At 46.8% G+C, this 55,675-nt stretch carries 66 protein-coding genes (2 of these 66 only partly in view); 42 read left to right on the top strand and 24 right to left on the bottom strand.

What is annotated here, in order from left to right; translation table 11 throughout:
* The 6 genes in view from mreD to tldD are tightly spaced (at most 2 nt apart) and all read left to right on the top strand, a layout consistent with a single transcriptional unit that may run on beyond the window.
* On the top strand, positions 1-104 hold the end of the coding sequence (mreD, locus tag MHM94_RS13185; RefSeq protein WP_022945535.1) for a rod shape-determining protein MreD. 376 nt of this gene lie to the left of the window's left edge; 104 of the gene's 480 nt are visible here — the last part of the coding sequence; the start codon falls outside the window, past its left edge; it ends in the stop codon at positions 102-104.
* A gap of 2 nt (positions 105-106) precedes the next feature.
* Positions 107-664 carry a Maf family protein gene (locus tag MHM94_RS13180; protein WP_235419493.1) on the top strand — a complete coding sequence of 186 codons (558 nt, stop codon included), beginning with the start codon at positions 107-109 and terminating at the stop codon, positions 662-664.
* A gap of 2 nt (positions 665-666) precedes the next feature.
* A complete protein-coding gene (gene rng / locus MHM94_RS13175) occupies positions 667-2,139 on the top strand; it encodes a ribonuclease G (protein WP_022945537.1) in 1,473 nt (490 codons plus the stop codon).
* The gene (locus MHM94_RS13170; RefSeq protein WP_235419494.1) at positions 2,139-5,978 is read left to right on the top strand and encodes a YhdP family protein; all 3,840 of its coding nucleotides are present in this window, start codon (positions 2,139-2,141) and stop codon (positions 5,976-5,978) included. Before rng ends, MHM94_RS13170 begins: the two co-directional genes overlap by 1 nt.
* On the top strand, positions 5,975-6,805 hold the full coding sequence (locus tag MHM94_RS13165; protein ID WP_328283214.1) for a carbon-nitrogen hydrolase family protein: 831 nt from the start codon (positions 5,975-5,977) through the stop codon (positions 6,803-6,805). Before MHM94_RS13170 ends, MHM94_RS13165 begins: the two co-directional genes overlap by 4 nt.
* Positions 6,802-8,241 carry a metalloprotease TldD gene (gene tldD / locus MHM94_RS13160; protein ID WP_138548652.1) on the top strand — a complete coding sequence of 480 codons (1,440 nt, stop codon included), beginning with the start codon at positions 6,802-6,804 and terminating at the stop codon, positions 8,239-8,241. Before MHM94_RS13165 ends, tldD begins: the two co-directional genes overlap by 4 nt.
* 69 nt (positions 8,242-8,310) lie before the next feature.
* Here the strand turns inward: tldD and yjgA are convergent, their stop codons facing one another.
* Positions 8,311-8,823 (bottom strand): ribosome biogenesis factor YjgA, encoded by a 513-nt coding sequence (gene yjgA / locus MHM94_RS13155; protein ID WP_022945541.1) that lies wholly within the window; start codon positions 8,821-8,823, stop codon positions 8,311-8,313.
* A gap of 100 nt (positions 8,824-8,923) precedes the next feature.
* Here yjgA and pmbA point away from each other — a divergent pair, with 100 nt between their 5' ends.
* The 4 genes from pmbA to MHM94_RS13135 all read left to right on the top strand — a co-directional run bounded on the left by pmbA (position 8,924) and on the right by MHM94_RS13135 (position 11,853).
* Positions 8,924-10,273, top strand: a complete 1,350-nt coding sequence (gene pmbA / locus MHM94_RS13150; RefSeq protein WP_053909988.1) for a metalloprotease PmbA — start codon at positions 8,924-8,926, stop codon at positions 10,271-10,273.
* Between the two features lie 135 nt (positions 10,274-10,408).
* Positions 10,409-10,825: a VOC family protein gene (locus tag MHM94_RS13145; protein WP_022945543.1), complete on the top strand. Its 417-nt coding sequence runs from the start codon at positions 10,409-10,411 to the stop codon at positions 10,823-10,825.
* 224 nt (positions 10,826-11,049) lie between these two features.
* Positions 11,050-11,613, top strand: coding sequence for a BON domain-containing protein (locus tag MHM94_RS13140; RefSeq protein ID WP_045979157.1), 564 nt, complete (start codon positions 11,050-11,052; stop codon positions 11,611-11,613).
* Positions 11,614-11,694: 81 nt separating this feature from the next.
* Positions 11,695-11,853, top strand: coding sequence for a YqaE/Pmp3 family membrane protein (locus MHM94_RS13135; RefSeq protein ID WP_022945545.1), 159 nt, complete (start codon positions 11,695-11,697; stop codon positions 11,851-11,853).
* Here MHM94_RS13135 and mgtE read toward each other — a convergent pair.
* The 12 genes from mgtE to MHM94_RS13075 all read right to left on the bottom strand — a co-directional run bounded on the left by mgtE (position 11,850) and on the right by MHM94_RS13075 (position 21,081).
* Positions 11,850-13,208, bottom strand: coding sequence for a magnesium transporter (gene mgtE, locus MHM94_RS13130; RefSeq protein WP_022945546.1), 1,359 nt, complete (start codon positions 13,206-13,208; stop codon positions 11,850-11,852). The genes MHM94_RS13135 and mgtE overlap by 4 nt on opposite strands.
* Positions 13,209-13,324: 116 nt before the next feature.
* The gene (locus tag MHM94_RS13125; protein WP_053909878.1) at positions 13,325-13,597 is read right to left on the bottom strand and encodes an HPr family phosphocarrier protein; all 273 of its coding nucleotides are present in this window, start codon (positions 13,595-13,597) and stop codon (positions 13,325-13,327) included.
* Complete coding sequence (gene rapZ / locus MHM94_RS13120; RefSeq protein WP_022945548.1) at positions 13,597-14,442, bottom strand: RNase adapter RapZ; 846 nt, start codon at positions 14,440-14,442, stop codon at positions 13,597-13,599. Before rapZ ends, MHM94_RS13125 begins: the two co-directional genes overlap by 1 nt.
* 66 nt (positions 14,443-14,508) lie before the next feature.
* Positions 14,509-14,955: a PTS IIA-like nitrogen regulatory protein PtsN gene (gene ptsN, locus MHM94_RS13115; protein ID WP_022945549.1), complete on the bottom strand. Its 447-nt coding sequence runs from the start codon at positions 14,953-14,955 to the stop codon at positions 14,509-14,511.
* A gap of 1 nt (position 14,956) precedes the next feature.
* The gene (hpf, locus tag MHM94_RS13110) at positions 14,957-15,244 is read right to left on the bottom strand and encodes a ribosome hibernation promoting factor (protein WP_022945550.1); all 288 of its coding nucleotides are present in this window, start codon (positions 15,242-15,244) and stop codon (positions 14,957-14,959) included.
* A gap of 25 nt (positions 15,245-15,269) precedes the next feature.
* Complete coding sequence (locus tag MHM94_RS13105) at positions 15,270-16,766, bottom strand: RNA polymerase factor sigma-54 (RefSeq protein ID WP_022945551.1); 1,497 nt, start codon at positions 16,764-16,766, stop codon at positions 15,270-15,272.
* Positions 16,767-16,790: 24 nt separating this feature from the next.
* Complete coding sequence (gene lptB / locus MHM94_RS13100; RefSeq protein WP_022945552.1) at positions 16,791-17,516, bottom strand: LPS export ABC transporter ATP-binding protein; 726 nt, start codon at positions 17,514-17,516, stop codon at positions 16,791-16,793.
* Positions 17,516-18,040, bottom strand: coding sequence for a lipopolysaccharide transport periplasmic protein LptA (gene lptA / locus MHM94_RS13095; RefSeq protein WP_022945553.1), 525 nt, complete (start codon positions 18,038-18,040; stop codon positions 17,516-17,518). Before lptA ends, lptB begins: the two co-directional genes overlap by 1 nt.
* Positions 18,030-18,584, bottom strand: coding sequence for an LPS export ABC transporter periplasmic protein LptC (lptC, locus tag MHM94_RS13090; RefSeq protein ID WP_022945554.1), 555 nt, complete (start codon positions 18,582-18,584; stop codon positions 18,030-18,032). The genes lptA and lptC overlap by 11 nt, the downstream gene beginning before the upstream one ends.
* Complete coding sequence (kdsC, locus tag MHM94_RS13085) at positions 18,581-19,132, bottom strand: 3-deoxy-manno-octulosonate-8-phosphatase KdsC (protein WP_138587817.1); 552 nt, start codon at positions 19,130-19,132, stop codon at positions 18,581-18,583. The genes lptC and kdsC overlap by 4 nt, the downstream gene beginning before the upstream one ends.
* Positions 19,132-20,100 (bottom strand): KpsF/GutQ family sugar-phosphate isomerase, encoded by a 969-nt coding sequence (locus MHM94_RS13080; RefSeq protein ID WP_235419495.1) that lies wholly within the window; start codon positions 20,098-20,100, stop codon positions 19,132-19,134. Before MHM94_RS13080 ends, kdsC begins: the two co-directional genes overlap by 1 nt.
* A gap of 9 nt (positions 20,101-20,109) precedes the next feature.
* The gene (locus MHM94_RS13075) at positions 20,110-21,081 is read right to left on the bottom strand and encodes a calcium/sodium antiporter (protein WP_235419496.1); all 972 of its coding nucleotides are present in this window, start codon (positions 21,079-21,081) and stop codon (positions 20,110-20,112) included.
* A 204-nt stretch (positions 21,082-21,285) separates the two neighbouring features.
* On the opposite strand from MHM94_RS13075, the gene MHM94_RS13070 reads away from it, so the two are divergent.
* Genes MHM94_RS13070 through murA form a run of 7 tightly spaced genes read left to right on the top strand, consistent with a single transcriptional unit; the run spans position 21,286 to position 25,936 of the window.
* Entirely contained in the window at positions 21,286-22,080 is a 795-nt protein-coding gene (locus MHM94_RS13070) for an ATP-binding cassette domain-containing protein (RefSeq protein ID WP_081604435.1), read from the top strand.
* Between the two features lie 8 nt (positions 22,081-22,088).
* Positions 22,089-22,868: a lipid asymmetry maintenance ABC transporter permease subunit MlaE gene (mlaE, locus tag MHM94_RS13065; RefSeq protein ID WP_026111194.1), complete on the top strand. Its 780-nt coding sequence runs from the start codon at positions 22,089-22,091 to the stop codon at positions 22,866-22,868.
* 12 nt (positions 22,869-22,880) lie between these two features.
* Entirely contained in the window at positions 22,881-23,435 is a 555-nt protein-coding gene (gene mlaD, locus MHM94_RS13060; RefSeq protein WP_022945560.1) for an outer membrane lipid asymmetry maintenance protein MlaD, read from the top strand.
* Positions 23,436-23,440: 5 nt separating this feature from the next.
* On the top strand, positions 23,441-24,118 hold the full coding sequence (locus MHM94_RS13055; RefSeq protein WP_151173507.1) for an ABC transporter substrate-binding protein: 678 nt from the start codon (positions 23,441-23,443) through the stop codon (positions 24,116-24,118).
* On the top strand, positions 24,111-24,401 hold the full coding sequence (locus tag MHM94_RS13050) for an STAS domain-containing protein (protein WP_022945562.1): 291 nt from the start codon (positions 24,111-24,113) through the stop codon (positions 24,399-24,401). Before MHM94_RS13055 ends, MHM94_RS13050 begins: the two co-directional genes overlap by 8 nt.
* Positions 24,402-24,406: 5 nt before the next feature.
* A complete protein-coding gene (locus MHM94_RS13045; RefSeq protein WP_026111196.1) occupies positions 24,407-24,664 on the top strand; it encodes a BolA family protein in 258 nt (85 codons plus the stop codon).
* A 12-nt stretch (positions 24,665-24,676) separates the two neighbouring features.
* Complete coding sequence (murA, locus tag MHM94_RS13040; protein WP_235419497.1) at positions 24,677-25,936, top strand: UDP-N-acetylglucosamine 1-carboxyvinyltransferase; 1,260 nt, start codon at positions 24,677-24,679, stop codon at positions 25,934-25,936.
* 74 nt (positions 25,937-26,010) lie between these two features.
* On the opposite strand, the gene MHM94_RS13035 is transcribed toward murA, so the two are convergent.
* The 3 genes from MHM94_RS13035 to MHM94_RS13025 all read right to left on the bottom strand — a co-directional run bounded on the left by MHM94_RS13035 (position 26,011) and on the right by MHM94_RS13025 (position 29,121).
* On the bottom strand, positions 26,011-27,093 hold the full coding sequence (locus MHM94_RS13035; RefSeq protein ID WP_235419498.1) for a trypsin-like peptidase domain-containing protein: 1,083 nt from the start codon (positions 27,091-27,093) through the stop codon (positions 26,011-26,013).
* Positions 27,094-27,197: 104 nt separating this feature from the next.
* Positions 27,198-28,550 (bottom strand): DegQ family serine endoprotease, encoded by a 1,353-nt coding sequence (locus MHM94_RS13030; protein WP_022945566.1) that lies wholly within the window; start codon positions 28,548-28,550, stop codon positions 27,198-27,200.
* Positions 28,551-28,671: 121 nt separating this feature from the next.
* Positions 28,672-29,121, bottom strand: a complete 450-nt coding sequence (locus MHM94_RS13025; RefSeq protein ID WP_022945567.1) for a YhcB family protein — start codon at positions 29,119-29,121, stop codon at positions 28,672-28,674.
* A 101-nt stretch (positions 29,122-29,222) separates the two neighbouring features.
* Here MHM94_RS13025 and zapE point away from each other — a divergent pair, with 101 nt between their 5' ends.
* The 12 genes from zapE to MHM94_RS12965 all read left to right on the top strand — a co-directional run bounded on the left by zapE (position 29,223) and on the right by MHM94_RS12965 (position 39,755).
* A complete protein-coding gene (gene zapE, locus MHM94_RS13020) occupies positions 29,223-30,311 on the top strand; it encodes a cell division protein ZapE (protein WP_130147171.1) in 1,089 nt (362 codons plus the stop codon).
* A 230-nt stretch (positions 30,312-30,541) separates the two neighbouring features.
* Positions 30,542-30,970, top strand: a complete 429-nt coding sequence (gene rplM / locus MHM94_RS13015) for a 50S ribosomal protein L13 (protein ID WP_022945569.1) — start codon at positions 30,542-30,544, stop codon at positions 30,968-30,970.
* 11 nt (positions 30,971-30,981) lie between these two features.
* The gene (gene rpsI / locus MHM94_RS13010) at positions 30,982-31,371 is read left to right on the top strand and encodes a 30S ribosomal protein S9 (protein WP_022945570.1); all 390 of its coding nucleotides are present in this window, start codon (positions 30,982-30,984) and stop codon (positions 31,369-31,371) included.
* 467 nt (positions 31,372-31,838) lie between these two features.
* Complete coding sequence (gene petA / locus MHM94_RS13005) at positions 31,839-32,435, top strand: ubiquinol-cytochrome c reductase iron-sulfur subunit (RefSeq protein WP_022945572.1); 597 nt, start codon at positions 31,839-31,841, stop codon at positions 32,433-32,435.
* Entirely contained in the window at positions 32,435-33,700 is a 1,266-nt protein-coding gene (locus tag MHM94_RS13000) for a cytochrome b N-terminal domain-containing protein (RefSeq protein ID WP_045979164.1), read from the top strand. Before petA ends, MHM94_RS13000 begins: the two co-directional genes overlap by 1 nt.
* Positions 33,697-34,434: a cytochrome c1 gene (locus MHM94_RS12995; RefSeq protein WP_022945574.1), complete on the top strand. Its 738-nt coding sequence runs from the start codon at positions 33,697-33,699 to the stop codon at positions 34,432-34,434. Before MHM94_RS13000 ends, MHM94_RS12995 begins: the two co-directional genes overlap by 4 nt.
* 127 nt (positions 34,435-34,561) lie before the next feature.
* The gene (gene sspA / locus MHM94_RS12990) at positions 34,562-35,188 is read left to right on the top strand and encodes a stringent starvation protein SspA (RefSeq protein WP_022945575.1); all 627 of its coding nucleotides are present in this window, start codon (positions 34,562-34,564) and stop codon (positions 35,186-35,188) included.
* Positions 35,188-35,676 (top strand): ClpXP protease specificity-enhancing factor, encoded by a 489-nt coding sequence (locus tag MHM94_RS12985; protein ID WP_022945576.1) that lies wholly within the window; start codon positions 35,188-35,190, stop codon positions 35,674-35,676. The genes sspA and MHM94_RS12985 overlap by 1 nt, the downstream gene beginning before the upstream one ends.
* A 219-nt stretch (positions 35,677-35,895) precedes the next feature.
* Positions 35,896-36,414 (top strand): shikimate kinase AroK, encoded by a 519-nt coding sequence (aroK, locus tag MHM94_RS12980; RefSeq protein WP_022945577.1) that lies wholly within the window; start codon positions 35,896-35,898, stop codon positions 36,412-36,414.
* Positions 36,415-36,435: 21 nt separating this feature from the next.
* Positions 36,436-37,506: a 3-dehydroquinate synthase gene (aroB, locus tag MHM94_RS12975; RefSeq protein ID WP_130147173.1), complete on the top strand. Its 1,071-nt coding sequence runs from the start codon at positions 36,436-36,438 to the stop codon at positions 37,504-37,506.
* Positions 37,506-38,807: an AAA family ATPase gene (locus MHM94_RS12970; RefSeq protein WP_235419499.1), complete on the top strand. Its 1,302-nt coding sequence runs from the start codon at positions 37,506-37,508 to the stop codon at positions 38,805-38,807. Before aroB ends, MHM94_RS12970 begins: the two co-directional genes overlap by 1 nt.
* A gap of 69 nt (positions 38,808-38,876) precedes the next feature.
* On the top strand, positions 38,877-39,755 hold the full coding sequence (locus tag MHM94_RS12965) for a Dam family site-specific DNA-(adenine-N6)-methyltransferase (protein WP_022945580.1): 879 nt from the start codon (positions 38,877-38,879) through the stop codon (positions 39,753-39,755).
* Here MHM94_RS12965 and MHM94_RS12960 read toward each other — a convergent pair.
* Both MHM94_RS12960 and MHM94_RS12955 read right to left on the bottom strand, forming a co-directional pair.
* Positions 39,711-39,890, bottom strand: coding sequence for a DUF2970 domain-containing protein (locus tag MHM94_RS12960; RefSeq protein ID WP_022945581.1), 180 nt, complete (start codon positions 39,888-39,890; stop codon positions 39,711-39,713). The two genes, MHM94_RS12965 and MHM94_RS12960, sit on opposite strands and share 45 nt — an antisense overlap.
* A gap of 15 nt (positions 39,891-39,905) precedes the next feature.
* Complete coding sequence (locus MHM94_RS12955) at positions 39,906-40,211, bottom strand: hypothetical protein (protein WP_138590338.1); 306 nt, start codon at positions 40,209-40,211, stop codon at positions 39,906-39,908.
* Between the two features lie 253 nt (positions 40,212-40,464).
* Here MHM94_RS12955 and rpe point away from each other — a divergent pair, with 253 nt between their 5' ends.
* The 11 genes from rpe to speD all read left to right on the top strand — a co-directional run bounded on the left by rpe (position 40,465) and on the right by speD (position 50,775).
* Positions 40,465-41,139, top strand: coding sequence for a ribulose-phosphate 3-epimerase (rpe, locus tag MHM94_RS12950; RefSeq protein ID WP_235419500.1), 675 nt, complete (start codon positions 40,465-40,467; stop codon positions 41,137-41,139).
* A complete protein-coding gene (locus tag MHM94_RS12945) occupies positions 41,136-41,795 on the top strand; it encodes an HAD-IA family hydrolase (RefSeq protein WP_235419501.1) in 660 nt (219 codons plus the stop codon). The genes rpe and MHM94_RS12945 overlap by 4 nt, the downstream gene beginning before the upstream one ends.
* Positions 41,796-41,814: 19 nt before the next feature.
* Positions 41,815-42,819 (top strand): tryptophan--tRNA ligase, encoded by a 1,005-nt coding sequence (gene trpS, locus MHM94_RS12940; protein ID WP_022945585.1) that lies wholly within the window; start codon positions 41,815-41,817, stop codon positions 42,817-42,819.
* Positions 42,820-42,886: 67 nt separating this feature from the next.
* Positions 42,887-43,468, top strand: coding sequence for an aminodeoxychorismate/anthranilate synthase component II (locus tag MHM94_RS12935; RefSeq protein ID WP_235419502.1), 582 nt, complete (start codon positions 42,887-42,889; stop codon positions 43,466-43,468).
* Between the two features lie 62 nt (positions 43,469-43,530).
* Positions 43,531-44,688 (top strand): HDOD domain-containing protein, encoded by a 1,158-nt coding sequence (locus MHM94_RS12930; protein WP_022945587.1) that lies wholly within the window; start codon positions 43,531-43,533, stop codon positions 44,686-44,688.
* A 328-nt stretch (positions 44,689-45,016) separates the two neighbouring features.
* The gene (locus MHM94_RS12925; RefSeq protein ID WP_045979171.1) at positions 45,017-46,216 is read left to right on the top strand and encodes an aspartate aminotransferase family protein; all 1,200 of its coding nucleotides are present in this window, start codon (positions 45,017-45,019) and stop codon (positions 46,214-46,216) included.
* A gap of 118 nt (positions 46,217-46,334) precedes the next feature.
* Positions 46,335-47,351: an arginine N-succinyltransferase gene (gene astA, locus MHM94_RS12920; protein ID WP_022945589.1), complete on the top strand. Its 1,017-nt coding sequence runs from the start codon at positions 46,335-46,337 to the stop codon at positions 47,349-47,351.
* 10 nt (positions 47,352-47,361) lie between these two features.
* Positions 47,362-48,831 (top strand): succinylglutamate-semialdehyde dehydrogenase, encoded by a 1,470-nt coding sequence (gene astD, locus MHM94_RS12915; protein WP_045979172.1) that lies wholly within the window; start codon positions 47,362-47,364, stop codon positions 48,829-48,831.
* A gap of 157 nt (positions 48,832-48,988) precedes the next feature.
* The gene (locus MHM94_RS12910) at positions 48,989-49,339 is read left to right on the top strand and encodes a DUF3802 family protein (protein WP_022945591.1); all 351 of its coding nucleotides are present in this window, start codon (positions 48,989-48,991) and stop codon (positions 49,337-49,339) included.
* Between the two features lie 125 nt (positions 49,340-49,464).
* The gene (locus tag MHM94_RS12905) at positions 49,465-49,872 is read left to right on the top strand and encodes an OsmC family protein (protein WP_022945592.1); all 408 of its coding nucleotides are present in this window, start codon (positions 49,465-49,467) and stop codon (positions 49,870-49,872) included.
* A 96-nt stretch (positions 49,873-49,968) separates the two neighbouring features.
* A complete protein-coding gene (speD, locus tag MHM94_RS12900; RefSeq protein ID WP_022945593.1) occupies positions 49,969-50,775 on the top strand; it encodes an adenosylmethionine decarboxylase in 807 nt (268 codons plus the stop codon).
* Positions 50,776-50,782: 7 nt separating this feature from the next.
* Here the strand turns inward: speD and MHM94_RS12895 are convergent, their stop codons facing one another.
* Positions 50,783-51,682 (bottom strand): phosphoribulokinase, encoded by a 900-nt coding sequence (locus tag MHM94_RS12895; protein ID WP_235419503.1) that lies wholly within the window; start codon positions 51,680-51,682, stop codon positions 50,783-50,785.
* Positions 51,683-51,808: 126 nt separating this feature from the next.
* Between MHM94_RS12895 and MHM94_RS12890 the strand changes: the two genes are divergently transcribed.
* Positions 51,809-52,693 (top strand): hypothetical protein, encoded by an 885-nt coding sequence (locus tag MHM94_RS12890; protein WP_235419504.1) that lies wholly within the window; start codon positions 51,809-51,811, stop codon positions 52,691-52,693.
* Here MHM94_RS12890 and MHM94_RS12885 read toward each other — a convergent pair.
* The 5 genes from MHM94_RS12885 to MHM94_RS12865 form a co-directional block, all read right to left on the bottom strand.
* Positions 52,690-53,364: a hypothetical protein gene (locus MHM94_RS12885; RefSeq protein ID WP_235419505.1), complete on the bottom strand. Its 675-nt coding sequence runs from the start codon at positions 53,362-53,364 to the stop codon at positions 52,690-52,692. The genes MHM94_RS12890 and MHM94_RS12885 overlap by 4 nt on opposite strands.
* A 3-nt stretch (positions 53,365-53,367) precedes the next feature.
* Positions 53,368-53,724, bottom strand: coding sequence for a DUF2750 domain-containing protein (locus MHM94_RS12880; RefSeq protein WP_022945597.1), 357 nt, complete (start codon positions 53,722-53,724; stop codon positions 53,368-53,370).
* Complete coding sequence (locus MHM94_RS12875; RefSeq protein WP_138548633.1) at positions 53,724-54,305, bottom strand: glutathione S-transferase family protein; 582 nt, start codon at positions 54,303-54,305, stop codon at positions 53,724-53,726. The genes MHM94_RS12880 and MHM94_RS12875 overlap by 1 nt, the downstream gene beginning before the upstream one ends.
* A gap of 88 nt (positions 54,306-54,393) precedes the next feature.
* On the bottom strand, positions 54,394-54,675 hold the full coding sequence (locus tag MHM94_RS12870; protein WP_022945599.1) for a peptidylprolyl isomerase: 282 nt from the start codon (positions 54,673-54,675) through the stop codon (positions 54,394-54,396).
* Between the two features lie 105 nt (positions 54,676-54,780).
* On the bottom strand, positions 54,781-55,320 hold the full coding sequence (locus MHM94_RS12865) for a glutathione peroxidase (protein ID WP_130147203.1): 540 nt from the start codon (positions 55,318-55,320) through the stop codon (positions 54,781-54,783).
* A 78-nt stretch (positions 55,321-55,398) separates the two neighbouring features.
* Here MHM94_RS12865 and MHM94_RS12860 point away from each other — a divergent pair, with 78 nt between their 5' ends.
* On the top strand, positions 55,399-55,675 hold the 5' portion of the coding sequence (locus tag MHM94_RS12860; RefSeq protein WP_138508054.1) for a GNAT family N-acetyltransferase. It continues 212 nt past the right edge of the window; the window shows 277 of its 489 coding nt (coding positions 1-277); it begins with the start codon at positions 55,399-55,401; the stop codon falls past the right edge of the window.

Raw genomic sequence — 55,675 nt, 5'->3', positions numbered from 1 at the left:
ATTTTGCACCGCAATTTTTATGGCCGGCAGCGACCGGTGCTATTTGTTGGCCATGGCTATTTTTATTATTACGTAAATATCGCCGCCATTTTCGGATCCGTTAGTTATGTCTGCTATATATCTTGCTTCGCAATCGCCGCGTCGGCGTGAGCTATTGCAGCAATTGGGCATTGAATTTGAGCAATTTGCTGTTGATGCCGATGAAACTCCACTCGCACATGAAACACCAAGAGAGTTGGTAGAACGTCTCGCACGCTTAAAGGCTGAATCAGCCGTGGCTATGGGCTATACCGATCGCCCTGTTTTGGGTAGCGATACGGTGGTGGTATACGACCACCAAGCCTTAGGTAAACCTAAAGACTATGACGATTTTGTCGCTACTATGAACAAACTCAGTGGCCGCACGCATCAAGTGATGACAGCAGTCGCTTTGGCAAATGAGACTAAAACTAGCTCCTTAGTCGTCACCACTGACGTACAGTTTAAAACCTTGACCGCGTCAGAAATCGAGGCGTATTGGCTCACCGGTGAGCCACTCGATAAAGCCGGCGGCTACGGAATTCAAGGACGCGCTGGTGCCTTTGTCACCCACCTCAGCGGTAGCTATTTCGCCGTGATGGGGTTACCTTTGTATGAAACACAGAAACTAATAGCTGAATTTTAGCCATGAGCTCAGAATTACTTATTAATGTAACGCCCAGTGAAAGCCGTGTAGCACTGATTGAAAACGGCGTATTGCAAGAGGTGCAGGTTGAGCGCATAGGCAACCTAGGCATCGTCGGCAATATTTATTTAGGCAAAGTAAGCCGGGTATTACCGGGTATGCAGGCCGCTTTTGTTGATATTGGCCTAGAGAAGGCAGCGTTTCTACATGCCTCAGACATCGTCAATAGTGCGTCTTTTGAAGAAGGGGTGGACGACCAGCATATCAAAAAAGTGCAGGATATACGTGAATTGGTGCGCCAAGGTCAGCACATTATGGTGCAGGTGGTCAAAGATCCCATCGGCACCAAAGGAGCGCGCTTAACCACGGATATTACGATTCCATCACGTTATTTGGTGTTTATGCCAGATGCCACTCATGTAGGGGTTAGTCAGCGTATAGAAGGCGACGAAGAGCGTCAGCGCTTGAAGGATATTGTTGCCCAGTACAACGACGAAAACGGCGGCTTTATAGTTCGCACCGCAGCGGAAGGAGCCAGCGAGCATGAGCTTAAACATGATGCAGAATTTCTTAAAAAGCTGTGGTTGAAAATAGTCGACAGGCGGAAGAAAACCCGCAAAGAAAACATCCTCCACGAGGACTTAAAGCTTGCTTTTCGTACTTTGCGTGACTATGTAGGCGAAGACATGGAACGCATTCGCGTGGATTCAAAGCTTACCTATCAAGAGCTGACAACCTTTACAGAAGAGTTCGTACCACACCTTGCGAAGGTATTAGAGTATTACCCGGGCGAGCGCCCTATTTTTGATTTATTCGATGTCGAGAACGAAATACAAAAAGCACTGCATCGTAAAGTCGAGCTCAAATCCGGCGGCTATTTGATCATCGATCAAACCGAGGCCATGACCACGGTGGATGTTAATACCGGCGCCTTTGTTGGCCACCGTAATCTAGAAGAGACAATTTTTAATACCAATATTGAAGCCACCAGTGCCATCGCCCGGCAACTAAGACTGCGTAATTTAGGCGGTATTATCATTATCGACTTTATCGATATGGTGTCTGAAGAACATAAACGCCGAGTATTGCACTCTTTGGAACAAGCGTTGTCCAAAGACAGAGCGAAAGCGAATATTAACAGCCTTTCTGCACTCGGGCTTGTGGAAATGACGCGCAAGCGTACCCGGGAGAGTTTAGAGCATATTCTCTGTGGGGTGTGCCCGTCTTGTGCAGGTCGTGGCTCGTTGAAAACGGTCGAGACCGTGTGTTACGAGATTCTGCGAGAAATTGTTCGAGTTAATCGAGCTTATGATGCAGATAAATTTATGGTGTATGCTTCTGCAGCGGTTAGCGAAGCGCTAATTAATGATGAATATCATAACCTTGCAGAGCTAGAGCTCTTTATTGGTAAACAGGTCATGATTCAAACAGAAAACCTATATAGCCAAGAGCAGTTCGATGTGGTGATGATGTAGTGAACGCCAAGTCGGTTTGCTTTTTTTGTTTGCGGAAAATTTGGCAAATCAGCGCAGTTACCCTAGTGTTGCTTGCTGTGCTGGTGTCGCTGGTCAAATATAGCTTACCTTATGCCAATGATTATCGTGCTGAGGTCGAGCAGTTCCTTGGTGAGCAGTTAAATGCCGATATCTCCATTGGCTCATTAAGTGCGAGCTGGCAGGGCAATGGCCCAGCGCTTGTCATAAACCAAGTAGGGTTTGCCGACAATGCCAAGGCCCCTATTAGCGTCAGCATTGAACAAACCCGGTTGCATATTAATTTATGGCAATCATTACTGGATAGGCAGCTGCACTCCAATTACTTTGTGCTGCAAGGGTTTGACGCTGAAATCGACGCTCGCGCCCTACTTAGCAGTGAGTCAAAAACCAGCAGCTCGCAGCAGCAAGCCTTAATCGAAAGCCTGTTTTTGGGTGAGCAAGGGCATTTTGCTATCGAAGATAGCGAACTGAACATCATTAGCCTCGATAACCGCCATCACCGTATTTTTTTAGAAAACTTGGTGTGGCAAAACCGTGCTAAAGATCATTTTGCCGAAGGTCAGGTGAGCCTCCCGGGCATCGAGCAAAACACTCTTGAAGCTCGCCTTAAACTCTCCGGCGCGCGCTTAAATAATATTTATGGCGATTTATATCTGCAAGCACAGAGTTTGAACATCTCTGGTTGGTTACAAGAGTTTGTTCGCCCGGAATTAAGCCAATTACAATCCAACCTCAATTTTGAATCTTGGCTGCACTTTGCTGAAGGTCGCTTAACCGATGTGCAATTGGCGATGCAACCGAGCCAACTCAATTGGCAATACCAGCAACAACCTCAATACCTCGAGCTACAGCAGGGGATGGTGCGTATTCATCCTCAAGCAAAGGGCTGGCGAGTGCGTACATCTGGGCTGCAGTTTAGCGATGAACAATACCAGTGGGCACCGATTATTTTTGATGCACTCATCAGCGAACAGCAACAAGTGTGGGTGCAAGACTTAGATATTTCCATGTTCTCCACCTTTGCACGGTTAGGAAAATCGCAGTTATTACAAGAGCTGCTGACGGTGCAACCGCAAGGGTTTATCAACGAGGGCTATTTTCACTGGCAAGGCGATAAGCAGTGGCGAGTATGGTTTGAAGCCGAACACTTAGGGTGGTCGGGATTTCATGGTATTCCTGGTGCGCAAGACCTTAGTGCCAGCGCGCATATTAACAACCGTAAAGGTTTACTTAGTATTGCTGGTAGCGACAACCACCTATTGACCGGCAAGACGTTTAGCGAGCCGCTCGCTTATCAACAACTTGCCGCAGAAGTTGCATTTTTTAATGATGGCGAGCATTGGTCCATCGAAAGTGATGAAGTTACTTTAAGCAATGATGATTTAGACTTAGTTGCCGAATTTGCGCTGACTCTGGATTCGCAGCCAGATATGAACTTATACGCAGAAATCAGCGGCGGCAGTGCAGCCAATGCCGGGCGTTACTTCCCTGAACCTTATATGCATAAAAACCTGATTGACTACCTCAATGGGGCAATAAAAAGTGGCGATATGCATTTTGCTCAGGTGTTGTTACAGGGACCGCTCGATCAGTTTCCCTTTACCGAACAGCAGGGGCGGTTCGCGGTCAATGCCCAAATAGAAGACACCGAGTTCGCTTTTGCCCCTGACTGGCCGACGATAAAAAATGCCGCGGTTGACTTAGCGTTTAACAATCAGCGCATGGATATTTATAGCCGCAGTGGCGAGTTACTCAATTTAGCGCTGGGTGACAGTGTCCATGTGTATTTGCAGGACTTACTCAATGCTGACACTTTAGCCATTGATATTACAGCCAATATTGAAGCGCCTAAGCTACAGCCTTTTTTTGCGCAAACACCATTAGCTGAGCCGCTTGCCACCGTCTTTGATGTGATACAGGCACAAGACCGCCTAGATGGCGAGCTGCAGCTGCTTATCGACCTCAAAGACAGTGGAGTGCGTGCTTCAGGCGAGGTGTTATTCGCTGGCAATGCCGTTCACCTAGCGCAGCCCGGCATCGACTTAAGTGAACTGCGGGGCAGGTTGTCGTTTGTAAACGATCGTATTGAGATAAATGAAGCCCAGGCCTATTGGCAAGGGATGCCGCTCACTGTGAGCTTGCTGGGTGAAAACCAAGGCGAAAACTATCACGCTGACCTTAACATTGATTTGCAAGCTGATGTGGCGCAGTTACAAAAGCGGCTGAATGGCTTGTTAGATGCGCAGTTGAGTGGTACCACTGCGCTCAATGCGCAGTTGGCTCTAAACTTTGATAACCAAGGGTTTAGTTACGAGGCGCATGTGCAAAGTGATATGCTCGGGGTAACCAGCACTCTGCCGACGCCGTATAACAAAGCCGCAGACGATGCGTGGCCGCTTAATGCCTTAATTCAGGGGGATGACATTTCTAACCTGATCATGGTCGAGTTGGACGAGCAATTATACTTTAACGGCATTCTCAACAACGGCGAGCAGCAAATGAGTAATGCTCACCTTATTGTCGGCAAGCAAAATTTAGGTCTTAACAAGCAAGGGTTTGAGGTGAGCGTTAATCTCCCTGAAGCCGATATCCTCGCTTGGCAGCCTGTGCTTAATAACATTATTGATGTGGCTGCACGCAGCAGTGGCGAGCCTTCGGTAATGCCACCGTTAACCAAGGTGGTGGGGCAAGTACGCACAGCTTATGTTGATGTGGTGCCCTTTAATGAGCTGGAATTTACGTTAATTAATCAACCCGCAGCAATGGATTTAAAATTGCTAGCCAAAGAGCTGCGGGCCCGAGTAGACATTCCCACCGGTAGCCAAGCAGAGCGCCGCGATATTCGCGCCCATGCTGACTATCTACGCGTGAACATCCCCACTAATGATAGTGGCGGTGATGACGTTACACACAGCAGCGAAACGGATTTAAATTGGTTAACGCAGCTACCGAGTGTAGCGTTTACCTGCAGTGATTGTCGCATTAACCATTATCAACTTGATCAGGTCGAGCTTCATTTTGCGGGTGCTGGCGAGCAACTGACTATTAGTGAGTTGGTGGTCGATAAACGCGAACATGTGCTGCGTGCCGATGGCTATTGGCGCGATGGGCAAACTCATGTCAAAGGCCAATTTAATAGTGATGATATTGGTTCGCTGTTTGATGAGTTTGATATCACTTCAACGGTTCAAGACTCTGAAGCAAATATGGATTTTGCGCTGCATTGGCAGGCAGCCCCTTACGATATTGATATCGCCAGCTTGGGCGGTGAAATTAGTTGGCAACTCGGTGAAGGGCACTTAAGTGAAATTAGCGATGGCGGAGCGCGGGTCTTCTCGTTACTGAGCCTGGACTCTCTGGTGCGCAAGCTCAAGTTGGATTTTCGCGATGTGTTTGCGAAAGGCTTTTTCTACAACAGTATGCAAGGCAGTATGCAGTTGGCCCAAGGGATTGCTTACACTAAAGATACGAAAATGGATGGCGTGCCTGCGGATCTGAGCATTAAAGGTTATGCGGATTTAAATACGCAAACCATTAACTATGATTTAGCCGTAGCACCGCAAGTGACTTCAAGCTTGCCGGTGATTGTCGCCTGGATGGTCAACCCAGTAACAGGGTTAGCGGCACTGGCCTTGGATAAGGTCATCCACTCAGCACGGGTGATCTCGGAGATCAAGTTCAAGGTCAGTGGGGCAATGGATAACCCTGAGGTGGTTGAACTCGACCGTAGCAGTCGAGAAGTCACCTTGCCGCAAGCCGCGCAAAACCAGCCGCCCGCGTCGCAACCTGAGCAGCCACTGGAGAAACCATTACTATGATGCTGTATGCGTTACAGTTTTGTGCCCAGCAAGACAGTGAATATAACTTTCAGCGGCTGGAGCAATTTTTAGCTCAATTACAGCCGCAACGACCCTGCCTCGTGTGCTTACCAGAGAGCTGGCTATGCTTTGCAAAAAGCAGTGAGCAGGTATTGGCTGTGGCCGAAAAGCACTTATATTGGCGCCAGCGTTTAGCTGCGCTGTGCACGCGTTACGGTATATGGCTTGCGGCAGGGACTCTGCCGGTCGCCACCTCAGAAGGGCGTTACCTCGCGGCATCCTTGGTCTTTGATGACCAAGGCCAAGAGCGAGCGCAATACAATAAAATTCACCTGTTTGATGTGACCGTAGCGGATGGCACAGGCACTTATCACGAGTCCAAACATACCGAAGCCGGTGAGCAGGTGGTGGTACTCGACTCGCCCTTTGGGCGGCTAGGGTTAAGTGTGTGCTATGATATGCGCTTTAGCGAACTCTATCGTCAGCAAGTGCAACTGGGGGCTGATATACTGCTTGTTCCTAGTGCTTTTACAGTACCCACTGGTCGAGCGCACTGGCACACCTTGTTGCGTGCACGAGCGATAGAAAGTCAATGTTATGTGGTCGCTGCCGGGCTGTACGGTCGTAATAATAGTGACTGCGCTCACAACAATGGCCGTGAGACCTATGGCCATAGCCTAATTGTTTCGCCATGGGGTGAAGTGCAAGCTGAGCTGAGCCATGGCGAGGGCTGGATAGCCCAGCCAGTAAACAGCGAAGAATTAAATCAACGCCGTGAGTCCATGCCCATGCATGCTCACCGCCAAGCGAGAAAAGTAAGTTTATGAGTCAAGTTGAGCACAACCTTTTAACGCAAAGCCGATTGGATCGCGATGATCTTGCCAACGCCTTGCAATACATCCATCAGCATAAGGTGGACTATGCGGACTTATACTTCCAATCGAGCTACAACGAGTCGTGGGTGTTAGAGGACGGTTTAGTCAAAGAAGGGAGCTATAACATCGAGCGCGGCGTCGGTGTGCGCGCGATCAGTGGCGAGAAAACCGGTTTTTCCTATTCTGATGCTATTAATCTCGAAGCGATTAATAATGCTGCGATGGCTGCACGCAGTATCGCTGATGCTGATCAACATGGTCAGGTTAAAATATTCAGTGAGCAAGATGTGAAACGTCAATTTGCGCCGCTGCAACCGATTCAGAGCATGAGCGATGACGATAAGGTGGCGCTTCTGCGTGAAGTTGAAGAGTATATCCGTCAATTGGCGCCTGAAGCTGAGCAGGTAGTAAGCTCGATGTCCGCCGTCTATGAAGAAGTGCTCGTGGCGGCGAGTGATGGTACCTTTGCAACCGATATTCGCCCGCTAGTGCGATTGAACTGCTCAGTGCTGCTGAAAAAGGGTGATCGTCGTGAGCGTGGGGGTGCCGGTGGCGGAGCCAGACTCGATTTTAACTATTTCAAAGAATTAGTCGACGGAAAACCGCGTTGGATGCACTACGCTGAGGACGCTGTACGTATGGCTAAGGTCAACTTAGAAGCTATTGACGCTCCAGCAGGAACCATGCCTGTGGTGCTGGGTGCGGGTTGGCCTGGGGTGTTGCTGCATGAGGCCGTAGGTCATGGCCTTGAGGGCGACTTTAATCGCAAAGGCGCTTCAGCGTTTAGTGGCAAAATTGGTCAGCAGGTGGCGTCAGAGCTGTGTACTGTGGTTGATGATGGCACCATGGCGAACCGTCGTGGGTCATTAAATATAGATGATGAAGGCACACCGGGTGGTTATAACGTACTTATTGAGCAGGGTGTCCTAAAGGGCTATATGCAAGATAAGCACAACGCTAAATTGATGGGAGTAGCGCCTACTGGAAACGGCCGTCGCGAATCTTATGCACACTTGCCTATGCCACGTATGACTAATACCTATATGCTCGGTGGCGAGCATAGCCAAGAAGAGATCATCAGCTCAGTAGACAAAGGCATTTACGCGCCAAACTTTGGCGGTGGCCAAGTGGATATCACCTCTGGCAAATTTGTGTTCTCTGCCTCAGAAGCCTACTTAATTGAAAATGGCAAAATCACCACACCTATCAAAGGTGCCACGCTGATTGGTAATGGCCCAGAGGTAATGAAGCAAATATCTATGGTTGGCAATGATCTCGCGCTAGATAAAGGCGTGGGTATTTGTGGTAAGGATGGACAGAGTGTCCCGGTAGGAGTGGGGCAGCCCTCTTTGAAAATCGACCAACTCACCGTCGGTGGTACCGCTTAAACATCCCCAAAAGAAAAACAGCGCAAGAGCGCTGTTTTTTCTAACTTAAAGCTGGTAACCGAGACTCTGCTAGAGCATTAACTCTTTGAGGATTTGAAATAGCTCTTTGTGAGACTTTCCGGGTTTCTCTTGCTTTACCTCTTTGCCTGCTTGGCGAATAATTTGTCGCATGCGCTGGCGGTCAAGCTGCGGATATTGCTCAAGCAGAGGATTTAAGCGGCTATCACCTTCAGCGATTAGCTCATCTCGAATTTGCTCTATTTGGTTTATCACCACATCTTTTTGATTGTTCTTATTGGTGATAATGGCCATAGCTTGATGAATGTCTTCGACATTATCGGTGCCGCGCAAGGTTTTGGCGATGTAATTGAGATGGCGACGATAGGCGTCTTTTTTCTCTTTCAGGCGGTCGGCTAAGTTCATCGCCTCCACAAGCTCGTTACTCAATGGTAGTTTTTCACGTGCTTTTTTTGAGAGGTTGGCGATTTCTACACCCAGCTCATGAAACTCCATGGCATCGCGTTTTAGCTCGCTTTTGGAAACGTAAATAATCTCTTCTTCAGGTTGTTTGCTCTTAGCCATAACATGCTCGATTAATGCTCTTTGCAGCCATTATATCACTAAAATGCGCAGATGCTTTGTGGTACGCTTAGATCAATATTCACCAACTGTGAAAGCCATTATGCAAGAAAATGAATCGGCAGCGATTTATAGCCAAATCGATGAAGTCAAAGAGGCCGTAAGCGAGGTGCTTGCCCAAGCTAAGAAGCTCGGTGCAACGGCTGCGGAAGCCGCTATGTCACGTACTTCTGGACTCTCTGTAGGCACTCGTCTCGGTGAGGTAGAAACCATCGAGTTTAACCAAGACGGTGGTTTGGGTGTGAGCATTTATGTAGGTAATAAAAAAGGCTCAGCATCAACCACAGATTTAAGCCCCAGTGCGCTGCGTTCGGTGGTGGAAAAAGCCATTGAAATCGCCAAGTACACTTCAGAAGACCCATGTAATGGCCTTGCTGATGCTGAGTTATTAGAGCAAAGCCCGCCGGATTTAGACTTGTACCACCCGTGGCAGGTGACCCCAGAGCAGGGCATTGAAATTTGCCAAGAGGCGGAGCAGGCGGCGTTGAACCTTGATGAACGCATCGTCAACTCTGATGGTGCCAGCTTTAGTAGCCACCAAGGGCTGCGTGTGTACGGTAACAGTCACGGTATGTTGGCAGGCTACCCGCGCACTCGCCATAGCATCAGCACTATGGTTATTGGCCAACAAGGTGAGCAGATGCAGCGCGATGCCGCCTATACCGTATCGCGTGAGCAAGCAGGCTTAAAAGCGGCGAAAGACGTCGGCCTGGAAGCGGCGCAAGAAACGCTTGCACGGCTTAATAGCCAAAAACTAGGAACCATGAAGGTGCCGGTGATCTTTCGTGCCGATGTGGCTAATTCTCTGTTTGGGCATTTAGTGTCGGCCATTGGCGGCGGTGCGCTTTATCGTAAGTCGAGCTTTTTGCTCGATAGTCTTAATACCCAAGTTTTCAGTGATATTGTTAATATCAGTGAGCGTCCGCATCTAGCCAAAGGTTTTGCTTCTTCACCCTTTGATGCGGAGGGCGTTAAAACGCAAGATCGTGAGATTATTCACGGTGGCGAACTGCAGACCTATCTATTAGCCAGTTATGCGGCGCGCAAAATGGGTATGACCGCCACAGGCCACGCCGGCGGTATTCATAACTGGTTGGTACAGCAAACCCATGATGATTTGCACGCTTTGCTTAAACAAATGGGTAAAGGGCTGCTAGTGACCGAGTTGATGGGGCAAGGCGTCAATACTGTCACCGGCGATTACTCGCGCGGGGCGGCCGGATTTTGGGTTGAAAATGGTGAGATCCAATACCCAGTCAGTGAGATTACCATTGCTGGCAACCTTAGCTCGATGTTTAAAGGCGTTGCTGGCATTGGCGGTGATGTCGACCCTCGCGGCGGGGTGTTAACCGGTTCGGTGTTAATTGAACAAATGCAAGTTGCGGGGCAGTAGCTCAAGTAACACTCTAAAGCCTAGAGCCCCTCTCTAGGCTTTTTTAAATAAATTCTAAAAAAAGTGCTTTACCTCAACTTAAGTTGAGGAAATACCTTAGTCCCTGAAATAATAAATCATCTTCGGGAGAACGTTATGTATTTAGAGCATGTAAACCTAGTCGTGAATGACATCAACCAAGCCCTCAACTTTTATCGTGCCGCTTTTCCACATTGGCGGGTGCGCAGTCAAGGCGAGGGGTTATGGTCGGGGAAGCCGCGTACTTGGGTGCATTTTGGCGATGATTACCACTACCTTGCTTTTAGTGACAATGGCATTGGTGACAACCGTGATCTCAGCGGCCATCAAGTTGGTTTAGCACACTTTGCTTATGTCACAGAAGATCTTGATGGCGTCATTCAACGACTCCAAGACGCGGGCTTCGAAGTTGATAAAGTGGGCCCTGAAAATCCTTATCGTCGCAACGTGTACTTTAAAGACCCAGCTGGTTTTGAAGTGGAGTTTGTTGAATACGGATCGGATATTCCAGCACAGAGAAATAACGACCTATAGACTTAAATGCTGCTAAAAGTTGCAAAATAAACACTAAATAAACGTAAATCTCTTGATTGTTCTCTTTTCGGAAATTTTTTCACTGAGGTGTGTAACTTAGGTAAGGTTGTGCCTAAATGATTACTGAACAAGTGTCTTATATCATTGATTTTATTGATAAAATAAAGTTGGCAAGGGATTCGCAACACTTAAAGCGTCACAAGCAATAGTAAGGAGACGACATTATGAAAACGTTCACTAAGACAATCGTAGCTGCAGCTGTACTTGGTTCTACTGCCTTCACTGCCCAAGCAAATGATTGGCAGAACGAGAGTAAAGATGCATGGATTGATGGTAAAGCTGAAACTGTGCTGCTACTGAATGGCAACCTGAACAACTTTGATATCAACACTGATGTGAAAAATGGCAAGGTTATGCTCACAGGTAAAGTAGACAGCGAGGTCGATAAAGAGTTGGCCGAAGAGCTGGTAGTTAGCCTAGATGGTGTAAACGATGTAGAAAACCAGCTAACGGTTATGAACAACGAAGAAGGTATGAGCCACAATGATGATGCAGGAGATACTGGCAGCGATTTAACCGACGCTAAGATCTCGACGGTAATCACTACCCGTCTACTGTTTGATTCAGAAGTCGCTGGCACTGACATTGATGTTGATACCGACCAAGGTGTCGTTACGCTTAAAGGCAATGTTGATAGCGAAGCCGAGCGTGACCTTGCGATTAAAATCGCTGAAAACACAGAAGATGTTCGTGAAGTAAACGATGAACTGCGAGTAATGGCTGAATAATTAGTTGTAAGTTCTCGGTAGAAGGCCCAGCGTTGCTGGGCTTTCCTTTATCTACAAGCAGGCTTAATTAGCGGAGCAATCATGGACATTATTAGAATCATTTTCTCAATTCTTATTCCCCCACTAGGTGTATTTTTGCAGGTGGGTTTAGGGATGCACTTTTGGCTTAATATTTTACTAACCTTACTAGGCTACTTCCCTGGCCTTATTCACGCTATCTACATTATTGGACGGCGTTAAATAAGGAACCAAGTCGCGGTTCCAAGGAATGCGAAGATACCTACGATGTCGGTAACTGTGGTCAGCACTACATTACCGGCGAGCGCCGGGTCGATATTCATTCTCTTCAGAATTAAGGGAATAACCGCACCAGCAATACCCGCAGCGAGGAGATTCATAAACATCGCAAAGGCGATCACTAAACCAATTGTTAAATCCCATTTCCAAAGCGCGATGGCGCTACCGATAAGCAAAGCCCACAGCACCCCATTCAAGGCCCCGATGGCGAGCTCTTTGGTCAGTATAAATTTCTGGTTGGTGGCGTTAATATGGCCAAGTGCGAGGCCTCGAATAACCAAGGTCAGCGTTTGCGAGCCGGCCACGCCCCCCATTGATGGCACAATACCATTGAGCACGGCTAAAAATGGCAAGATACCCAAGGTGGTTTCGAAAAAGCTCGCCACAAATGCGGCCAGCATCGCGGTCAATAAATTTACTCCAAGCCAAACGGAGCGCCGCTGAGTACTTTTAAATACCGGTGCAAAGGTATCTTCTTCATCATCTAGACCGGCTAAGCTCAGTAAACTGTGTTCAGCGTCTTCACGGATAACATCGACGATATCATCAATGGTAATACGCCCAAGTAAGTGCGCCTGATCGTCGACCACAGGGGCCGAAATCCAGTTGTGGCGCTCGAACAGCTGCGCCACTTCAGACTCATCCATGGTGATTGGAATAGATTCACACTCTTCATCCATGATGTCGCGCACGATGGCATCTGGCATGGTGGTTAGCAAAGAGCTCAATGGCATTGAGCCTAAAAAGCAGTTATTTTTATCGACTACGTAGAGCTCATCGGTGCCTTCAGGTAACTCGCCTTTGAGGCGTAAGTAGCGCAGCACCACATCAACAGAGACATCGGGACGGATAGTCACTGTATCGGTATTCATCAGCGCCCCAGCTGAGCGCTCCTGGTAAGACAGAGCCGTAGTTGCACGGTCTCTATCTTGGATATCCATTGCCTCAATAACGTCTTTATAAACGGGCTCTGGTAAGCTTCGTAATACTTCCCCTAAGTCATCATCGTCCATGTCCTCTGTCGCTGCGGCGATATGCTCAGGCTCCATGCGTGAGATAATGCTCAGGCGTACATCTTCAGAGAGCTCTTCAAGTACATCGCCTTGGACATCAGGGTCGACGAGCGCCCATAGTTTAGAACGTGTCTTATGGGGCGATGATTCTAATAATAATGCGGTATCACAGGGCGCAGTTTTGGCGAGAAGCCTGCGTACATGAACAAACTGGCCGCTATTAAGAGCTTCGGTGACTTCTTGAAGTTGTTGCAGCGGGTAATCTTGTTCATAGGCTTCTGGCATAGGCATCCCTTAAATACAAAAAATGGGGTGGGAAATAGCGTGCAAGCAAGCGCTTACAAGCCGTTGATTAGTTTAACCTAACTAAATCAATGATAGCAAAAGTAAATGCCTAAGGGTTATTCTTGTTCGTGGAACTTTTCTGCAATGAGCGCCCCGATAGCTGCCAACGCGGCGTCGGCATCAGGGCCTTCACACTGCACGCGCACTTCCTTACCTTTGCCGCTCTCAAGGAGCAGTAAAGCCAAGACACTGTCGGCCTGTGCGCTCTTATCACCTTGATATAACATTATTTCGGCATCAAAATTCATCGCCAGTTGCGCCAATTGTGAGGCTGCACGAGCATGTAGGCCTAACTTGTTTTGAATAATAAAAGTACCTTCAACCATCACTATTTTTCCTGCTCTCGATGGCGAATTTTCACGTTCGGATAAGTATCTAAAAAGCGCTCTCCCAAAGTTTGGGCAAGGTACACTGAGCGGTGTTGACCCCCAGTGCAGCCAATAGCAATGGTTAAATAACTACGGTTATTACGCTCTAGGTGGGGTAACCAAGTTTGAACAAAAGTTTGGATCTGCCAAGTGAACTTTTGCACGATTGAGTGACTGGCTAGATAATCTTGAACGGGTTGGTCTAACCCTGTGAGCGCCTTTAGTTCAGGTTCCCAATGGGGATTGGGGAGAAACCGCACATCAAACACATAATCAGCATTTTTTGGAATGCCATGTTTAAACCCAAAAGACTCAAAAGTGATCAGTAATTGCTTGTCTTTTTTACCCAGCACTTTTTCACGGATCATCTCCGCCAACTGGTGAACACTGAGCTCAGTTGTATCAATAATAAAGTCGGCGTGGGAGATGAGTACATCAAGAAGCTGCTTCTCTTCACGAATAGCGACATCCAACGTCATATTTTGCATGGATAAGGGGTGTAGTCGACGAGTTTCAGAGAAACGCTTTATCAACGTTTGTTCGTCACTATCAAGGTAAAACAGCGAAGGCTTAGCAAACTCAGGCAGGTAAGCGAGAATGTCGTTAAATTCATGCTGTTCTTTGGGCAAATTGCGCACGTCGATACTGACGGCAATTTTGTCATAATTTGCTGAAACACTGCGCACCAAGGAGGGGAGTAAAATAACTGGGATGTTATCTACGCAATAGTATCCAAGGTCTTCGAGCACCCGTAACGCGACTGATTTTCCAGAACCCGAGCGACCACTGACAATGATAAGTTCCATCCGACAACTCCTTGTTTTACCCCAAGACGCACATTTAAACCACACCATGAACCAATACGGCGCGCATTAGTCGGCGATCAATTGATAAAGCTCTTGATCGCTGCTCGCCGAGCGCAGTTGTTTACACAGTTGTTTGTCTTTTAGTTTATCAGCAATTGTCGCTAAGGTCTTCAGGTGTTGTTCAGTCTCATTAGCCGGCACTAAAAGTGCGACAAAGATATCCACTGGACGGTTATCAATGGCATCAAAGTTAATGGCTTCGCGATTGGTTACAACAATGGCAATCGTACTGTCGATACCATCGAGACGGCCATGTGGAATAGCAACGCCTTTGCCGATGCCAGTACTGCCCAGCTTTTCGCGGGTTAGCAAAGCATCAAGTACCGATTGCTCGCTGAGGTGAGGACTGTGCTGATGAGCCACCTGAGAGAGGTACTCCAGCATTCTTTTTTTGCTATTAAAAAGGACCGCAGCTTTGCTGCAGTCCTTGGTAAAGAGTGAATCTAGGTTCATGTTAGTGACGAGATAATTTCTCTTTATGTTTAATCACTTGACGGTCGAGCTTATCAATTAAGCCGTCGATCGCCGCATACATATCCTGGTGCTCTGCGGTTGCGAACAGTTCACCACCGTTAACGTGAAGAGTAGCTTCTGCTTTTTGTGTTAGTTTTTCAATATCAAGAATGACATGCACATTATTTATATGGTCAAAGTGACGCTCTAATTTTGCAAATTTGCTATTCACATAGTTGCGAAGAGAATCAGTGATTTCTACGTGACGACCGGTAAGATTTAATTGCATAAGCATTTTCCTTCTTGTCTAACGTCTATATCAAACTTTTACGCTGATTTGACGGTGGAATGGCTAGCGATTCACGATATTTAGCAATCGTGCGCCGAGCCACTTTAATTCCTTGCTCGGCTAGTACGTCGGCAATCTTGCTATCACTCAACGGTTTAGCAGGATTCTCCGCAGCTACTAGCTTTTTGATCAATGCTCGAATCGCTGTGGACGAGCATTCACCTCCGTTTTCGGTTGTAACATGGCTGGAGAAAAAGTACTTCAGCTCAAAAATACCCCGTGGTGTATGCATATACTTTTGGGTGGTCACACGGGAAATCGTTGACTCATGCATTTCCACCATTTCGGCAACGTCATTAAGCACCATTGGCTTCATTGCCTCTTCACCATGTTCAAAGAATGCCTGTTGTTGTTGAACAATGCAATTAGTTACTTTAAGTAGCGTATCATTGCGTTGTTCCAAGCTCTTTATAAACCATTTCGCTTCTTGTAAATGCGAGCGAATAAATTGACTATCACTTTGCGACTTACAGCTTCGCGACATTGATGCATAGTGATCGTTAACGCGGATCTTAGGCATACTATCTGGGTTTAATTCAACCACCCAGCGGCCTTTAACTTTCTTCACCGATACGTCTGGAATCACATACTCTGACTGCTCTCGCACAATCGTGGCTGCAGGAGTCGGATTTAAACTGTGTATCAGTGTCATCACCTCTTTTAACTGCGCTTCTTTAAGCTTAGTCTTTTTCATCAAGGTGCGATAGTCGCGACTACCAAGCAAATCAATATAGTTACAAACTACCTCTTTGGTCTCTTCAAGCCAAGGGGTTTGTGGGTCAAATTGCTTGAGCTGGATCAACAAGCACTCTTGTAAAGAACGCGCACCAATTCCTACTGGATCAAAGAGTTGGATACGCTTAAGAACGGCTTCAATTTCATCGAGCTCGATACCATCGTCTTGTTCATCATGATTCAAGCTTTCCAGCAGATCTTCACAACTGACCGTTAAAATGCCGTTGTCATTGATGGCTTCAATGATAGCTGTGGCGATGGCCTCGTCGGTGGCACTAAAAGGTGTTAATTGCAGCTGCCACATTAAATAATCATGTAACGACTCGGTGGTTTCGCCTTGGTAGATAGACTCATCTTCTGGCATAGGCCCAGAGGAGGCAACGGGAGCCGCACTAATATACTCATCCCAAGACACATCCATGGGCAAGTCTTCACTGATGGACTCGTTGTTCATGGCATCAGCACTTTCAACTTCATCCTTACTGGCGCTGGCCGTCTCGGCGGTATCGTTATTTTGGTTGTCGGACGTCGACTCTTTTTGCTCTTGGTTGTCGTTATTGTCGGCGTAATTGTCTTCTTCAACTTCAAGTAATGGGTTGGCGTCCAACGCCTCTTGAATTTCTTGTTGGAGATCCAAAGTACTGAGCTGCAACAGGCGAATCGCTTGCTGCAATTGTGGGGTCATTGTTAATTGCTGGCCTAGGCGCAGCTGTAATGATTGCCTCATGTATCTCTAACAATCCTTTAATCGTTATAATCTAAACTGCTCACCCAAATAGACGTCGCGAACCGTTTGATCGGCAAGAACTTGCTCTGGAGTGCCAGAAGCAATGAGCTCGCCATGGGAAACAATGTATGCGGTTTCACATACGTCTAGGGTCTCTCGCACGTTGTGGTCGGTGATTAATACACCAATGCCACGATTGCGCAGATGCTCTATGATTTTCTTTATATCTAACACTGAAATAGGGTCGACACCAGCAAAAGGTTCATCCAACAAGATAAACTTGGGGTTTGCCGCCAATGCTCGCGCTATTTCTACCCGGCGACGTTCGCCACCAGATAACGCCATTCCTTGTGAGTCTCGAATGTGCTGTATATTAAACTCATCAAGTAGGCCCTCAAGCTCGCTTTCACGCTCTGCTTTGCTTAAGCCCTTGCGGGTTTCTAGAATGGCCATCAAATTTTGAAAAACTGTCAGCTTTCGAAAAATAGATGATTCTTGCGGTAAATAACCAATACCTAAGCGCGCACGAGAGTGCATCGGCATCAAAGTGATATCCTCATCATCAATACTGATGGTGCCTTTATCACTGGGTACCAAGCCAACTATCATGTAAAAAGTAGTTGTCTTACCGGCTCCATTAGGGCCGAGCAAGCCGACGATACTACCTGCTTGCACTTCTAAGCCCACACTTTTGACGACCTCCCGGCCTTTATAGCTTTTCGCTAATTTTTGTGCTTTAAGAGTCGCCATTATTGCTCTTTCTCCGGCGTATCGTCACTTTGTGGTGTTAATGTTGTGCGCACTCGTGTGCTGGAGTTTTCATCCTTTTCGGCGGTGATCAGCTGTTTGGCAATATCATAGCTTATAGTTTCGGCAACGATATGCTGGTCGGCCATGGCAATCTTAGCATCACCTTGAATTTTTAGGGTCTCAGAGGCGACGTCATAACGAATTTCCAGCGCCTGTGCAGAAATCTCAGTGCCATCTTCCATCACTTCGGTGTACACAGCTGGTGAGCCGGTGGCTACGAGCAATTGCTTGTTATCACCCAATTCTGGACGACGGTGAGCCTCAAGGCGGTCAGCTTTTATTTCCCGTTTGCCGTGAACAATATGCACGTTCTTATCAAAAATAGTGATATTTTCTTTGATCAGTGCTTGTTGTTTGTCGGCATCAATTAACACTTCCTTGGCGGTGATTTGCTCAGCAGTAGCGCTGGCAGAGCATAAGCCAATTGCGATGGATGTAATTAATGCACTGATTTTATTGGTCATAATATATTGTTCGCGTATGTTCTGTTAATTCAACTATCTCTGTATTGAGGTCTGCTTTCAAGCCTTGCCCGGTGATCTTCATATTCGGGCCACTTAATACTACAGCCTGCTCGGACTCCATGCGCTGGCTATCTATATCAACTTGAATGGCCTCAGCGCTGACCTTCTCAATCATCGCCCCTTCTTTTAAGTTGGTGGCGGTGACGTTATTTTCCAAGATCAAAATGTTGTTGTTGTATAAAGTCGCTTCATCGGCGTTTACCTGCCAATTTTCTGTTTCACCATATAAGGTAAATACCGGCTTGGTGAAATGCGTAAACCCGAGCTCTTGATACAGCTCCATTTCCTCAGCATAAACGGTGTGGCTTAACTCACCCTGATCGTTATAACTAGTCTGACTCAGCCCAGTTGCGATATAGTCGGGTGTGGCAATATGGTCTTGCTGAGCGACACCATCATCTGTCGACTTCATAAAATAAGGGTACCAAAGCCACGCCATCGCGACGATAAATAGCAGTGATATGAGCGCTCTCGCTGCGTTCATGTGCTACTTCCCTGTGTTCCCAGGCTGTGTCCTTGGGCCAGCATCAGCAAATCTGTGAGCTCACGCACAGCACCAAAACCCCCTGGTAGCAAGGTACTGTAATGGGCTATTCGCTTAACCAGTGGGTGAGCGTCGTTAACCGCTACGGCGAACCCGACTTGCTCCATCACCGGTAAATCAGGGCCATCATCACCAATGTAGGCTATTTGCTCATCGCTTAGGTTTAATGTGCGCTTTAACTGTGCATAGGCTTCGAGCTTATTCTCTTTACCTTGATAAATGTGGGGGACACCCAGGCTTTGCATTCGCGTTTGTACTATCTGTGATTGTCGCCCGGTGATAACAGCAACTTCAACACCCGCATTGAGCAACGCTTTAATGCCGAACCCGTCTTTGGTATTAAAGGCCTTTAATTCCTCGCCTTGATTGCCTAAATAAATACGGCCATCTGAAAACACGCCATCAATATCGCAAATTAACAATCGAGTGCGCTGTGCACGTTGCCATGCGTCTTCGTCTATGGCTTGGTATAATTCTGAAAACAACACTAAATCACCCCCGCGCGCAATAAGTCTTGCGTATTCAGCGCGCCAATGGGACGTTGCTCGTGATCGGTCACAATGAGTCCATTAATGCGTTTTTGCTCCATAATTTTCAGTGCTTCCGCCGCCAGCATATGAGCATCGGCTGTGGTGCAGTTTGGAGTCATTACCTCAATCAGCGCGGTGTTGTGAATATCCACTCGCTGCTCCAATACACGGCGTAAATCGCCATCGGTAAATAACCCTACCAGTCGCTCATTATCATCGACAACAGCGGTCATTCCTAAGCCTTTGCTTGAGATTTCTAACAAGGCTTCTTTAATGCTTTGTGATTGGTGACTGCGTGGCACGTCATCGCCGCTATGCATAACATCATTCAAGGTCAGTAATAAACGTTTACCTAAGCTACCGCCGGGGTGGGAGAGGGCAAAGTCATCGGCGGTAAAGCCTTTGGCTTCTAATAAAGCAACAGCGAGTGCATCGCCCATTGCCAAGGTTGCTGTCGTGCTTGCGGTGGGGGCTAAACCCAGTGGGCAGGCTTCTTGCGATACTTTAATGCAAATATGAGCATCAGCTAAGGTGGCCATACTTGATTGAGGATTGCCGGTCATGGCAATCATGGGCGCGCCAATACGTTTAATTACCGGAATAATGCTCACAATTTCGTGCGTTTCGCCAGAGTTAGAAATGAGCATAACGATGTCATTTTCAGTGATCATGCCTAAATCACCATGGCTGGCCTCACCTGGGTGTACGAAAAACGCTGGAGTGCCGGTACTTGCTAGGGTCGCGGCAATTTTATTACCAACATGTCCTGATTTACCCATGCCAATAACGATGACTCGGCCGCTACAAGCCATGATCATCTCGCACGCATGAATAAATTGTGCGTCTAAATACTGATGTAACTCCTGCAAAGCGGTTTGTTCTATTTCTAAAACCCGTTGTGCGGTGGCAATAAAGCTTTGGCTCATACTATTACTCTAGGCTAACTGACTAAAAATATATCCTTGGTAGGCAAAAAATGCGACTAGTAAAAAGCCGCCCTCGATTCTGTTGATACGCCGCGCGCCACGAAAGTTCAAACTCATGGCAATAAGTACCACCGTTGCCGCAATCATAATTAATGCATCACGGTTAGCGGCAGAGGGGTCGATAGCCGATGGATTTAAAATACCGGCGATGGATAGGACCGCGAGAATATTAAATAGATTCGAGCCGACAATGTTGCCCAGTGCTAAGTCGTCTTCATTTTTCAGCACCCCAGCCACACAAGCAGCAAGTTCCGGTAAACTAGTGCCAATGGCAATGATGGTAAGCCCAATGACTAAATCAGAAAGGCCAAAATACTGGGCTATATCCACTGCTGAGTCGACAATGAAATGCGAACTGATGGGTAGCATCGCCATCCCGATAATTAACCAAATCAGTGCGGACTTGGTGCTCACCCCACTGGGTATTTCATCACAGACTTCACTCACCAAGGGATCGTCATCATTACTTTTTTGATTGCGTGAAATAACAATCAAAAAAACGATAAAGGTGACAAAACCGCCCGCCAATAGCCATCCCTCAAGCTGAGAGAAATAATTATCGGTAAACATATACCATGCAATCAGTGACACCACGAGCACAATGGGCATTTCGCGCTTTAGTGTAATGGAGGACACTGAAAGTGGGCGTAGCAAAGCAGTAATACCTAACACCAAGAGAATATTGGTAATGTTTGAACCAACAGCGTTGCCGACAGCGGTATCGGTTTTATCTGCCAGTGCCGCAGAAGCTGATACCATCATCTCTGGTGCCGACGACCCCATTGCGACCACAGTCAAACCGATGATTAGGGCTGGCACCCCTAAGTTGCGTGCCAGCGCAGCTGCGCCATAAACAAAACGATCCGCACTCCATACTAGGGCGACAAAACCAGCGACTAGAATGGCGAAAGAGGTGAGCATGATTAGTGAGCCATTGATGTAAGTGAAACCTTGGCGCAGATAGTAACAAACTGGGCTGTGTTTGTGTAAGAAAACCGTGTGTTTAGGTGTTCCACTGAGCAGGAATTTGAACGGGCTTACAAAAATTTACAGAATCTTTTTTCCCTCAGCGTAAAAAAACTTTAAAATACGAGGTCTAATGATAGAAATGAGCGGGAGAGCGACTTGTCGCAACCAATAGTAGAAATCAAGGATGTTACCTTCTCGCGCGGAGAGCGTGTTATCTATCAAAATATGGACTTTACCATTCCGAAAGGGAAGATCACTGCTGTTATGGGCCCAAGTGGTATAGGTAAAACCACTTTGCTCAGGCTGATTGGTGGGCAATTAAAGCCCGATTCGGGCGATATTTTATTTCAAGGCAATAGCATTCCAAGCATGTCACGTTCGGCGCTTTATCAAGCGCGAACAAAAATGAGCATGTTGTTTCAAAGTGGTGCGCTGTTTACCGATATGTCGGTGTATGACAATATCGCCTTTCCTCTTAGAGAGCACACTGAACTCAGTGAGGAGTTAATTCGCTTGGTGGTGTTAATGAAACTACAAGCGGTTGGCTTACGTGGCGCAAAAGATTTAATGCCTGCTGAGTTGTCCGGGGGGATGGCACGCCGCGCTGCTTTGGCTCGCGCGATAGCCTTAGACCCTGAGTTTATCATGTATGATGAGCCTTTCGCCGGACAAGACCCTATCTCAATGGGCGTGTTAGTGCGGCTAATTAAATCACTCAACGAAGTGTTAGGGTTGTCTTCTTTGATTGTTACCCACGATGTGCAAGAGGTGTTGAGTATCGCCGACCACGTGATTATTCTCGCCGACAAAGGGGTGATTGGCAGTGGCAGCCCGGCACAAATGCGTGAACATGAATCGCCCTTAGTGCAGCAATTTTTGCAAGGGCTGTCTGATGGGCCAGTGCCTTTCCACTTTGATGCTGAGCCTTATGAACAGGAGTTGTTGTCATGATGCAGTCGCTGCTTAATTTGTGGCAACGCCTTGGACATAAAAGTCTAAGCCGTTTCGCGTCGATGGGGCGCGCTACACAGATGTTGCTGGGTGCCTTAATTAGTGTTCCTAATGTGCGCAAAGGCACGCCCTTATTAATTCGACAGCTGTATATGGTGGGTTTTCAGTCACTGATTATTATTTTGGTGTCAGGGCTGTTTATTGGCATGGTCTTAGCTCTGCAAGGTTATACCGTATTAGTTGATTACGGCGCTGAAGATAGCTTGGGACCCCTGGTTGCTTTGAGCCTATTACGCGAATTAGGGCCGGTAGTGACGGCGCTGTTATTTGCGGGTCGCGCTGGCAGCGCATTAACCGCCGAAATTGGTTTAATGAAAGCCACCGAGCAGTTAACGAGTTTAGAAATGATGGCTGTAGACCCGCTAAAGCGCGTCATTTCACCACGCTTTTGGGCCGGCATGATTAGTATGCCGCTGCTTGCGCTGATCTTCTCTGCTATTGCCATCATCGGCGCACATTTAGTAGGCGTAGATTGGCTTGGCGTAGACAGAGGCAGCTTCTGGTCTATTATGCAAGCGCAAGTGTCGTTCGAAAAAGACGTTCTCAACGGCTTGATTAAAAGCTTTGTCTTCGCCTTGTTGGTAACCTGGATAGCCCTATACAAAGGCTATGACTGTATCCCGACCTCTGAGGGGATCAGTAAAGCGACCACAGAAACCGTTGTGCATTCATCATTAGCCGTTCTTGGCTTCGATTTTATTTTGACCGCCGTAATGTTTGGCGGCTAAAGGATTAACACCATGAATTCGAGAAAAATTGAAATTTTAGTCGGCTTCTTTGTCACTCTTGGTGTGGCGGCGCTGGCAATTCTGGCTTTAAAGGTCGCTAATGCGGGATTAGCTGGTAGTAATGGCACTTATTCATTGCAGGCTAAGTTTGAAAATATAGGATCGTTGAAAACACGCGCTCCGATTAAAGTCGGTGGCGTTGTGGTTGGCCGTGTTGAGGGCATCCAAGTGCACCCCAGTGAATTTGTTCCTGTGGTTGAAATGGCCATCGACAACCAATATGAGTGTAAGTTTTCCGATGCCACATCGGTATCGATATTAACCTCGGGCATACTCGGCGAGCAGTATTTGGGTATTTCCCCGGTCATAGCGAGTGACTCGGCACAGCAAAGTTGTTTAGGCAATGAAGTGGCGCAGGCACAAAGCGAGGATGAGCTTTCGATAGATGCCGTATTTGGCGTACAAACGAAAGCGCTCAAGGATGGCGATATGATCACTGACACCAAATCAGCCTTGGTTTTAGAAGAGCTTATCGGCCAGTTTTTATTTAATCAAAGTAGCGAGTAATGATTATGCGTAAGCTGTTCATTGTTTTAACTGCCGTACTCTTGGCCGCCACTTCTAGCTTACAGGCACAAGAGGTGGATTTAAGTGAACCTTATAAAATGGTGCGTCAGGTTGCTGATAACACCTTTAAACGTGTTGAGCGCGATCAACAGAAAATTCAAGCCGATAAAGAATACCTAAAAGTCATTGTCGAAGAAGAGCTGTTGCCCTATATCGATTATAAGTATGCGTCTTATCGTATGCTCGCGAGCTATATTCAAAAAGCGCGCAGTATCGAAGACCCCGAAGAGAAGAAGCAGGCGATAGCCCATATAAAGCGCTTTATTGATGTCTTCAAAAACTACCTGGTAACTACCTATGCTGGGGTGTTTACGCAGTACACGAACCAAAAGGTTGAGTTTGCCGCGCCTCGCGATGTTGGTGATGCGAATGTGGTTGTGGTAAAGACAACCATTAAGGACCCAGGCAAACCAGACATTGATATTGGCTTCAAAGTGCGTAAGGATAACGACAACCAATGGCGTGCTTATGACATGATCGCCGAAGGCATCAGTTTGCTTGATGCCAAGCAAAGCGAAATACACGGTATTTTGCGCCAAGAAGGTATTGAGCACGTGATTGATTTACTAGATAAGAAAAGCCAGTTACCTGTGCAATTTCGAGGTGATGGTGTCGATGAGTAAGCTGTCGCTGCAACAAATAAAGCCACAGCACTTTGCCATTGCCGGTGAGCTAACTCGCTACAGCGTTGCCGATAAACGCTTAAGTGAGCAGCTTGTGCAAGGCCAAGAGCAAGTGGAAATCGATTTGAGCGAAGTGACGCGAGTCGATACTGCAGGCTTAGCGTGGCTTATTCAGGCATCGTCGCAACTGCAACGCCAAGGGCGCCAGTTACAACTAAACCATATACCTGAGCAGTTGCATAAACTTATGCAGTTGGGACAGGTCGAAAGTATTTTTGAGTGAGAGTGATGCAAAGCAGTCAAGTAGAAGCTTTATTAAAACAAGAGCTAGGTCTTGAAGAGATAATCGTAAAAGTAGAAGGGACCCATTACCAAGTAATTGCCGTGGGTGACTGCTTCGATGGGCTCACACCAGTGAAAAAGCAACAGCTTGTTTATAAACCACTGATGGAAAAAATCTCAGACGGCACCATTCATGCGGTTTCTATTCGCGCTTTTACGCCAGAGCAATGGCAACGCGAACGTAAGTTTATCCTTCCGCAGTAATTAGGAATCAGCATGGACCATTTTATTATTCAAGGCGGCACACCGCTCAGCGGTGAGCTCACCATTTCTGGTGCTAAAAATGCAGCATTGCCAATTTTATTCGCAGCGCTGCTGGCTGATTCACAAAGCACGTTTAGCAATGTTCCTAAGCTGCGGGATATCAATACCACCGAAGCGCTGTTGAAAGAATTAGGCGCAGGAGTTCGTTGGCAAGACGAGCAATTACTGATCGATGGTGGTTCTGTCGATAAGGTGCTTGCTCCTTACGACTTAGTAAAACAAATGCGCGCATCGGTGTTGGCCTTAGGCCCCTTACTTGCGCGCTTTGGTAAAGCTCAAGTTTCTCTGCCCGGTGGCTGTGCCATTGGGGCACGACCTGTGGATATTCATATTCAAGGTATGCGCCGTATGGGAGCAACCATTGAGGTTGAAAATGGGTACATTAACGCCCATGTCGAAGGTCGGCTGCAAGGTGCGGAAATTTTTATGGATACCGTCAGTGTGGGCGCAACTGAAAACCTGTTGATGGCGGCAACCTTAGCACAAGGTAAGACGGTACTCGAAAACGCGGCGCGTGAGCCGGAGATTAGCGATTTAGCCAAGTACTTGAATAACATGGGCGCTAAAATCAGCGGAGCAGGAACCAGTCGCATCGAAGTGCAAGGCGTAGAGCGCTTGCAAGGGTGTGAGCATGCGATTTTACCGGATCGTATAGAAACCGGAACATTCCTAGTTGCAGCGGCCATGGCAAAAGGTGATGTGTTATGCAAAAACACTGACTATCATAGCCTTGAGCCAGTTATTGAAAAACTGCGTGAGGCGAATGCGCTTGTTGAAGTGACTAACAACAGCATCTACTTAGATATGCGTGGTCGTGAGCTCAAAGCTGTGAATATTAAAACCGCACCTCACCCAGGGTTTCCTACGGATATGCAAGCGCAGTTTACGGCGCTAAATGTGGTTGCTAATGGCAGCGCCACAATTACCGAGACTATTTTTGAAAACCGGTTTATGCATGTACCTGAACTTCAGCGCATGGGAGCCAATATTCGCCTCGAAGGGAATACCGCAATCTGTGGCGACAGTCCTAAATTGACTGGCGCACGGGTTATGGCGACCGACTTGCGGGCCTCTGCAAGTTTGATCTTAACCGGAATCATTGCCAGTGGTGAAACCCGTGTTGACCGCATTTATCATGTTGATCGTGGTTATGAGCATATTGAAGACAAACTCAGCGCGCTTGGTGCCAATATTAAACGTGTGAGTGAGTAGTCTCGCTATTAACTTGGTAATAGAAAAAGGCCGCTGATAGCGGCCTTTTTAGATGGTAATGTGGGTGTGTTCGATTATAACCGGGTTTCTAGTTCAGCGACGGTGACCGTCAAGGTGTGTGGCTCACCATCACGATAGAGTTCCACCTCAAGTTCAGTCCCTGGTTCGGTATTGGCAATGCGCTCTAGAGTCTGTTGGATATTACTCACCGAATACCCGCCCATGCTGACGACAATATCGCCTTCTTTGATACCAGCTCGCCACGCCGGCCCGAGTGGATCCATTTTATTAATACGCATACCGGCGATGGCCATATGGTTATTAGTGACTTCTCGACCTTGCTGATCGACAGCGGTTACATCCATGCCCATGTAGCCACGCACAACCCGACCATAGCGAATAAGCTTATCCATAACATCCTTAGCGAGAGAGTAGGGAACAGCAAAGAAGATCCCTTGAATATCGAGGTTCGCTCGGGTTTTAAACTGTGCTGAGGTAATGCCAACCAAGTCGCCATGAGAATTCACTAAGGCACCGCCTGAGTTACCGACATTTATCGCGGCATCCATTTGTAGCAAGCTACTGTGGGAGCTGTCGGTTACTCGTTGCTTTCCTGTGGCACTAATAATCCCCTGAGTAATGGTTTGCCCTAAGTTAAGAGGGTTACCAATAGCTAGCACCACATCGCCAACCTGAGGTTTGAAATCATTATCAACCGGGATAGCTGGTAGATTCTCTCCCGCGACTTTCAATAATGCCAAATCAGTAACGGTATCGAACCCTACTAACTGCACCTCACTAAAACGGCGTCCGTCAGCAAGAATGACCTCGACTAAATCAGCATTATTAATGACGTGGTAGTTAGTCAAAATGTAGCCGTCTGGACTCATTAGTACGCCTGAGCCGAGTTCAGATACGGTGTTCTGTCTTTGCATGTAACGTGGCTGAGTCGAGATGCGCTCAGAATACACTGTGACCACTGCGGGCGCGGCGCGGCGTACCGCTTTGGCGTAGCTCATATGGGAGCCAGTAAAGCCATCGGCGGAGAGAATGGGGAGCAAAGCATCACGCAAAGACGGAGTGGCGAGCACAATAATAAAGGCGATACCCAGACCACTTAATAGCGGCAGCAAGGCGAACTTAATCTTTTTCAGCACGAGATAATAATTATTATTTATTTATAAGCTTAGGCAATGATGGCACATAAACGACAACAGCGGCAAGGGCGCCGCTGTTGAATGTTGTTAAAGCACAACAGGGGTTACTGTATAGGCGCGAAGAAGGTGCTATTGCCACGGCGTACTACCAGCACAATATTACCTTGAATATCTTTGATTAGATTAGCAAGTTCACGCACGGTTTCTACCCGCTCACGGTTGACCTGAGTAATAATGTCTCCCTCTTCCAAGCCTAGTCGGGCAGCAACGGAACGGGGGTCTACCGAATTGATAATAACCCCTTTGATACCGTTACGTTTGCCGGACTCAAGCTCAGCACCGGCTAAGGCGCGATGAATTTCGGCGGCTTCCTCTGTAACGTTGTCCGCTGCGGCTAAGGTCACGTCTAACTCGATTTCTTCATCATCACGGAAAATACCGATTTCCACTTCCTTGCCCTCACCTAGGGTAGCAATTTTGCCGGCTAATTCAGCAAAGCTCTTAATGTCGTCACCGTTGACGCTGATGATAACATCGCCAGCTTTGATGCCTGCTTTCTCGGCAGCCGAGTCTTCAACGACGCGCTCAACCATTGCACCTTGTTTAACATCGAGATCCAAGGCTTCGGCATAGCCTGCATCTAATGTGCGCCCGGCAACACCCAATGAACCACGGCGCACTTGTCCGTACTCAACAATCTGATCGACTAAGTTTTTCATCATATTAGAGGGGATGGCAAAGCCGATACCAACGTTACCACCTGAAGCACCTAAAATAGCAGTGTTAATACCGATTAGTTCACCTTTGAGGTTAACTAGCGCTCCCCCTGAGTTACCTTGGTTGATAGCCGCATCGGTTTGAATAAAGTCCTCATAGCCTTCGATATTAAGCCCACTACGCCCTAGGGCACTGACGATACCTGAGGTGACCGTGTGGCTTAAACCAAATGGGTTACCGATAGCGACAGAAAAGTCACCAACACGGAGCTTGTCAGAGTCAGCGAGTTTGACTTCAGTAAGGTCTTCGCCATCGACTTGTAACAGCGCGATATCTGATTCTTTATCAGCGCCGACGAGCGTCGCTTCGAATTCACGACCATCTTCTAAGGTCACCACCATTTCCTCGGCATCGGCGATAACATGGTTATTCGTCACTACATAACCTTCATCGGCGTCGATGATGACACCGGAGCCTAGGCCGCTAAATGGACGCTTTTGTGAACGAGGTTGAGGACGCCCAAAGAAGAAGTCAAACGGGTCGACACGGCGACGCACTTCTTTTGAGCCGGATACACGAATACTCACTACGCCAGGAGTGACGCGCTCGAGCATAGGTGCAAGCGTAGGTAACTGCTGTCCATCTACCGCGACGGGCAGCTTGGCATGAGAGATACTAGGTTGAGCAAGTAAAGTGGCCGATAAAATGGCGGCACTGATGATTGATAACTTCATTTTCATAGTCTGGGCAAACTCCACAATACAGGGGCTGCTATGCAGCCCGATACCTATAAAGCTATTTCCTATACAGACTATGGGGTCGTTAATTTAGTTCCTCAAGAGATAAATAACTGCCTATTTATCAGGCAGGTTGCTTATCGTTAGACTTTTGCTCACCAGTGAATAACCCTGATTCGCCGCTGGCATAATCGGTTGGCTGACTGTCGTGCACACTGCGAGTGGGTTGGCGCTCGGGACGCTGATTTAAAGACGCATGCAGTTGCTCAGTGGTTTCTTTTGAGAAAAAAGGCTGGCTTAAATCAACATCTTGCTTTGCAGTTAATAAGTGGTCGCTTTGCTGTACATGGTTAACTAACTGTTCGTAGTTTTCCTTGAGCTTAGCGATTAATTTATTGGTGTTATCTAAATGATCAGCGACATCTTGACGGTAACGCTCAAGGTCATTTTGCGCTTGTTGCGCTTGCTCTTCTAATTCGCCCTGTTTGAAGCGGCGTTTAGTCATCCAGCTGCCAACAAAAAAGCTGCATGCAGCAACAATAATTACGATACCTAGCCAAGTAGTGGTATACATAAATTTCCCCTTTTGAAAACTTTACTGAGTCAAATATACGCTTTGTTGTCAGCCGTGTTAAGATAGCGCGAAAATTAATCCCTAGTATTGCTCCTATCACCATGACACCTTGGCAAAAATATCAACAAGATTTACAGCGCGATGACTTCCTCCATGATGAAGCACAAGAAAACGCGGTGCGTCACCTGCAACGCCTGTATGATGACATTGTTGCTCAGCCTGAAAAGCCGCGCGGTTTTTTCTCTAAGCTGTTTGCCAAGGATAGCACGAAGGCCATTAAAGGGCTTTACTTTTGGGGAGGAGTAGGGCGTGGTAAGACCTATCTGGTCGATACCTTTTACGAGGCTCTGCCGACTGAGCGTAAAATGCGGGTGCATTTTCACCGCTTTATGCACCGTGTACATCAGGAACTAAAACAATTACAAGATGTTAAAAACCCGCTGTTGGTGGTGGCCGATAAACTCAAAGCCGAAACCGACATCATCTGCTTTGATGAGTTTTTTGTTCAGGATATCACTGACGCCATGCTATTAGGTGGCCTAATGGAAGCGCTGTTTGCGAGAGGGATTGTATTAGTTGCGACGTCTAATATTGTGCCTGATGAGCTGTATAAAAATGGCTTGCAGCGGGCACGTTTCCTGCCCGCAATTGAGCTGGTAAAGGCTAATACTGAGATAGTGAATGTCGATTCCGGCGTTGATTATCGCTTGCGCACCTTAGAGCAAGCGGAAATTTTTCACAGTCCGCTTGATGAGCAAGCGGATCAAAACCTATTTGCTTATTTCGAGCAACTATCCCCTGAGCCGGGTAGAGCAAACGAGGCCATTGAAATTGAAGGGCGGATGATTCAAACACGCATGGTCAGTGACTGCATTGTGATGTTTGATTTTGCCGAACTGTGTGAAAGTGCGCGCTCGCAAGTGGATTATATGGAAATCTCCCGCCTTTATAACACCGTACTACTCGCCAATGTGAAACAGATGGGGCAGCACAATGATGACGCTGCGCGCCGTTTTATTGCGTTAGTCGATGAATTTTATGAGCGTAATGTGACGCTGATTATCTCCGCACAAGCGCCCATTGAAGCGCTTTATACTCAAGGGAACTTAAACTTTGAGTTCAAACGCTGTGTCAGCCGACTGCAAGAGATGCAATCACGCGAATATCTAGAACGCCCTCATTTAGCTTAGCCGGTTCGTTTTTACAGCTCGTATCACTGCATAAAAAATCAGCGCGGCGGTAGCCAAGGGATTTTCAAACTGCTATACTCCCGCGCCTGCCACGTTGCGTTCTATCACTGTATTTAGCTTAGCCACTATTTACAGTATCAAGTCTTAAACTCGAAGGGGTTAAAGCATTAGTAGAGCGGCAGTTAATAAACTGCCTGTGGTTTTAAAATTGAAAACATTGGATTTTTAGAATGAAAACGTTTGTTGCTAAACCAGAATCAGTAAAACGTGACTGGTACGTAGTTGACGCCGAAGGTAAAACTTTAGGTCGCATCGCTACTGAAATCGCTCGTCGTCTTCGCGGTAAGCATAAAGCAGAGTACACTCCACACGTTGACACTGGTGACTACATCATCGTAATCAACGCTGACAAAGTTACTGTAACTGGTAACAAAGCTCAGAACAAAATGTACTATGCGCACACTGGTTACCCAGGTGGCCTGAAGTCTACTAACTTTGAGAAGCTTCAAGCTAGCAAGCCTGAGATGATCATTGAAAAAGCGGTTAAAGGCATGTTGCCACGTGGTCCTCTAGGCCGTGCAATGTTCCGTAAGCTTAAAGTTTACGCAGGTACTGAGCACAATCACGCTGCACAGCAGCCTCAGGTTCTAGACATTTAAGGAGCACAGTCATGGCAAATCAATACTACGGTACAGGTCGTCGTAAAAGTTCAAGTGCTCGCGTATTCCTACGCCCAGGCACTGGCAACATCGTAATTAATCAACGTTCTATCGAAGAATACTTCAGTCGTGAAACGTCTCGCATGGTTGTTCGTCAGCCATTAGAGCTTGTTGAAATGACTGAAAAGTTTGACCTATACATCACTGTTGAAGGTGGTGGTTCTACAGGTCAAGCTGGTGCAATCCGTCACGGTATTACCCGTGCGCTTATGGAGTTTGACGAGTCACTTCGTTCAGACCTTCGTAAAGCTGGCTTTGTTACTCGCGATGCTCGTAAAGTTGAGCGTAAGAAAGTGGGTCTTAAGAAAGCACGTAAGAACACTCAATTCTCGAAGCGTTAATTTTTTACGTATCCAGAATTTCAAAACCCGGCTTTGCTTTGGCAAACCGGGTTTTTTACTTTATGCAATGATAAAGTGTCATCTTCCCCGTTACTGCCTTAAAGTTTGATATTTTTCTATTATTTCCCTCATTTAATGCCCATCGCGCCACTATTTTTGATAAAATTTTGCTACAATTGCGTGGCAAATAAACCGATGAAGTGATTTTTAATACTTTGCTGAACCGATATTGATCTTTGTCACCGTCACCAGCAAGTAACCGCGATATGATCGTTCACGCTGATCTATGCCGTAAAAAGTTGCATGGCAATAATGGCGGTGTTTATTGGCGGTGAGACAATGAATAACCTTGTTTTAATCAAGGCTTTTATTTATGATCGCTTCTATTTTGTAACTTCAAAAATTAACCTGCTGTAACTGATGTTCTCAATATAGCAAGTGTTGAGAATCATAGTGGAGATAAGTGGATGAGCAATGCGCCTGTAGACAACAGCCGACGCCGCTTTTTAACCATAGCTACCTCTGTTGTAGGTGGTGTTGGTGCGGTTGGAGCTGCTGTTCCTTTTATCGCGTCTTGGAACCCAAGTGAGAGAGCTAAATCTGCGGGTGCTCCCGTAGAAGTTGATATCTCGAAGATTGAGCCAGGACAACTAATCCGTGTTGAGTGGCGAGGCAAACCTGTATGGGTTATCTCGCGTACGCCTGACATGTTAAAACAACTTAAAGAGCACGAAGATCAGCTGCGTGATCCTCAATCTGAGGAACCACAACAGCCTGAATTTGCTAAGAACCCAATGCGTTCTCGCAAAGACGATATCTTTGTCGCTGTGGGTATCTGTACTCACTTAGGTTGCTCTCCTAGCTTCTTACAAGGTGGCTTTGGCGAGAAAGTGGAAGGTACTGATGATGGTTTCTTCTGTCCATGTCACGGTTCTAAGTTTGATATGGCAGGTCGAGTATTCCAATCGGTTCCCGCTCCACTGAACCTTGAGATCCCTCCTTATTACTTCATTGATGACACCACGATTTTGGTCGGTGGTGAAAAAGGCGAAGGGGCAGCATAATGTTTGGTAATATTATCAATTGGATTGATGAACGTATTCCCATGACTCGCGTCTGGAATATGCACATCGCACAATATCCAGCACCGAAAAACTTTAACTTCTGGTACTTCTTTGGCTCATTGGCCATGCTCGTGCTAGTAAACCAAATCGTCACGGGCATTTGGTTGACCATGAACTTCGTGCCTTCTGCTGAAGGTGCTTTTGCTTCCGTTGAATATATCATGCGTGATGTTGAATACGGCTGGCTACTGCGTTATCTCCACTCTACAGGGGCTTCTGCCTTCTTCGTGGTGGTTTATTTGCACATGTTCCGTGGCATGATCTACGGTTCATATCAAAAACCGCGTGAGCTATTGTGGTTGTTTGGTATGTTCATCTTCCTAGCATTAATGGCTGAAGCCTTCATGGGTTACTTATTACCATGGGGTCAGATGTCATTCTGGGGTGCTCAGGTTATTATCTCACTGTTTGGTGCGATTCCGGTTATTGGTGATGATCTAACACTGTGGATCCGTGGTGACTATGTTATCTCTGGTGCCACTTTGAACCGTTTCTTTGCATTGCACGTTATCGCGCTGCCATTAGTGCTCGTTATTCTCGTGTTCTTACACATTGTTGCGTTGCACGAAGTGGGCTCTAACAACCCTGACGGTATCGATATTAAACGTAAAAAAGGCACTGTTGCGGAAGAAGACAAAGCGAAATTCAAATTCCACGAGTATTACACCGATAAGAAAGATATTGTCGATGCAATACCGTTCCACCCATACTACACAGTGAAAGACATTGTTGGTGTGGTTGGCTTCTTGATTATTTTCTCTTACATCGTGTTCTTTACGCCAGAGATGGGCGGCTTCTTCTTGGAAGCACCAAACTTTGAAGCAGCGAACCCGCTGAAAACGCCTGAGCATATTTTCCCGGTATGGTACTTCACACCGTTCTACGCAATCCTGCGTGCAATTCCAGATAAACTACTGGGTGTTGTGGCGATGGGTGCGTCTATTGTGGTGTTAGCTTTACTACCTTGGATTGACCGTGGTCGCGTACGCTCTATTCGCTATCGTTGTGGTTTCCACAAATTGAATATTGCGCAGTTCGTTGTGACCTTTGTTATTCTTGGTTGGGTTGGTGCAACACCGCAAACTGATTTCAAAACAATTCTGTCGCAGATTTGTACGGTGACCTATTTCATGTTCTTTGTGTTACTGTTCTTCTACAGTAAAAACGAGAAAACCAAGCCATTGCCAGAGAGGTTGACGAAATGATGAAGAAACTAGTTATCGGTTTATTCGCATTGCTGCCTACTTTGTCGATGGCAGCAGGTCCTTCGATGCCGCTGCAAGACGCGAACATTGACCTAAAGGACCAGGCATCATTACAGCGTGGTGCCAAGTTGTTCATGAATTACTGCTTAGGTTGTCACCAAATGCAGTATCAGCGCTACCAGCGTACTTTCCGCGATATCGGTATTCCTACTGAAATCGGCGAAGAGACGCTTATTTTTGATGGTTCAAAAGTAGGTAGCCATATTAAAAATGCGATGGGTGAAGAAGATGCAGCGAAATGGTTTGGTGCGGCTCCGCCGGATTTAACCTTAATCGCACGTGTTAAGTCACCTGACTACATCTATACGTACTTAAAGTCGTTTTATAAAGATGAGTCGCGTCCTTTTGGTGTGAACAATGTAGTGTTCCCATCAGTAGGTATGCCGCACGTGTTGCAAGAGTTGCAAGGTCTACCAACGCCAATTTACGAAGAAGTTGAGCAAAATGGTAAAACAGTACAAAAAGTAGTGGGTACTGAGACTGATGGGACCGGGGAAATGAGTGTCGATGAATACGACCAAGCTGCCCGCGACCTAGCAAACTTCATGGCGTATGTAGGTGAGCCTTCGCGCTTAGATTCAGAGGCGCTGGGTATTAAGGTCATCGGCTTTTTGGTGATTCTGTTTATCCTCGCTTTCTTTTTGAAGAAAGAATACTGGCGAGATGTTCATTAATTAGAATATTCAACCAGTTAACTCAATAGGGGCAACATGCCCCTATTGCCGTTTAAAGTCATTGCTCAAATTTTGGGCCATGACGCAAAAGTATTTTGTACTTTGTGATTTTTTGATGGAGGTAGGCATGGCCGTTGCTGCCAATAAACGCCCTGTAATGACGCTGTTTTCCGGTGCTAATTGTATGTACAGCCACCAAGTTCGTATTGTCTTGGCGGAAAAAGGAGTTAGCGTGGATATCCACTTGGCGGAGAAGGATAACTTGCCAGAAGCGTTACACGAGATTAACCCATATGGCACTGTACCCACTCTGATTGATCGTGAACTTGGTTTATACCAAGCGAACATCATTATGGAATATCTGGATGAGCGTTTTCCACATCCTCCATTAATGCCTGTTTACCCAGTCATGCGTGGTCGTAGTCGCTTGATGATGCACCGTATCGAAACAGACTGGTACTCACTGGCAGCGAAAATTTATGCCGGTGGCAGTGATGCTGAACAAGCGCGTAAAGAATTGACCGAAGCATTACTTGCTGTGGCTCCTATCTTTAACGAAGCGCCTTATTTTATGAGCGAAGAGTTTAGTCTTGTTGATTGTTACCTTGCGCCACTATTATGGCGTTTACCTGAACTAGGCATTAGCTTAGAAGGTGCTGGTAGCAAAGAGCTAAAAGAATACATGATTCGTTTGTTTGAGCGTGAGTCATTCCAAGCATCACTAACCGAAGCCGAACGTGAGATTCGTCTATAATGACGCCTAACAGACCTTATCTGCTACGCGCCTTTTACGATTGGATTGTTGACAACCAGTGCACACCGCACTTGGTTGTTAACGCCGATTTTCCCAACGTGCAAGTGCCTACTCAGTTTGTTCAAGATGGACAAATTGTGTTGAATATAAGCCCAAGCGCGGTTACTCAGTTCTCAATGGACAACGCTCTGCTGACATTTAATGCTCGATTCGGCGGTCAGCCGATGCAGGTCTATGTGCCAATGGGCGCTGTGTTAGCGATATATGCACGGGAAAACGGTGAAGGGACGGTGTTTACTCAGGATGAAACCTACGAAGAGCAAGAACGCTCAGGTGTAACGCCTTCACAGCCACAGTCTGAAGAGTTGCCTGAACCGCAGCCTGGACTGGAGGCCATTGACAATCCAAACCCACAAGCTAGCCGTGAAACCAGTCAGGAAGACAAGAGTAAGGGCAAAAAAGGCAGTCACTTAAAAGTGATCAAATAGCCTAGCTACACCTTTGGCTAAAACAGCTCACTCTCGGTGAAGGTCATCTACACTACTTCCCGAGGGCTGTTTCCGTGACCGACCGCCTACTGTAATTATTTACTGTATTATGCTTGAAAACAGGCATAAATTACTGAGATAATCTCCCCCTTGATTTTGGGGCCAGTCGCGAGGCGGGGTTTTTAATTCAAATTTTAGAGTTCGTTTGTACTAAAAAATATGGCTGAGAAACGTAATATATTTCTAGTAGGCCCAATGGGGGCCGGCAAGAGCACAATTGGTCGTCACATCGCAGATCAACTACACCTTGAGTTTTATGACTCAGATAACGAAATTGAGCGCCGCACTGGTGCAGATATTGCGTGGGTGTTCGATATTGAGGGCGAAGAAGGTTTTCGTCGTCGCGAAGAGACTGTGATCACTGATTTAACCGAGCTTCAAGGTATTGTACTTGCAACGGGTGGTGGCTCTGTAGTCAGTAAAGAAGTACGCAACAAACTGTCTGCACGTGGTATCGTAGTGTACCTAGAAACCCCAATCGAAAAGCAAGTAGCTCGCACCCAGCGCGACAAACGTCGTCCGCTATTGCAAACTAAAGAAGATCCACAAGACGTTTTGGAGCGTCTAGCTGAGGAGCGTAACCCGCTCTATCAAGAAGTGGCTGACTTCACGGTTCGCACCGACGAGCAAAGCGCCAAAGTGGTCGCTAACCAAATCATTGAGAAGCTTGATTTCTAAATAAACCAGGGAGAATTGCGCATGCTGGAACTTAATGTTGAACTAGGTGAGCGCAGTTATCCCATTTTCATTGGTGATAATTTACTGCGTGATTCTGAGCGCCTAGGGTCTTTCTTAGGTCAAAATCGGCCAGTTATTGTCACCAATGAAACCATCGCCCCGCTGTATCTAGATATCCTCATAAATACCTTGCATGAACACCAACCATTAGTGTTTGTGATGCCCGATGGTGAGCAATTTAAAACGCTGCAATGGTTCGAGCGCTTAAATGCGTTTTTGCTTGAGCATAATTGTGGACGTGACACTTGCCTGCTAGCGCTAGGCGGAGGTGTCATTGGCGACCTTACCGGCTTTGTTGCGGCGTGTTATCAGCGCGGCATCGACTTTATACAAATTCCAACGACTCTGTTATCGCAAGTTGACTCGTCTGTCGGCGGCAAAACAGCCGTCAATCATCCTCTTGGGAAAAATATGATTGGCGCTTTTTACCAGCCGCAAGCGGTATTTATTGATAATCGTGTGCTCAACACTTTGCCGAGCAAGGAATTTGCTGCAGGAATGGCGGAAGTGGTCAAATATGGGCTAATTTATGATGCCGATTTATTTGCACAGCTAGAACAGCACAGTGATGAAATCAAGGCACAGCACCCGCAGTTGTTACCGCAAGTTATCCATCGTTGCTGTGAAATTAAAGCACAAATTGTTGCCCAAGATGAGAAAGAAGCGGGCCTGCGTGCTCTGCTCAATCTCGGTCATACCTTCGGCCATGCTATCGAGGCACACATGGGCTATGGCCAGTGGTTACATGGTGAGGCCGTAGCCGCCGGGATGGTATTAGCCGCGAAGTTAGCCGTGATGCGTGGTTGGCTTAGTGAACAAGAATTAACGCGCATTGTGACTTTATTAGCGAATTATGATTTACCAACCAGCGCGCCAGAGCAAATGAGCTGCCAAGACTTTATCGCGCACATGAGAAAAGATAAAAAGAATAAGGCGGGCCGCATACGCTTTATCCTTCCTACGGCTTTTGGTCGCTGTGAACTTATCGATGATGTATCAGAGGCCGAGTTAGATACTTTGTTTTCACGCTAATGCAATCGCAAATACTTCCCTCGCGAGCAGCCTTAGCCAAGCGCATCGCGCTGCAATTTAGCTATGGGCAAAACCTTATTCATTTGGTTGCCGCTCCAGGATTCGGTAAGAGCTATCTTTTAGAGCACTTTGTAACCGACCACTACGAACCCTTTAGTAAGGCCTATATTGAAGTTGGCGCTAAGACGCGGGATGAAGATGTGGTGACTCACCTGTTGGAGCATAGCTTTTCTTATCCTTTGGTGGATGTAAACGAGACCCTCAGTGATAACTTCTACCGTTTAGTAAAAGAGCAGGGGGAGCGACAGTTACTTTGGGTTATAGATAACGCCAAACAGCTATCGCAGGAACTGATCATTGAGTTAGAAAAGCTTGCGAAAACAGCGCCAGGCGTTCTGTATATCCTCTGTGCATCTTCTCGCGCTGAACTATTTGAAAACGCCGTAGATATTCATCTTGAACCGCTGTCCGACTCGGAAAGCATACGTCTTATGCAAAGCTTTTATAAGACCTTACCACCGGCAGAAGACCCCATTTTTGCTGAATTCGTGCGTCAATGCCACGGCAATCCAGCATTGTTGTTACAGTGGCACCAAGAACAGCAGATGCCAAAACACACGGCAAAGCCAACCCGGCGATGGTGGCTCGTGCCGACCATGATTGTTGTTATTTTGATTGTTATTGGCTTGGTTTATCAACGTGATGAACTAACGGTCATGCTGCCACAAAGCGAGAATGCGCCGGTGGTTGCTAACGATGCGGTCTTTGCAAAGCAGCAACAACCCTCGCAGGGCGCACGTGAGGGCAACATGCCGCAGCCTGAGCAAGCGAGTGACGACAATCTCATCACTGAAAAGCTAGAAAATGATACTCAAGCTGTGGTTGCAGCACTGCAACAGCCAGCCACGCAGGCGGCTACAGAGCAGGCACAGCCAGTAGAGGAAGCAGAGCCTGAACAGCGACAGAGCGTACCGACCAATAGCCACATGCTGCCATATGATCATGACTGGTATAATCGCCAAGATGATAGTTTATGGTTATGGCAACTAACGGTGATGTCTAACGAGCAGCAGGTAAAGGCGTATATTGCCCGCCATAATCTCGAGAAAAAAGTACGTCATTATCAACGCGCTGATAAAGGATGGCATATTCTGACTTGGGCACAGCCCGCTAGTCGTAGCGCAATTGATGCACAGCTTATAGAAATTGCAGAGCTACTGCCTAGTTTAGAGCCCTACGCAAAGCAAATCAGTAAGATAAAAGCAGAGATAGACTCGCAACCTAACCCTGAGTTGCGGTAGAATCTTGCGTTAACATCGCCCGCCGCGATGCTGTGATATTTAATTCATAACCGATGAGCAAGTGATTTAATGCAAAAGAAAACCCGTGCTTTCCTGAAGTGGGCGGGCGGCAAATATAGCTTGGTAGATGATATTGCTAAGCGCTTAGATACCGCACAGGCGCTGACGGGCAATCGCGCTACGACACTGGTCGAGCCCTTTGTCGGCGCAGGTTCGGTGTTTCTTAATACGCACTTTGATCATTATGTGCTCAATGATATCAACGCTGATCTTATTAACCTTTACCGTGAGTTAACCCACGCCCCTGATGAGTTTATCAGTGACGCTCGTAAGTTATTCAGTGCGGTCAATAATGATGCTGATATTTACTATGGTTTGCGCAAACAGTTTAATGCCAGTCGCGATGCCTACGAGCGTGCCATATTATTTTTGTACATGAATCGTCATGGGTACAATGGCCTGTGTCGCTATAACCTAAAAGGCATTTTTAACGTTCCATTTGGCAAATACAAAAAGCCCTACTTTCCAGAGAAGGAAATGTACTTCTTTGCTGAAAAGGCGCAGCGAGCGACATTTACTTGTTTGAGCTATAAAGATGTTTTTGCCCAGTTGCCAAAAAATGCAGTGGTGTACTGCGATCCCCCTTATGTGCCATTAAGTAAAACCGCATCGTTCACCTCTTATGCTAAAGGTGGTTTTAATCTTGATGATCAGGCTAACCTCGCCAATTTAGCGGAGCAAGCAGCGGGAGTAAGTAACACTTCGGTGTTGATCTCTAACCATGATACCCTTTGGACCCGCAAAATATATGAGCAAGCGAGTATTGATGTGCTGAATGTAAAGCGCACAATTAGCCCCAAGGGACATGCTCGCAATAAGGTAAGTGAGTTGATGGCGATGTATTTATCTGGCCGGCAATACCAATTGAACCAAACCAAGCACGCCTAAAATAAACGCGATAAATAATACGATAGCGATAGCAATAAGCACTTTTGGATTATGGTGCTTAAAGTCATGCTCACGCTTGGCATTACTTTGAACCCCAAAAAATGCGGCGATAACGCTTTGCAGTTGCGACCACATAAGTAGAGTCGTGACTTAGTAAGATTTGCTTGAGAATTGGCGAGACTTGTTGTCGTCGCGGGTCAATAGTTCGAGTAAATCGAGGTAGTGAAATTGTGCGCTGCGGCTGTCGCCAGTTAACCATGCGAACCAAGACTGTTGGGCTTGGTGGTTACAGGCTTGCTTGATATCGATGTCATAGGTAGAGGCGGAGCCGTTACATTGGCATTGTTCTAACGCCACTTGTTGCGCTTGTACTGAGCTGTTTATGCTGAAGGCAGCGACTGTAACACCTAATGCAGCGGCTGCTACAAGCAGTGTACGAGTTTTAAGGCCAAACATATCCATCTCCAGTCCATTAGTATTAACCAGAGCTTACTCAATATTGATTAAAAAAACAACTGAATATTAACTGAAAAACAAAACTTTTTCTTTAAAAATAAGGATCTTATGTTTAATTAATGTTAATTTTTGTTTTTAAATTATTGTTTCTTTTCACTTATCTGTGCAGCAAAGTTCGCAAACTTAATTTACTAAGCTGACACGCTCGTCTGTTTTCCGTTAAAGTAACGGCTAAGTTCAAAGGAGCCGTAATATGAAAGATTACCTGATAGCGCCGTCTATTTTAGCAGCCGACTTTGCTCGCCTCGGTGATGAAGTAGAACGCGTATTGGCGGGTGGAGCCGATGTGATTCATTTCGATGTAATGGATAACCATTATGTTCCCAACCTTACTTTTGGCCCTATGGTGTGCAAAGCGATACGGGACTTTGGTATTAGTGCACCGATTGATGTGCACCTAATGGTTAAGCCTGTTGATAGTTTAATTCCGCAGTTTGCACAAGCCGGTGCCAGTATTATTACTTTCCACCCCGAAGCCAGTGAGCACATTGATAGAAGCTTAGCGCTAATCAAAGAACAGGGTTGTAAAGCCGGGCTGGTCCTCAATCCCGCAACACCTTTGCATATTTTAGAGCATGTGATGGATAAACTGGACGTTATTCTTCTGATGTCGGTGAATCCAGGTTTTGGTGGCCAAAGTTTTATTCCCCATACATTAGAAAAGCTGCGCCAGACCCGCGCATTGATTGATGCCAGTGGCCGTGATATTCGCTTGGAAGTGGATGGCGGCATAAAAGTAGATAACATTGCTGAAGTTGCAGCAGCCGGCGCCGATATGTTCGTGGCTGGTTCGGCGATTTTCAACCAACCCGATTATAAAGCGGTGATTACGCAAATGCGCGACCAATTGGCAAAGGTGCGGGCGTGAAGTATCAAGCGCTGCTATTTGACCTAGACGGCACCTTAGTGGATAGCGCTGAGGATATGTATATTGCTAGCAACTTGATGCTAACTGATTTAGCACGGCCCATCGTCTCGCAAACTATGGTGCGTCAGTTTGTAGGCAATGGTATTGAGATGCTAGTGAAACGACTCCTGAGCGGTGACATGGCGGTGAATCCCCACCTCAGCGCTGCAGATATAGAGCGAGCGACCTCGCTGTTTTTCAGCCATTATGAAGCGGTAGTTGCTGAGCATAGCGCGCTCTATCCCCATGTAGAAACGGTACTTGCAGCATTTGCACATATTCCCAAAGCTGTGGTGACTAATAAAGCGCGTCGCTTTACCTTGCCGCTGTTAGAGAAAATGGCCATTGCCCGCCATTTCGATGTTGTTGTATGTGGCGATGACGGCGACAAGAAACCGGCCGCGACACCGCTTTTGAGTGCGAGCGAACAATTAGCCGTTGCACCTAAAGACTGCCTTATGATCGGAGACTCCAAATCTGATCTATTGGCTGCGCAGGCAGCCGCAATGGATTGCCTTGCACTTACCTATGGCTATCATCAAGGCGAAGATTTAAGGCAATACAATCCACAGTACCTCTGTGACCAATTCTTAGATATAATCACGACCATTAATTGATCAGTAATAAAGGAACATCATGAGTAAACCCGTAGTGTTAAGTGGCATTCAGCCAACCGGTGGTATGACAATAGGCAATTACGTTGGCGCCATTAACCAGTGGCTTAGCTTGCAAGAGCATCATGAAAGTTACTTTATGCTTGTTGATTTGCACGCCATCACCATTCGCCAAGAGCCTGAGGTGTTAAAATCGCGAGTATTAGATGGCATTGCTCTGTACACCGCATGCGGTATCGACCCACAGAAGTCAGCGTTATTCGTGCAATCACAAGTGCCAGAGCATGCCCAATTGGCATGGGTGCTAAATTGCTACGCACAAATGGGTGAGCTTAACCGCATGACCCAATTTAAAGATAAATCATCCAAGCATGCTAACAATGTCAATGTTGGTTTGTTTTCTTACCCGGTATTACAAGCGGCTGATATTCTTTTATATCAGGCTGACCAAGTGCCTGTTGGCGAAGACCAAAAGCAGCACTTAGAGTTAACCCGTGATATCGCGACCCGCTTTAACAACCTATATGGTGAGGTCTTTAAAATTCCTGAGCCATATATCCCAGAATTTGGGGCTCGGGTAATGAGCTTGCAAGATCCATTGAAAAAGATGTCAAAGTCGGATGATAACCCCAATGGTTACATCATGTTGCTGGATGAACCTAAGAAAATAGAGAAGAAGCTGAAAAAAGCGGTGACCGATTCCGATGAACAGGCGCGTATCTATTTCGATCGTGAAGAAAAGCCCGGGGTGTCTAACTTGTTGACCTTACTGTCAGTGGCGACCAAGCGTAGCATTGATGAGTTAGTCCCTGAATATGAAGATAAAATGTATGGGCATTTGAAGAAAGATACTGCTGAAGCGGTGGTTGGTATGATTGAGCCAATCCAGCAGCGCTTCAAGGAGATCCGTGAAGATCAGCCACTGCTTGAAAAGATCATGAAAGAGGGGGCCGAGAAGGCCAGTGCTAAAGCCGCCCCCACTTTGAAAGCGGTGTATGACGCATTAGGGTTTATCCCGCGCCCATAGATGGCTTGCCAGTGTAAATGACCACAAAAGCCAAGCGCGAGAGCTTGGCTTTTTAATGGAAGATTCCATGTTATTGATGATAGATAATTACGACTCCTTCACCTTTAACCTGGTGCAGTATTTCCAGCGCCTTGACCAAGAAGTGCTGGTAAAGCGCAATGATGAACTCACGTTAGCTGAGATCCGTGCGTTAAACCCAGCACATATCGTGCTTTCACCGGGCCCTTGTAGTCCCAATGAGGCGGGGGTATGTGTGGATGTGGTGCGTCGCTTTGCCGGACATATTCCTATTTTAGGAGTTTGCTTGGGGCATCAAAGTATCGCCCAAGCTATGGGGGCGCAGGTGGTGCGTGCCAAGCAAGTTATGCATGGAAAAACGTCAACCATCTATACTAAGGAGCAGGGCGTATTTGCGGGGTTGCCGCAGCATTTCGACGTATGTCGTTACCACTCTTTAGTGGTGGCCCCAGCGTCTCTGCCTGAATCCTTAGAAATTACAGCGTGGACACAAGATGAGCACGAAAACATGGATGAAATCATGGGTTTGGTTCATACTTCTAAGGCATTGGAGGGTATTCAATTTCATCCTGAGGCCATTCTAACTGAACATGGGCTCACGATGTTGCAGCACTTCATTCACAGGTACTAGGGCTTATAAGCGTTAGCAGCCTCAACGCAGCAAACATATAGAAGCGGTATAACTTAGTAATTATGGTGACTAAAACAGAGCAAATTCGCCAACGTGTGGATGCCCTAGAACAGCGTTTTAATGACTTGCTGTTAGGGCATAGCTTTGCGCAGCAACAAATAGGTTTTATTAAGACCTTTGATATTCAATATGGTAAACCTCTTAAGCAGCGGACCTTATTGGAGGTCGAGCAGGCGGCGCACAGTCAACGGCAAAAACAAAGCTCAGAAAAGCTGCAGTTCACCGCCAAAGTCAGTACCAAATTACACGCGATCATTGAGAATGCAATCAATGAGCAGCTCCACAATGCTGATAACCTATATTCCGAAGTGTTAGGTATCCAAGATGCGGTCCCCACTATTTTAGATATCCTAGGCGCAAAAGCGGCGAGCGTTGGCCGCTTAGAGCCGCTCGTGAATGATTTGAGTTGGCTCGGGCGAGAACTCGTTACCTTAGTGAACTTACCTCAGTATCGCCAAGAGCGAGCCAATCGTGGTGTGAAGATTGACACCCCCGCGTTGGCGATTCGCTATTTGGGTTTAGATAACCTCCGCCTAACAATTCCTACTTACGCTATGCGCCATTGGTTGCCACACAGCACTGAGCCTTTTAGTTTATTGAAGCGTAAGTTACGCGAATCAGCAATGAGTCGAGCGATAGCGGCGTATGAGCTGGCTCAACTTCAGGGTCTTAATCCATACAGTGCGTATATCGCTGCGTTGTTCTTGGATTTAGGCCGGGTCGCGCTAACAAGACTGTACTTACGTTTGTTCCAACAGATTTGGCAACGTAAGGTGACGTTGGCACGAGATGAAGGCAACAAACGCCTCCATGATGCGCTCATTGCTATCGAGCCTGATCCACTGTATTTACGTAACCTTTTCGTTGAGCGCTCGTTGGAGATCACCCGCTCATTGGTCGAGAAAATGGGCTTTCGCTATATTGGCCTTAACGCACTGCTGGATGATTTTGCTTTGGTCGAAGCCAGTGAGCAGTCTGGCTTGGCGCAGGTTTTGGTGCATGCTAGCTGCTACAGTCAATATTTGATGCTGCACGAGCATCAACTTATTGAAGATGACGAGCGCACCCTGTGGTTCAACTATGTGGGTCTGCAAAGTGACCATGTCCAACACCTAGAAAAGACCAATTTGCACAATTTAGCACTGCAAATTGACGGCTAACTGAAAATTTTTTGTAAATTTTTTTGCGTATATTCATTCATTATTCACTCCTTGGGCTCTTTCGGTGCTGCGCATAAGCTATAGTTCAATTTCCTAAAAGAATACCAAGATAGTTATTCACTGATTATGAAAAACTATCCTCAAAGCCTTTGTTTTCAAGGGCTGCATGAAAGCTTTGCATGAGACTTTAAGGTCTTTTTCTGAAATAATGGGATATCAACTAGTGTACTGCGCTACTTAAAAGTAGGCCGTATTTATCGCTTTTCGTGTCCCGCCTGTCGGCGTGCTTTAGATGCGACACAAAAGTAATACTCAGTGAGGAAATGAAATGACAGTTAATCGCGCTTTATTCGACGAGGTAATGGTACCTAATTACAACCCTTCTGCGGTTATCCCTGTACGCGGCGAAGGTTCGCGGGTGTGGGATCAGCAAGGCAAAGAGTTTATCGACTTCGCTGGTGGTATTGCGGTTAACTGTTTAGGCCATTGTCACCCAGCCTTAGTCAACGCCTTGAAAGAGCAAGGTGAAAAAATTTGGCACCTGTCGAACATCTGGACCAATGAACCAGCCTTGCGTTTAGCAAAGAAGATGACCGACAACACCTTTGCTGACAAAGTGTATTTTGCTAACTCTGGCGCTGAAGCCAATGAAGCTGCACTAAAGCTGGCACGTCGTTGGGCAATCGATGTGCACGGTGAGCACAAATCGAAAATTATCTCCTTCAACAAAGGTTTCCATGGGCGCACCTTCTTTACCGTGACCGTAGGCGGTCAGGCTGCGTATTCTGACGGCTTTGGCCCTAAACCGGGTGACGTCGTTCACTGCGACTATAACGACCTGGAAAGCTTCAAAGCGCTGATTGACGATAATACCTGTGCGGTGATGATGGAGCCGTTGCAAGGTGAAGGCGGTATTATCGCGCCGGAGCAAGCATTTGTTGAGGGTGTGCGTGAACTGTGTGACCAGCACAATGCTTTACTTATTTTTGATGAAGTACAAACAGGTGTAGGTCGTACCGGCGAGCTTTACGCTTACCAAGGTCTTGGCGTGACGCCAGACATTCTAAGCTCAGCAAAAGCGCTCGGTGGTGGTTTTCCTATCGGTGCAATGTTGACCACAGCAGAGATTGCACAGCACCTTAAGCCGGGTACACATGGCTCTACCTATGGTGGTAACCCACTTGCTTGTGCGGTAGCCGAAGCGGCATTTGACACCGTAAACGACGCCACGGTACTGGCCGGTGTTAAAGAAAAAGAAGCGTTATTCAAATCGCTACTTAACGACATCAATGCTAAATACGACGTATTTTCTGAAATTCGTGGTAAGGGCTTGCTGCTAGGTGCAGTTGTTAACGATAAATTCAAAGGTCGTGCACGCGAATTCTTAGTTGCGAGTATGGAGCAGGGGTTGATGTCGCTTGTTGCGGGTGCCGATGTAGTACGCTTCACTCCGTCTTTAGTGATCCCTGAAGCCGATATCCGTGAAGGCATGGCGCGCTTTGAAAAAGCGGTAGCAAGCCTAGTCTAACCTGCCTGGGGCTGCAAAGCCCCATCCTGTAGTAAGTAAATTGCTGGAGTTCCACCTTGCCTTCTCGGTGAGGTTACGGGCTCCTTTGGTATTTAACCTTTAGGGAGTAAGCGAGTCGATGATGATTCTTCGCCCAATCCAACAAGATGATTATCAGGATTTATTGATCATGGCCGAAGAGTCGGGCCATGGTTTTACATCCTTGCCGTTAAATGAAGAGTTGCTGCAGAATAAAATCGCACGCTCCGTACAGTCATTCGCGAAGCCGACTGAAAAGGCTGGAGACGAGGGCTATTTATTCGTATTGGAAGACAGTGAAACCGGTGAAATTGCGGGAACCTGTGGCATTGAAGCTGCAGTGGGCCTAGACGATGCATTTTACCACTACCATCTCAGCAAAGTGATTCATTCTTCACGCACTTTGGGAGTGTATAAAGCCGTTGATATTCTTACTTTATGTAATGACTATACCGGTGCAACAGAGCTGTGTACGCTGTTCTTGAAGGAAAAATACCGACAAAAATACAACGGCAAACTATTATCGAAGTCACGTATGCTGTTTATTAATCAGCACAGACAGCGCTTTGCCGATACCGTTATTGCAGAAATGCGCGGCGTGTCTGATGAAAATGGCGATAGCCCATTTTGGCAGTGGTTGGAAGAGCACTTTTTCTCAATGGATTTTCCGACGGCTGATTACCTCACCGGTATTGGCCAGAAAGTATTCATCGCTGAGTTGATGCCAAAATATCCGATTTACGTCAACTTATTGAGTAAAGAAGCACAACAGGTGGTAGGGGAAGTGCACAGCAATACTCGCCCTGCCATTGAGTTGTTAAAAAGTGAAGGTTTCACTTTTAACGGTTATGTCGATATTTTCGATGCCGGACCGACGGTTGAAGCGAAAGTTGATAACATTCGTACTATTGCAAACAGCTCGTTACGTGAAGTGGTTATTGCAGATAACCCAGGTGAGCAAGCGGTATTAGTAGCGAACCAAGGCCTGCAAGACTATCGTGCTGTGGTTATTGAATGCGAATACAACGACGGCGAACAACATATCACACTAAGCCAAGCAACGGCGGATGCTTTAAAGGTTAAAGCAGGCGAGCGCGTTAGCGTGGCAGCATTATAAGGAGCAAGCAATGTCTCATTTAGCTCAATTCATTAATGGTCAATGGACAGCAGGTGAAGGCCAGGCCTTCAATTCCATTAACCCAGCGAACAACGACGTGATTTGGCAAGCAAACAGTGCCACACCACAGCAAGTTGATGCAGCGGTAAAGGCAGCGCGAGAAGCGTTTATTCCTTGGACAGATAAAACCGTAGAGCAGCGCTTAGAGGTGGTTAAAGCCTTCGTTGAGCAACTTAAAGAAAACAGCGAAGAGCTGGCACTGATTATTGCTCAAGAAACCGGAAAACCATTATGGGAAACGCGCACAGAAGCAGCCGCGATGATTGGCAAAGCAGGCATCTCAGAGCGTGCTTATCATGAGCGCACTGGCACAGTAGAAAACCCAATGCCAGTAGGTAAGGCTGTTATTCGCCACCGTGCACATGGCGTGGTTGCTGTATTTGGCCCATATAACTTCCCGGGTCACCTACCAAATGGGCATATCATCCCAGCGCTGTTAGCGGGTAACACGGTGATCTTTAAACCGTCAGAGCTGACCCCAGCAGTGGCGGAATTCACCTTAAAGTTATGGCAGCAAGCTGGATTACCACAAGGGGTGATTAACCTCGTTCAGGGTGAAGTTGAAACGGGTAAAGCCTTAGCTTCTCACCCAGGTATCGATGGTCTATTCTTCACCGGTTCATCGCGCACAGGTCACGTGTTACATGAGCAGTTCGCAGGTCAGCCAGGTAAAATCTTAGCGTTGGAAATGGGTGGTAATAACCCTCTCATTGTTAAGGATGTAAGCGATGAAAAAGCAGCAGTACATGATATTTTGCAATCAGCCTATATCTCTGCTGGACAGCGTTGTACGTGTGCCCGTAAGTTATTCTTGCCTGCGGGTGAGCAAGGCGATGCGATTCTTGCTCAGTTAATTACGGCGACTAAGAACATTAAAGTGGACGTCTATGACGCACCAGAACAGCCGTTCATGGGATCCATGATTTCTGAAGCAGCGGCAAAGGGCCTGGTTGCGGCGCAGCAACAACTGGTTGAGCTCGGTGCAGAAGTGTTAGTAGAGCTTAAACATACAGCGGGCACGGGCTTTGTGACTCCTGGAATCTTGGAATGTAGCAATGTTAGTGATTTCCCTGATGACGAGCATTTCGGACCACTTTTGAAAGTATTCCGTTACACGGAGTTTGATGACGCCATTAACAAAGCCAATGATACAGCCTATGGCTTATCTGCTGGCCTGTTAAGTGACAGTGAGCAAGACTATGAATACTTCTTGCGTCGCATTCGTGCCGGTATTGTTAACTGGAACCGCCCAATTACGGGCGCATCGAGCGCAGCACCTTTCGGTGGTATTGGTGCCTCAGGCAATCACCGTGCAAGTGCTTACTATGCAGCAGATTACTGTGCCTACCCAGTTGCTTCTGTGGAACTTGAGAAAGTAACGCTTCCTGAAAAGTTGAGCCCAGGGCTGAGCCTCGACTAATAGCGAATTTATCTGGGTCATAAAAAAGCAGCTTCGGCTGCTTTTTTTAGTGCTAAGCAAGCACTTCAAAGTGGCTATAAAAGCATCGTAAGTCCTAGCTTTTCGGCTAAGTTTCTGCTTAAATCTAGAAAGATTTATAAGAAGTTGATGGTGTTTAATGGTTCTCGACAGACAAGGCTATGATGATCTCATCATGTACCTCACGCAAAACCTCTCGTTGTTTGAGAAGTCCGGTGAGGTCGCTCCTGATGCGCCGACGGTCATGGAGCTTATAGAAGATGTGATCGCCGAGCATGTAATGCTCATCTGTCAGCAGCACACCGAGCTCGATACCGAGCAGCGCAGTCAAATCGTACGTGAAGTCGATGGTATTGTGTACGACCTTCAAGAAGTTCTCAGTAGTGTCACTAATCAACCTGTAACCAAAGAGCAGCGCGAGTTTATTGACGAGTTTGCCGGGTTGATTAAAAACTTATTTGATAACGCCGTCGCTCGCGTATCGGCCTAAGCCGTCGCTCGCGTATCGGCCTAAGCCGTCGCTTTTGCGTACCAAGGGTAAGCATCGTTTAAACTTTGCATTGCCGGTAGCCTCATTTACAATCGCTGTAAACTTATTACCAATAAGAGGTTTACATGCAAGCGAAAGTAAAATGGGTAGAGGGTGATACCTTCATCGGCACATCTGACTCTGGCCACAATGTAGTATTCGATACTGGCAGTGATAGCCATGCCCCTTCACCAATGGAAATGGTTCTTATGTCAGCTGGAGCTTGCTCTTCGGTTGATGTGGTGAGCATCCTAAAGAAAGCTCGACAGCAAGTGAGTGACGTACAAGTTCAGCTCAGTGCCGAGCGCGCGCCATCAGCCCCAAAAGTGTTCACTAAGCTTAACCTGCATTTTGTTGTAAGTGGCAAAGAGGTCAGTGAGAAGCATGTTGAGCGCGCTGTTTCACTGTCTGCGGAAAAGTATTGCTCGGTGGCATTGATGCTGGAAAAATCAGTGCAAATCACGCATAGTTTTGAAGTACAAGAAATCGCTTAAAAAGTGCTTTTTCAAGGGGCCAAATTGGGCTAAAATCCGCGCTCTTTTATGGCCCCGATGCGGCTTTTAGCGACTAGGTTTTAAGGTTGGTTTATAGTGAACAAACCCTTCGATAAAATTAAACTTCATGGTTTCAATAACTTAACCAAAAGTTTAAGCTTCAGCATATACGATATCTGCTATGCCAAAACAGAGCAGCAGCGTAAAGAGTACATTGAGTACATTGACGAGCAATACAGTGCTGACCGCCTCACTGATATTTTAGGTGAAGTCGTAGACATAATCGGCGCCAATATTCTTAACGTGGCGCGTCAGGATTATGACCCACAGGGCGCGAGTGTGACTATCTTGGTTTCTGAAGAGCCAGTGCATGAACAAAGCTTTGATAGCGAGGAAACACCAGGCCCGTTACCGGACTCTGTCGTGGCGCACTTGGATAAAAGCCATATATGTGTACACACTTATCCGGAAGCTCACCCTCATGATGGGATTTGCACTTTTAGGGCCGATATTGAAGTATCGACCTGTGGCGTGATCTCGCCATTAAAAGCGCTCAACTTCTTGATCCATTCGTTAGAATCCGATGTTGTGACCATAGACTATCGCGTCCGAGGCTTTACTCGCGACGTTAATGGTGTGAAGCATTATATCGACCATGCCATTAATTCTATCCAAAATTACATGACAGAGGACACCAAAGAGCTCTATCAGATGATGGATGTGAATGTGTATCAAGAAAACTTGTTTCACACCAAAATGATGCTTAAAGAGACAGACCTGAATACCTATCTATTCGGCGTTACCACCGATGAGTTAGAGCAACAAGAGACTGAAGAGATCCGCACGCGTCTCAACCGTGAGATTCAAGAAATCTTTTACGGTCGTAACCTGCCTGACGCGTAGCGATCACTCAGATAGGCAAATCCACCGGCGCTAAATGTTCAAGGGCCCGCTTTTTCACTAGCAGGTCCTTGATCAGAGGCGTTAAAAGCAACTCCATGGCCAAGCCCATTTTGCCACCAGGAACGACCAGCGTGTTCATGCGTGACATAAAGCTTCCTTCAATCATTTGCAGAAAATAAGGAAAGTCGACATCGTCTATGCCGCGAAAACGGATCACCACAAAACTCTCATCTAAAGATGGAATATCTTTGGCGCTAAAGGGGTTAGAGGTATCTACCGTTGGTACTCGCTGAAAATTGATGTGGGTGCGGGAAAACTGCGGGGTGATGTGGTTAATGTAATCATCCATGCTGCGAATAATCGAGCCCATAACCGCTTCGCGAGAATGACCGCGCTCTGATGTGTCTCGGATCAGCTTTTGGATCCACTCTAAGTTAATGATTGGCACCATGCCAATGAGTAAATCCACATGCTTGGCAACGTCGTAGTCTTCATCAGCAACCCCACCGTGCAAGCCTTCGTAGAACATCAGATCTGTGCCTTGCTCAAGTTCTTGCCAAGGGGTGAATGTGCCTGGTAACTGATTATAGGGAACGGCTTCGTCAAAGGTGTGAAGGTAGCGACGGACCTTACCATTACCGGTCTCGCCGTAATTGGCAAACAGCGACTCTAGTGCCTCAAAGTCATTGGCCTCACGACCAAAGTAGCTAATATGGCGTCCTTGTTGCTCTGCTTCACGAGTCTTCTTGTCCATTTCTGGGCGGGTATAGCGATGAAAGCTATCACCCTCAATAAACGCGGCATTTATGTCTAGTGCACGGAAAATGTGCTTGATTGCATTGGTTGTTGTGGTTGTGCCTGCGCCTGAAGAGCCAGTAATTGCCACAATAGGGTGTTTCGCCGACATAAGATTAACCGTTTGTTAATTAGAATACCCTTTATAAAGGTGCAGTGCAGTGAAATCAAGCCTAGTTACTTGCGAGACGGTGAATTCACGTTAGTATAGGGAGATTGCCAATAACAATAAAAAATTATGCGTAAATTCAAAAATCTACTGCTTGGTAGTGCCGCTCTTATCGTCACTGCCTCGGCGCCAGCTTGGGCGTTAGATAGCCAAGTATTGCTTTTGCGGGAGCATTCACAAGGTATCGATGTTTCCGCCATCAGTGATAAAGCAGGGTACAGCAATCAACCTTGGCTTACCGCCAAGGGGGTGTATTACACCCAAGCGGTGACTCAAGCACAGCAATCACAAACAGACATCTTCTTTTACGACTTCGCTACCAACAACCGAGTGAACGTTACACAAAGCAAAAACAGTAGTGAGTATTCACCAACGATGATGCTTGATGGCGATGCAATCTCTGCCGTGGTAGTCGAACCGAATGCGGCACAAAAGTTATGGCGTTATCCGTTAGATGGCACGGCGCCGCAGCGAATCTTCGACAACGGCATGACCATAGGTTATCACGCTTGGGGGCCGCAAGGCGTGTTGGTCTTTGCCTTAGGCGAGCCACATAGCATTCATTATCTGCCTCTTCAAAACCCCAAAAAGGGCAAGCACATCGTTGATAACCCCGGTCGCACACTGAGCTATAACTCGGCACTGCGGGTTTACACTTACACCTTTGAGGAACAAGGGCAGAGTTGGTTCGCCACCTATGCAGTTGATGATGATGTATCGAGCAAAGCCTTTCGCCTGCCACAAGGTGTCCAAGATTACACCTGGTTTGACGCGCAGACGGTGATTTATGCAAATCAAAATCGATTATATAAGAAACAGTTGGGTAATGCTCAGCCAGCGCAGCTATGGCACGACTTAAGCGCCCATTGCCAAGGTACCATTACACGCGTGAGCTACCTAGCTACAGAGAAGACCTTGGCATGGGTATGTAATGCCAAAGCTAAAGAGAGCTAATGGCGATTGCAAAAGCGTTGCCAGTGGGTGTGGGCATTCACAACGCGCACCCCTCGGACTATCTTTTGCAATAAGCGCATATCGGCGAACTCTCGTTGTGGGTATTCCTTGAGGCCGAGCAGATAACAAAACCCAGCTTTACTGCCTAACTGCATGGCACTAATACGAACCTGCTGCTCGAAGTTTAGACGTAAACTACTCAAAGCGGTTTTGTGGCCGTGCTGATCCACGGTGGGCAGAGCACATTTTTGTAGGTAGCCAGCGCGCTCTCCCTCGCCGGAAAACCAAATTCGTGCCTTTTCACTGTAACGACCAGATTTTGCAGGTAAATCAAACAGTAAGCGTTGATGTCCATGATCTTTCAACCATTGCACATATTCATGTAACCCACAGGAGAATAAGTGTGGATGGATGGGGATTTTACGCGCTTTGATTTTGCCATGAGTATGCACATGCAAGTAAGCGGTGCCAGTGCCTAAATGCACATCTTCCAAAGTGAGGCTGCCAAGTTCATCACTAAAGCCGCCGGTATAATAGGCCAGTAGAGGCAGCCAGAAATGCCAATGCTTGGCTTGCTCGCGTGGTTGTTTTTCGTCGCCGTACACATACCCTGAAAACAGGGTGTGTAATTCCATAGCAGAAAATGGCCGCCGTCCTAGATGGGTTTTCACAGCTTAGTCGGTCAGTGCATTCACTAATGATTGGGCACTTAACTCACTGCAAGCACCTTCAGCCCAATTAACACCTACCCACACGCCATCATCATGCAAAGCGGGAGCTAATTCATCAAAATACTCACTAAGCGATATATCTATGGCTGTGTAGTCTTGCCACTCATTTACGCATTGTTGCTGCGCCAGCGCTTCGCTGTGCCACAGTAGCAGCACATCTTTGTTATCATCGTATGCCGAGGTCACACTGGCTACACCCCCGTCTGGGGCACTCAATAGCCATAATGTTTGCTGCTCACGGACCTGCTCACAAAAGCTATCAAGTTGCGATTCTATTTCTATATCGTTGCTATTATTCATTATTCGGCCTTTCTTGGATCGGTTTGTTGGGCCAGTTGTTCACGGCTGTACTGTTGCCAAAACGCATGTAATTGCGAATAAACGCTGAAATCGGTGAGTTGACGAAACGCCAACCAATCTAACAGGCAAAATAGGCTGGTTAGTACATAAGCATGCTTTATTTTACCACTGCTAAGTAATTCTTCTAACACCCCTAAACATTGGCTAATGCGCTGATGTTGGAGGTTAAAAAATAACGTATCTTGTGTGGTGTCAAACCCTGAACGCTGGCACAAAAGCAGCTCAACACCGGAATCATTCGCCGCGTTGATAGTTGTTAGTTGGTTACGCTCATCCCAATGCAATGGTTTGAGCTGATGGGCTTGGCTTAAGTATTCAAAAATTACAGTGGAGTCATATATACTCTGCTGCCCGTCGACCAGTACTGGAATTTTCGCTACCGGCGTGTGTTGTAATAGCAGTTTTCGCCCTGCGGGGGAGAAAATATCTATATGTTGGTAAGGAACATCAAGTGTGTGCTGGGCGCACCAAATACGCAGGCGGCGTACATAGGGGGAGGTATCAGAGCCATACAATTGCATTGTAAAACCTGCCTTGTGAGCAACAATCTCAATAACTGAGCTCCAAAATAGCAGGCTTTACAAGCAATGCAATAGAAATTTGGCGAGCTTAATCGCTACGGCTAGTCACTTCGAGTAAATGATAACCAAACTGTGTTTGTACTGGACCTTGTACTTGGTTTAACGGGGCTGAAAACACCACTTTATCAAACTCTGGTACCATCATGCCTGGGCCAAACTCTCCAAGCGCTCCGCCGTCTTGTGAGCTCGGACACATGGAGTGTTGTTTTGCCAGTTCTGCGAAATCTTCTCCCTGTTCAATCTTATCTTTTAAATCTAGGCACAGGGCCTCGTTATCCACCAATATATGACGCGCACTTGCCAAAGCCATAAGTTACTCCATTTGTTAATATCATGATTCTGTTAGGCCCTTCGCCGTGGGTGAGCCGGACCTTTTTTACTGCCATTAAGTTTAGACAAACATAATGATTTGTCATTATAGCGCTTGCTCAACAGCTTGGGTAAGCGTTTCTGACATTGGTTTTGTGCGGCTGTTAAAGCGTTGCACCTGTTGTCTATCCTTTGACACTAAGTACTTGTAAAAATTCCAATTTGGAGAGCTGGTTTGCTCGTTCAAAAATTGAAATACCGGATGAGCATCGTCGCCCCTCACCGGTGTCGGCGCGAGCATAGTGAAGGTCACACCATAATTGATGTAGCACACTTCAGCAGTGTCTTTTTCGTCATCTTCCTCTTGGAAAAAATCGTCAGATGGAAACCCTAACACCACCAAGCCTTGATCTTTGTACTTTTGATGCAGCTGCTCAAGCTCTTTGAACTGCGGTGTAAAACCACAGTTGCTGGCCGTATTAACAATAAGCAAAGGCTTATCTTTAAATTGGCAAAGATTAATGCTTTGCTCTGAGCGTAGCTTACGCACTTCAACATCGGTGAAATCGCCACATTCGCTGGCTTCGACTGTAGAGCTAAGCAGTAATAACGCAGCGCTTAGGGTGCTGAGAGTGAATCGGATCATGACCGTCGCCTTTTCATTGTTTGTCTCGCAGAGTACGATACTATCAATGTAAATGATCATTTTTAGCAACCATTATTTATGTTTGAAACCGCTGAATTAAGTGATTTGCCTCGTATCGTAGATATTTATAACCAGACTATCGCCAGTCGCATGGTGACCGCAGACACTGAGCCGGTCACTGTTGAAGAGCGTCGCTCGTGGTTTCTAGGTCATACGCCTGAGCGGCCCATTTTCGTTTACAAACAAGATGAGCGAGTTGTGGGTTGGTTGAGTTTCAAATCTTTTTATGGCCGCCCCGCTTACGACGGCACCGTAGAGGTTGCCATTTATTTATGTGAATCGGTAAGAGGACAGG

The sequence above is a fragment of the Pseudoalteromonas sp. CNAT2-18.1 genome (genome assembly GCF_022347865.1).
Lineage (GTDB): Bacteria > Pseudomonadota > Gammaproteobacteria > Enterobacterales > Alteromonadaceae > Pseudoalteromonas > Pseudoalteromonas ruthenica.
Note: the sequence above shows the minus strand (reverse complement) of the source record. Positions and strands in the feature narration are given on the sequence as shown.

Excerpts from the sequence above, each read along its gene's own strand:
- MHM94_RS13180 (WP_235419493.1), top strand. The coding sequence starts at position 107 with ATGTCTGCTATATATCTTGCTTCGCAATCGCCGCGTCGGCGTGAGCTA.
- rng (WP_022945537.1), top strand. The coding sequence starts at position 667 with ATGAGCTCAGAATTACTTATTAATGTAACGCCCAGTGAAAGCCGTGTA.
- MHM94_RS13165 (WP_328283214.1), top strand. The coding sequence starts at position 5,975 with ATGATGCTGTATGCGTTACAGTTTTGTGCCCAGCAAGACAGTGAATAT.
- tldD (WP_138548652.1), top strand. The coding sequence starts at position 6,802 with ATGAGTCAAGTTGAGCACAACCTTTTAACGCAAAGCCGATTGGATCGC.
- yjgA (WP_022945541.1), bottom strand. The coding sequence starts at position 8,823 with ATGGCTAAGAGCAAACAACCTGAAGAAGAGATTATTTACGTTTCCAAA.
- pmbA (WP_053909988.1), top strand. The coding sequence starts at position 8,924 with ATGCAAGAAAATGAATCGGCAGCGATTTATAGCCAAATCGATGAAGTC.
- MHM94_RS13145 (WP_022945543.1), top strand. The coding sequence starts at position 10,409 with ATGTATTTAGAGCATGTAAACCTAGTCGTGAATGACATCAACCAAGCC.
- MHM94_RS13140 (WP_045979157.1), top strand. The coding sequence starts at position 11,050 with ATGAAAACGTTCACTAAGACAATCGTAGCTGCAGCTGTACTTGGTTCT.
- MHM94_RS13135 (WP_022945545.1), top strand. The coding sequence starts at position 11,695 with ATGGACATTATTAGAATCATTTTCTCAATTCTTATTCCCCCACTAGGT.
- mgtE (WP_022945546.1), bottom strand. The coding sequence starts at position 13,208 with ATGCCAGAAGCCTATGAACAAGATTACCCGCTGCAACAACTTCAAGAA.
- rapZ (WP_022945548.1), bottom strand. The coding sequence starts at position 14,442 with ATGGAACTTATCATTGTCAGTGGTCGCTCGGGTTCTGGAAAATCAGTC.
- ptsN (WP_022945549.1), bottom strand. The coding sequence starts at position 14,955 with ATGAACCTAGATTCACTCTTTACCAAGGACTGCAGCAAAGCTGCGGTC.
- hpf (WP_022945550.1), bottom strand. The coding sequence starts at position 15,244 with ATGCAATTAAATCTTACCGGTCGTCACGTAGAAATCACTGATTCTCTT.
- MHM94_RS13105 (WP_022945551.1), bottom strand. The coding sequence starts at position 16,766 with ATGAGGCAATCATTACAGCTGCGCCTAGGCCAGCAATTAACAATGACC.
- lptB (WP_022945552.1), bottom strand. The coding sequence starts at position 17,516 with ATGGCGACTCTTAAAGCACAAAAATTAGCGAAAAGCTATAAAGGCCGG.
- lptA (WP_022945553.1), bottom strand. The coding sequence starts at position 18,040 with ATGACCAATAAAATCAGTGCATTAATTACATCCATCGCAATTGGCTTA.
- lptC (WP_022945554.1), bottom strand. The coding sequence starts at position 18,584 with ATGAACGCAGCGAGAGCGCTCATATCACTGCTATTTATCGTCGCGATG.
- MHM94_RS13080 (WP_235419495.1), bottom strand. The coding sequence starts at position 20,100 with ATGAGCCAAAGCTTTATTGCCACCGCACAACGGGTTTTAGAAATAGAA.
- MHM94_RS13075 (WP_235419496.1), bottom strand. The coding sequence starts at position 21,081 with ATGCTCACCTCTTTCGCCATTCTAGTCGCTGGTTTTGTCGCCCTAGTA.
- mlaD (WP_022945560.1), top strand. The coding sequence starts at position 22,881 with ATGAATTCGAGAAAAATTGAAATTTTAGTCGGCTTCTTTGTCACTCTT.
- MHM94_RS13055 (WP_151173507.1), top strand. The coding sequence starts at position 23,441 with ATGCGTAAGCTGTTCATTGTTTTAACTGCCGTACTCTTGGCCGCCACT.
- MHM94_RS13050 (WP_022945562.1), top strand. The coding sequence starts at position 24,111 with ATGAGTAAGCTGTCGCTGCAACAAATAAAGCCACAGCACTTTGCCATT.
- MHM94_RS13045 (WP_026111196.1), top strand. The coding sequence starts at position 24,407 with ATGCAAAGCAGTCAAGTAGAAGCTTTATTAAAACAAGAGCTAGGTCTT.
- murA (WP_235419497.1), top strand. The coding sequence starts at position 24,677 with ATGGACCATTTTATTATTCAAGGCGGCACACCGCTCAGCGGTGAGCTC.
- MHM94_RS13030 (WP_022945566.1), bottom strand. The coding sequence starts at position 28,550 with ATGAAAATGAAGTTATCAATCATCAGTGCCGCCATTTTATCGGCCACT.
- MHM94_RS13025 (WP_022945567.1), bottom strand. The coding sequence starts at position 29,121 with ATGTATACCACTACTTGGCTAGGTATCGTAATTATTGTTGCTGCATGC.
- zapE (WP_130147171.1), top strand. The coding sequence starts at position 29,223 with ATGACACCTTGGCAAAAATATCAACAAGATTTACAGCGCGATGACTTC.
- rplM (WP_022945569.1), top strand. The coding sequence starts at position 30,542 with ATGAAAACGTTTGTTGCTAAACCAGAATCAGTAAAACGTGACTGGTAC.
- rpsI (WP_022945570.1), top strand. The coding sequence starts at position 30,982 with ATGGCAAATCAATACTACGGTACAGGTCGTCGTAAAAGTTCAAGTGCT.
- petA (WP_022945572.1), top strand. The coding sequence starts at position 31,839 with ATGAGCAATGCGCCTGTAGACAACAGCCGACGCCGCTTTTTAACCATA.
- MHM94_RS13000 (WP_045979164.1), top strand. The coding sequence starts at position 32,435 with ATGTTTGGTAATATTATCAATTGGATTGATGAACGTATTCCCATGACT.
- MHM94_RS12995 (WP_022945574.1), top strand. The coding sequence starts at position 33,697 with ATGATGAAGAAACTAGTTATCGGTTTATTCGCATTGCTGCCTACTTTG.
- sspA (WP_022945575.1), top strand. The coding sequence starts at position 34,562 with ATGGCCGTTGCTGCCAATAAACGCCCTGTAATGACGCTGTTTTCCGGT.
- MHM94_RS12985 (WP_022945576.1), top strand. The coding sequence starts at position 35,188 with ATGACGCCTAACAGACCTTATCTGCTACGCGCCTTTTACGATTGGATT.
- aroK (WP_022945577.1), top strand. The coding sequence starts at position 35,896 with ATGGCTGAGAAACGTAATATATTTCTAGTAGGCCCAATGGGGGCCGGC.
- aroB (WP_130147173.1), top strand. The coding sequence starts at position 36,436 with ATGCTGGAACTTAATGTTGAACTAGGTGAGCGCAGTTATCCCATTTTC.
- MHM94_RS12970 (WP_235419499.1), top strand. The coding sequence starts at position 37,506 with ATGCAATCGCAAATACTTCCCTCGCGAGCAGCCTTAGCCAAGCGCATC.
- MHM94_RS12965 (WP_022945580.1), top strand. The coding sequence starts at position 38,877 with ATGCAAAAGAAAACCCGTGCTTTCCTGAAGTGGGCGGGCGGCAAATAT.
- MHM94_RS12960 (WP_022945581.1), bottom strand. The coding sequence starts at position 39,890 with ATGTGGTCGCAACTGCAAAGCGTTATCGCCGCATTTTTTGGGGTTCAA.
- MHM94_RS12955 (WP_138590338.1), bottom strand. The coding sequence starts at position 40,211 with ATGTTTGGCCTTAAAACTCGTACACTGCTTGTAGCAGCCGCTGCATTA.
- rpe (WP_235419500.1), top strand. The coding sequence starts at position 40,465 with ATGAAAGATTACCTGATAGCGCCGTCTATTTTAGCAGCCGACTTTGCT.
- trpS (WP_022945585.1), top strand. The coding sequence starts at position 41,815 with ATGAGTAAACCCGTAGTGTTAAGTGGCATTCAGCCAACCGGTGGTATG.
- MHM94_RS12935 (WP_235419502.1), top strand. The coding sequence starts at position 42,887 with ATGTTATTGATGATAGATAATTACGACTCCTTCACCTTTAACCTGGTG.
- MHM94_RS12930 (WP_022945587.1), top strand. The coding sequence starts at position 43,531 with ATGGTGACTAAAACAGAGCAAATTCGCCAACGTGTGGATGCCCTAGAA.
- MHM94_RS12925 (WP_045979171.1), top strand. The coding sequence starts at position 45,017 with ATGACAGTTAATCGCGCTTTATTCGACGAGGTAATGGTACCTAATTAC.
- astA (WP_022945589.1), top strand. The coding sequence starts at position 46,335 with ATGATGATTCTTCGCCCAATCCAACAAGATGATTATCAGGATTTATTG.
- astD (WP_045979172.1), top strand. The coding sequence starts at position 47,362 with ATGTCTCATTTAGCTCAATTCATTAATGGTCAATGGACAGCAGGTGAA.
- MHM94_RS12910 (WP_022945591.1), top strand. The coding sequence starts at position 48,989 with ATGGTTCTCGACAGACAAGGCTATGATGATCTCATCATGTACCTCACG.
- MHM94_RS12905 (WP_022945592.1), top strand. The coding sequence starts at position 49,465 with ATGCAAGCGAAAGTAAAATGGGTAGAGGGTGATACCTTCATCGGCACA.
- MHM94_RS12895 (WP_235419503.1), bottom strand. The coding sequence starts at position 51,682 with ATGTCGGCGAAACACCCTATTGTGGCAATTACTGGCTCTTCAGGCGCA.
- MHM94_RS12890 (WP_235419504.1), top strand. The coding sequence starts at position 51,809 with ATGCGTAAATTCAAAAATCTACTGCTTGGTAGTGCCGCTCTTATCGTC.
- MHM94_RS12880 (WP_022945597.1), bottom strand. The coding sequence starts at position 53,724 with ATGAATAATAGCAACGATATAGAAATAGAATCGCAACTTGATAGCTTT.
- MHM94_RS12875 (WP_138548633.1), bottom strand. The coding sequence starts at position 54,305 with ATGCAATTGTATGGCTCTGATACCTCCCCCTATGTACGCCGCCTGCGT.
- MHM94_RS12870 (WP_022945599.1), bottom strand. The coding sequence starts at position 54,675 with ATGGCTTTGGCAAGTGCGCGTCATATATTGGTGGATAACGAGGCCCTG.
- MHM94_RS12865 (WP_130147203.1), bottom strand. The coding sequence starts at position 55,320 with ATGATCCGATTCACTCTCAGCACCCTAAGCGCTGCGTTATTACTGCTT.